Raw genomic sequence first — 57671 nt, 5'->3', positions numbered from 1 at the left:
ACCAAAGGCTGATAACTATCAAATGTGTGATTAATAATCCCGTATCCTCGAGTCATCGTTAAGAACTCAGTTGTATAACCAATTAACCCACGTGCTGGTACATTAAATATCAATCGCACTTGACCAGAGCCATTATTGATCATATCAATCATTTCACCTTTACGAGCTCCAATCGATTCCATCACCGCACCTGTATGTTCTTCAGGAACGTCAATTTGTACTCGCTCAACAGGCTCACAACGAACACCATCAATCTCTTTCACAATGACCTCTGGCTTGGAGACTTGCAGCTCATATCCTTCACGACGCATGTTTTCGATTAAAATGGATAAATGAAGCTCTCCACGGCCAGAAACAATCCAAGCATCAGGTGAATCTGTATTTTCAACACGTAAGCTAACATCGGTTTGCAATTGTGCCAAGAGTCTTTCTTCAATTTTTCTAGAAGTTAAATATTTACCTTCTCTACCTGCAAATGGACTATTGTTTACCACGAAAGTCATTTGTAGTGTAGGTTCATCAATCCTTAGAACTGGTAATGCTTCTTGATGTTCAATAGGACAAACGGTTTCACCTACGTTGATATCTTCCATACCAGATACAGCGATTAAGTCCCCTGCTTTTGCTTCTGTAATTTCCTCACGTTTTAACCCAAAGAAACCAAAGATTTTCGTAACACGGAACTGTTTAACAGAACCATCTATTTTCATCAGTGCAACTTGTTGACCAACCTTCATGGTACCGCGGAATACACGGCCAATCCCAATTCTGCCCACATAGTCATTGTAATCAAGCAAGGCTACTTGGAACTGTAAAGGCTCTTCACGGTTGTCAACGGGGGCTGGGATATGTTCTACGATGGCATCATATAAGCATTGCATGTTTTCATCTTGTTTTTCTGAATCAGTGCTTGCAGTACCATTTATTGCTGAAGCGAAAATCACTGGAAACTCAAGTTGATCCTCATTGGCATCTAATTCAATAAACAAATCAATTACTTCATCAATTACTTCAAGCGGACGGGCAAAATCACGGTCAATTTTATTAACGACCACAATCGGTGTTAGGTTTTGTTCCAAAGCTTTTTTAAGAACAAAACGTGTTTGCGGCATCGTTCCTTCGTAAGCATCTACAACCAGTAATACACCATCAACCATTTTCATGATACGTTCAACCTCACCGCCAAAGTCGGCATGCCCAGGAGTATCAAGAATATTGATTTTTGTGTCTTTATATTGGATTGCTGTGTTCTTAGCAAGGATTGTAATACCACGTTCCCTTTCTAAGTCATTTGAATCCATCGCACGCTCTTCTACGTGTTCATTTGAACGGAACGTCCCGGATTGCTTCAACAACTGGTCAACCAAAGTCGTTTTTCCATGGTCAACGTGGGCGATGATCGCAATATTGCGAATATCTTCTCTTAGTTTCAAAAAATTCACTCCTACCTCTATTTAAAAAATTTAAGCTAACTATAGTTTCCCATATACAACTAAAACATTATACCATAATTAAAGTGGAAACCTATACGCATTTTATGTAGAATATACTATAAAATGGTTCACAGCTACAAAATAGGAAGATTTCTCATAAAAAGGGGTTTTATTTTCATGAACAATATTAAGTGGATTTTTATTTTATATGCCGTTTTAACCGCTATTTTCATAATGGGTATAGGAATAGCAATTGGAGTTCAAAGCGTTGTAGGTGTAATTGGTTGTATAATTGCTGTTATATTAGTCATCGGATTAGGTTTTAAGACAAAAGCAAAAATGCGTACAAACGGAGAATTATAAGAAGCCTTATTCAGGCTTCTTTTTTATTTATTCATTCTTACCATTTCCCATCCTTTAAATAATCAGATAAGATGACCCGATGAAGACCGGATTTTGCAACTAGCAGAGAGTCGTTTGTAAGGAAATCTAGCTTTTCTCCCCGTAAATTAGTGACCATACCTCCTAATTCTTCCACTATAATTGAGCCAGCTGCAACATCCCACGGCGATAGCCGCATTGAAATGTAAGCGTCGACCCTTCCAGTTGCCACAAACACCATCTCGAGTGCAGCAGTACCATATGATCTAGTACCTCTAACTGCTTTTACTAAAGGAATCATAAGGTTATGGTCTATACGGTGGTTTTCCATTACCCATGTTGCATTTACAGCAAGAATCGCATCCTGGACGGACGTTTCTTCTAGTGATGGTATAATCTTCCCATTCATGTAGGCCCCTTTACCTTTAATGGCATGATACATCTCATCATGAGCAACATCAAAGATTATACCAATTTTCCCAATGCCATTTTCATATACACCAAGAGAAATAGCGAAGTTTCGTTGTTGATGAATAAAATTCATCGTGCCATCTATAGGATCAATAATCCAAACAACCCCATCTAAATTAATTAAATTGTCACCTAACCCTTCTTCACCCAAGATTTTATGGGTTGGAAAGGTCCCTCTTATCTTTTGAATAAAAAACTGTTCAATATCTTTATCAATATCCGTAACTAAATCGTTACGATTTGATTTTGTTTCGATATTTATTGTCTTATGAAAGGAAGATCGGATTCTTTCGCCCGCTTCAATTGTCCATTGTTTTGCAAGTAGATCTATGTAATCCCAGTCCATCAAACTCCCTCCATTTCATTTAGTTATTCTAAATCCATTATAATATGTGTAGAGCTGAAGGCAAAATAATAAACGAACTCCATAAATTCTGATAAGAGTTCGTTTTAGATTTTAAGATTAAACATTATTTTTCTTCCCAACTTTGATACCCCTTTGATATATATTAAGGATCAAAGAGCCTTTAAACGCATTAACTCTTGACGAATCTTTTCTAATTTTTGCTTACATTCTTTTGTCTTCTTCTCATTTTTCTCTTCAATTGCCTCAAATAATGTGGCAAGTTCATAATCCATTTCTAATCTTAAAACAGCCGTTCTCTCTTTTTCTCCCACTTTTTTTAAGGATGTGTTCATTAATTGTTTCATGTTAATCCTCCTTTCTAAATTTTTATTTCACTTACTTTTCTGACTATTTTTACTGATATAATATGAGCCACCATGCAAGGTTGCAACAAATTTGTGTGTTAACCTAGATGAGCAATGAATTTTAACAGAATATGATATTATGCTACAATTATTGACAAGACCATTCTGTGGAGGTAGTGAAAATGACGTTTAATGGCTTTACAAATGAAGACTTTGATGTTTTTCAAATAGATGGATTAGAGGCTAGAATGGAAGCCCTTAAAGAAACTGTTCGGCCAAAATTAGAAATGCTGGGACAATATTTTGCTTCCACTCTAACGTCCTTAACGGGAGACGAAATGTTTGTTCATGTTGCCAAACATGCACGGCGGACCATCAATCCTCCAAAAGACACCTGGGTGGCCTTCGCAAATAATCCAAGAGGTTATAAAATGCTTCCACATTTCCAAATTGGGCTTTGGGATACTCATCTATTCATTTGGTTTGCCGTTATCTACGAAGCACCTCAAAAGCAAGAGATTGCGAGTAGACTTATTAAAAGTTTAAATAGAGTGTACCGTGATATCCCTGAAGACTATGTCTGGTCATTGGATCATACAAAAGCAGAGTCCTCTATTCATGGGCAGCTTACAAAGGATCAGCTGCTTGCTTACTTTGAAAGATTGGAAAACGTCAAGAAAGCGGAAATCCTCTGCGGGTATGAAATTAATCGTGATGATGTAATCCAACTTGGTGCTGATCGACTAATAAAGCAAATAGATGAAGTATTTTCTAAAGTCGCACCTCTTTATAAAACCGCCTTAAATATAAAATAGGAAAAAACCCCGAACAGAGTTCGGGGCTTTTTAGTTACTTCATCATTATTTTTTCTTCCGCTAAAGCATCTTTTGCTTTTTTTAGCACACGATAAGCAGAATAACCACTGATTTCCTCAAATTCACTGCATAGTGTTTTCTCTTCTGCTTTACTTGGCACGATTTCTTTAAATCGACGATAGACCAACATTAATCGTTCTCGATCAATTCCTTTTTCATATGCCGTTTCGATTGTTTCATAAAATTTAATGACATCAACAATTTCATCGGTCGACCAATGATAATCAATTGGGTATTGATACTCCATTTCTTCACCTTCTTCATAGTTCATAGATGTATCATACATCTATGTTCCCCATTTTTCACGGATTTGTAAGGGTAATATTCCTGTTTTTTTGGGAAACTAAGGTGTAGCAAAAAAAAGGTAGGACCTGCGATAAATAAATCTTTGCAAGCCAAAGCTTTAGTGCTATAATTCATTTGTTTTATGTATATAGAAGTATTTTTTCATTAAAGAGGTGTGTGTATAAATTGTCTCAAAATCAAACACCGTTATTTAGCGGTTTATTAAAACATGCAAAAAATAATCCAGTTCAATTTCATATCCCTGGTCATAAGAAGGGGGCAGGAATTGATCCTGAATTTCGTAATTTCATTGGTGATAATGCTCTGTCAATTGACTTAATTAATATTGGTCCATTAGATGATCTCCATCAACCAAAAGGAATGATAAAGGAGGCTCAGGATCTAGCTGCTGAAGCCTTTGGGGCAGACCGTACTTTCTTCTCCGTGCAAGGAACCAGTGGTGCTATTATTGCGATGATCATGGCAGTCTGCGGACCTGACGATAAAATTATCGTCCCAAGAAATGTTCATAAATCCGTTATGTCTGCCATTGTTTTTTCTGGAGCCATTCCAGTGTTTATTCATCCTGAAATTGATAAGGAATTAGGGATATCCCATGGTATTACAACTGAATCAGTTGAAAAAGCATTACATCAGCATCCAGATGCAAAAGCTGTTCTAGTTATCAATCCCACTTATTTCGGTGTTTCTGCTGATTTAAAGAAGATTGTAGAAATTGCACACTCACATAAAGTCCCAGTCCTAGTTGACGAGGCACACGGGGTCCATATCCATTTCCATGATGACCTTCCACTTTCAGCAATGCAGGCAGGCGCTGATATGGCTGCCACAAGTGTTCATAAACTAGGAGGGTCGATGACACAAAGTTCCATCTTGAATGTGAAAGAGGGGCTAGTATCTGCTAAACATGTTCAGTCCATTTTAAGTATGCTTACCACCACATCCACATCCTATTTATTACTAGCATCACTTGATGTTGCTCGAAAACAATTAGCAACTAAGGGTAAAGATTTAATTGATAAAACCATCAATTTGGCTCAATCCATTAGACATCGAATTAATGAAATTGACAATTTACATTGTATTGGAGAAGAAATACTTGGCTCAAAAGCAACGTTTGACTACGACCCAACAAAGCTTATTATATCTGTAAAGGATTTAGGGCTGACTGGGTACAAGGTTGAAAATTGGTTAAGAGAAAAGCACAATATAGAAGTAGAGATGTCGGATCTTTATAATATACTTTGCATTATTACTCTCGGGGATACTGAAGAAGAGGCAGGTCAATTGGTTAATGCCTTGAAAGAGCTATCCGATGAAATGAAAGACCGGACTGAAAAGGTAGAGCCAATTGAAGTATTACTTCCAGACATACCTCTTCTAGCATTAACACCTCGCGATGCTTTTTATGCAGATACAGAGGTAATCCCTTTTGTCGAATCAGAGGGTAGAATTATTGCGGAATTTATCATGGTTTATCCGCCTGGCATTCCTATATTTATTCCAGGTGAAATCATTACGAAAGAGAACCTGCATTATATTCAGAAGAACCTAGAGGTCGGACTCCCAGTGCAAGGGCCAGAGGACGATGAAATCAAGCAGATTCGAGTGATTAAAGAATATAAAGCAATCAGGTAACCATTAGAAAAACTTCGCATCAGAAAGTCCTTAAGTCAAGCGCATTGGTTATTCTAATACTTTCCTATTAGCTAAAAAATAAAGGATTCCACTGATGGAATCCTTTTTACTTTATAGGTAAGTTAGTTTTATACTTCTTCTTCTGAATGATTTCCATCGCAGCAATTACATCTTGAATAAAGAACCGTTACTTTTTCATCTTCGAAATGATCAATTGTTGAATCACATGCTTGACATACAATTGTACCCATCTGTTCAATCCCCTTTTCATTATGAATAGTAACAATTTGAAAGCGTTTAGATATCCTTAAATTTATAATAATATAACACATTGGATATTTCAAGCCTAAATTGTATGTCACAATTAATTTTTTTCATATAAAAAAAGGCCTAAACAGGCCTCTTCCACATATATTATTCATATTGGGTAACAAATGGTATTTGAGGAAGTGTCTCGCTGAAAAATTCTGCTAGGCCTGCTGCTTGCTGCTTATCAGGAATCCGGAAAATATTTTGAAGGTATTCTATGTCTTCAATATCTTTTGGATCGAGGAGAGTTGAACGGCCGGTTTGCATACAGACTACAAGAGGTTTGCCAAAAAACATATTGGTGTAAATAATTCCAAAGTCATATCTAGTATGTTCAGTAGTAAAACCAATAAACCTTACTTTTACATTTTCATGCTCATCATACAACTTATCAAACAGTTCCATACAGATCCTCCTTTTCGCTAAATATTTAGAATATTATTATAATTCATTATTCCTAAGTTAACAACAACATTTATCACTTAGTGTTGTCATAGTCGTTTTTTCAATGCTAGAATAGAATTACTTACAAGGGACTTAAGGGGGAATGGTTATGGCTGAAAACGCCTACATTAAGCTTGTACCTGCTGCTGCAGTACAAACAATTACAACGGATGAAATAAAGGAATTTTTTTATTACTATAAAAACATCACAGAAAAAACCGGCAGTCAACTAGGGTGGAATTATCAAGACTCGGCATTTCCATATGAGATAAAAGAGACAGAGGAAGGAAAAGGAAATTGGTTTTATTTACATTCTAAAGATGATCGATATTATGCCATATTAATTGGTTTCGATAAAGAATTAATACGGCATGAAAACGGAGAAGAAAAAGAACAGTCTTACATACAGATTACTCTTCCAGAACAGTCAACTTTTGGAGATAAAGGCAAGGCTAATGAATTTTGMAAGTTTTTAGCTAAGAAATTAAAAGCAGAGCTCCACCTATTCAATGAGAGAATCATGTATTTCTATCCAAGAAAATAATTTTAAAACCACTCCCAAATAGGGAGTTTTTTAAATTAATAACAGCAGTGAATAATGAATAGAAGTATAAATGAGTAAACTTGATGTTGTAATAAAGAACGATTTACCGATTGATTGCACTAACTTATTAGCAATGATAAATGCAATATAAAAAAAAATAAAAAACATCATAACTTTATAAATTAGTTGATCATGATTAGACAGCCATTCAATTAATGTAAAACCACTCCAAATGATAAATTGGAGGATCACTGTCAAATATATTCTCATATCATCACCACTCACACTTGTCTCTATTTTATAATTCAGTATATGAATGATAGTCGTTAGATATATGTATATTGCCTCAAAAATAAGAGAGCCCTTTCGGTAAACGAAAGGACTCTCTATTTGCATATATCATTACTTAATAATGTGGATTGGGCTGCCTAATGCTACTTCAGCGGCTTCCATTGTAATTTCACCAAGAGTTGGATGGGCATGAATAGTAAGTGCTAAGTCTTCTGCTGTCATACCTGCTTCAATTGCAAGACCTAATTCAGCAATCATATCTGACGCACTAGGACCAGCAATTTGGCCTCCAATCAATACTCCATCTTCTTTACGTGTTACTAGCTTAACAAACCCCTCTGTCTGATTCAGTGCGAGTGCACGACCATTAGCAGCGAATGGGAATTTAGCTGTAACCAGTTCAATGCCTTCTTCTTTAGCCTGCGCTTCCGTATAACCTACAGATGCAAGTTCTGGATCTGAGAATACAACCGCCGGAATTCCAAGGTAGTCAATTTCAGATGGATGTCCTGCAATAGCTTCTGCAGCAATCTTTCCTTCATATGACGCTTTATGTGCTAGAGGTGGTCCTGGAACGATATCACCAATGGCATAAATGTTGCTAACATTCGTGCGGCATTGTTTATCAATTGTAATAACACCTCTATCGGTCATTTCCACACCAGCTTGTTCAAGACCTAATTCATCTGTGTTCGGTCGGCGTCCAACCATTACGAATACATAATCTGCTTCTACAGTTTTGACTTCACCTTTTACTTCATAGGTCACTGTTACAGCATTTTCAGTCTCTTCTACACCTTTTGCTAAAGCTTTTGTAATAATTTCGGCGCCTTTTTTCTTAAGATTACGACTTACAAGTGTTGACATTTGCTTCTCGAAACCATTAAGGATTTCATCAGCACCTTCTAAAATGGTTACCTTTGTTCCAAAGGTTGCATATGCGCCGCCAAGCTCTGTACCAATGTAACCTCCGCCAATCACAACAACTCTTTCCGGTATCTCTTTTAATGCTAGAGCACCTGTTGAATCGAGCACCCGATTCGTATATTTAAATGCCGGAAGCTCAATTGGACGAGAGCCCGTTGCCACAATCGCATTCTTAAAAGTATATGTTTGTGCGGAATTTTCACCAATTACCCTTAAGGTATTTGCATCTACGAAATAGGCTTCACCACGTGCTATTGTCACTTTATTACCCTTTAGCAGACCTTCTACTCCACCGGTAAGTTTTTTCGTGACACTTTCCTTCCATTTTTGGACCTTTGAAAAATCAACTGTTACATTATCAGCCATTATACCGATATCATCAGAATGCTTCGCAGTTTCGTATCGATGACCAGCAGCAATTAGCGCTTTGGAAGGGATACAACCAACATTTAAGCAGACACCGCCTAAATTTTCTCTTTCAACGATTGTAACCTTTTGACCAAGCTGCGCTGCCCGAATTGCTGCAACGTAACCGCCAGGGCCGGCACCAACTATAATAGTATCTGTTTCAATTGGGAAATCTCCAACTACCATTTCTTACGCCTCCATTAACAATAGTTCTGGATCGTTCAATAATCGCTTAATGTGGTTCATTGCATTTTGAGCTGTTGCACCGTCAATCATACGATGGTCAAAGCTTAATGATAATGCAAGTACAGGCGCAGCAACAATCTCACCGCCACGTACGATTGGTTTTTCTGCAATTCGACCAACACCTAAAATCGCAACTTCTGGATGATTGATTACCGGAGTAAACCATTGTCCGCCAGCAGAACCAATATTTGAAATTGTACATGAAGCTCCCTTCATTTCATTTGGAGCTAATTTTCCATCACGTGCTTTACCAGCTAATTCATTAATTTCATTTGAAATTGTAAATACAGATTTACGGTCAGCATCCTTAACAACTGGAACTAAAAGACCTTTCTCAGTGTCAGCAGCGATACCAATATTATAGTAATGTTTATGAATAATTTCATTTGTTGCATCATCAAGAGATGTATTTAACGCAGGGAATTCACGTAATGCACTTGTTAATGCTTTTACAATATAAGGTAAGAACGTAAGTTTAATTCCCTTCGCAGCAGCAACTTCCTTAAACTTCTTACGGTGTGCAACAAGTTTTGTTACATCTATTTCATCCATTAAAGTTACATGTGGAGCTGTGTGCTTGGAATTTACCATAGCTTTAGCAATGGCTTTGCGAATACCACTCATCTTTTCACGAGTTTCTGGGTATTCTCCTTGAGGAATAGCAGCAGCCTTTGGTATCTCAGTTTTTGCAGCTTCTACTGCAGCTTCATTTCCTGCTTGTGCGGTTGTTTGTTCTGTTGGTGCCGCTGTTGTACCACCCGCTAGGAAGGTATCGATATCACTCTTCATAATACGGCCATTTTTACCGGTTCCAGCTACTAAAGAGATTTCTACTCCTTTATCCCGTGCATACTTACGAACACTAGGCATAGCAATAATACGTCGGTTCGGATCCACCTTTGCTTGTGGTGGTGTACCTACACCTGCAGCAGGAGACTCTTGTTTAGTCTCAGGAGCTGGTGTTGACACCTCTGGCTGTGGTGTTTCATCACCGTGGTCGTCACCTTTAAATTGTAGATTTTCGTAACCTGGTGCATCAAAGGTCACCAATACTTGTCCTACAGTTGCAACCGTACCTTCACCAATCAATACTTCGAGAACCGTTCCTTCTACCGGGGAAGGAATTTCAACCACGGCTTTATCATTTTGTATTTCGCAAAGAACGTCATCTTCCTGAATTTTATCGCCAGGCTTAATGAACCATTTGACAATCTCGCCTTCATGAATTCCTTCACCGATGTCAGGCATTTTAAATTGAAATGACACTGTGACTCATCCTCCTAATTTGCAATTATACTGGCTAATCTTAAGAAATAGCTGGAAACAGGGAGCCTGTTTCTCAATATTTCTAGAAGCTTAATACTTTTTTCGCTGTTTCCAAAATATCTTTATAGTTAGGCAGCCACGCTGTCTCTGCTTGTGAGAAGGGGTAAATGGTATCGGCCGCAGCAACACGTAATACTGGTGCTTCAAGGCTTAAAATTGCACGATCATTAATTTCCGCAACCACGTTAGCTGCAATACCTGCTTGTTTTTGTGCCTCTTGAACAACAATAGCACGTCCAGTTTTTTCAACTGAAGCAATAATTGTTTCAATATCTAGTGGTGCAATCGTACGAAGGTCGATAACTTCCACTGAATGTCCCTCTTTAGCAAGCTCCTCTGCAGCCTTTAATGATTCATGAACCATTGCACCATAAGTAATAATGGACAAATCAGTTCCTTCACGTTTCACATCTGCTTTTCCAAGTGGAATTGTGTATTCTTCTTCAGGTACATCCTGGCGGAAAGCACGATATAACTTAAGATGTTCTAAGAAAATAACAGGGTCATTATCACGGATTGCTGAAATCAACAAACCTTTTGCATCATACGGCGTAGATGGAACAACTACCTTTAATCCTGGAGTTTGTGCCATAAGCCCTTCTAGGCTGTCAGAATGAAGTTCAGGTGTATGTACCCCGCCTCCAAATGGAGACCTTACCGTAATTGGCATATTATATCGGCCGCCTGAACGGTAACGCATCCTTGACATTTGCCCCGCAATGCTGTCCATTACTTCAAATACAAACCCAAAGAATTGAATTTCAGGGATTGGACGATATCCAGTTAAAGAAAGTCCAATTGCTAGACCGCCAATACCAGATTCAGCTAGAGGAGTATCGAAAACACGCTCTTCACCAAATTCTTTTAACAAACCTTCTGTAGCACGGAAAACACCGCCGTTAACACCAACGTCTTCTCCGAATAATAAGGTTTTAGGATCATTTCTCAGTTCAGTACGCAATGCATCCGTAATTGCTTGAATCATTGTCATTTGAGCCATGATTTACTTCGACTCCTTTGCTTTATAAATTTCAAATTGTTCTTTTAAGTTATGTGGCATTTCCTCATACATAAACGACATTAGATCAGTCACCTTCTGCTTAGGTGCAGCATCTGCTTGTTTGATAGCCTCTTTAATATCATCTTTAGCTTTTTCAATTACTTCATTTTCTTTTTCCTCGCTCCATAACTTCTTCTTTTCAAGGAATTTACGGAAACGAACTAGTGGATCCTTCTTTTCCCACTCATTATCAAGGTCAGCAGTACGATAGCGAGTAGGGTCATCCCCTGCCATTGTATGAGGACCATAACGGTAGGTTAAGGTTTCAATTAATGTAGGACCTTCACCATTAATTGCTCGTTCACGTGCATCACGCGTTGCAGCATATACAGCTAAAGGATCCATTCCATCAACTTGGATTCCTGGAATACCCGCAGCAACAGCCTTTTGAGCAATTGTTTTTGCTGCAGATTGTTTTTCTACAGGTGTAGAGATTGCAAAGCGATTATTTTGGACGATAAAGATAGCTGGAGCCTTAAATGCACCTGCAAAGTTCATTCCTTCATAAAAATCCCCTTGAGACGCTCCACCGTCACCCGTATAAGTGATTGCAACAGATTTTGCCCCGCTCTTCTTCATGCCAAGAGCAACACCAGCTGCCTGAATAATTTGAGCACCAATAATAATTTGCGGAGAAAGAACATTTACTCCCTCAGGAATTTGGTTGCCCTTGAAGTGTCCGCGCGAGAACAAGAAGGCTTGATAAAGCGGCAAACCATGCCAAATTAACTGTGGAACATCACGATAGCCAGGTAAAATGAAATCTTCTTTTTCTAATGCAAACTGAGAAGCTAATTGTGATGCTTCCTGTCCTGCAGTTGGAGCATAGAATCCTAAACGACCTTGGCGGTTTAATGAAATAGAGCGTTGGTCTAAAATCCGTGTATAAACCATACGGCGCATTAATTCCTGCAGCTGTTCATCACTTAGCTCTGGCATTGCTGCTTCGTTTATGACTTCACCTTCTTCATTTAATATCTGAAGAGTTTGAAACTGTTCTGATACTGTCTCAAGTACTTTCTTCGCATCAAGTTTAGCGTTCTGAGTTTTAGATGCCATTTTCGTCACATCTTCCTTTCTTATCAATACAGAATGTAATAAAGTAATTCCACCTTGTTAGAATACCCAAAAAACATTAAAAGACCGTTAAGTTGTACATTAACTTTTACTTGTTTTACGTCATTAGAACAAGTGGATGATAAATCCTTAGATTTCTGGCATATCTTGTTTTTATTAGCTTTCCAAATATGGACAAACCTAAAACATTTATTCTATTGCCATTAGCTATCTACTTCTGTACCATAATTTCAAAAAAAAATAATAGTACAATAAATATTTTCATAATGAGTTTACAACAACTATTTATCTTCGTCAATTACTAAGTCTTATTAATTTACAACACGTAGATGATAATAAATTAATGGTAAACTTTGATTGCTGTATCACTAGTTTTAGCTCACTGTTATACCGGTATATTTTTAAAATACAAAAAAAAGGCTTAAGTGCCGATTTTTCAATTTTCTTCTATTTTAAATCCAGCTTTTTTATAGAAGGCTATCTTTTTGTCATTATACTCTGTTGTATATTGATTAAATCTTTCATTTGTATCAGAAATCTTCCCATACAGCTGATTTAAATCCGCTATTAATGCTTCAAGCTTTTCATAAGAAATATCTTCTTCCTTGAACATCAAATATAATTCCTGATCTTTAGCCAATGCCTCTAAATATTGATCAGCCAATTCTGAATGTACTTTGTAGCGCTGCATCATTAAATCGTATAAGTCATCAGCAAACTGCTTCTGTTCATTATTTCTAATGTCCTCTTTTATAGTAGCTATTTTTTTGAATTCTTCTTCCGCGGTTTGTAAACTATCTACTTCTGTTTGAAGATGTTTGCGCCGCTCTTCAACTAAAGGCAGGGCTTCATCCGAAAGCTTAGTGATTTCTGCATGGTTTTTCATACCTATTGCCATTATCTGATTATATATTTCCTTCTCTTGCTTTTCTAGCGAAACAAGTGGTTCTTGCTGTTCTTCGAATGCTTTTTCCAAATCCACAACATTTTCTAGGACCTCATACATTTCTTCAACAGCACCTTGCTGATTTACACATCCTGATAAAACTAATATGCAGACAACTAAAAATAATATGATGCCAGAATAGCCAAATTTCAAAACCGATCAGCTCCCTTACTTTAACACCTCTACTATATCGATAGTTTAGGTTTTTGACAATATCTTCTATTGCATGCATGTTTGTTCATGTAATATTCATATTAATTAATTTCTTTTATTACATTAACTTTTTTGGTTTAGTCTGTTAGACTATTGAATAGCAATGTCTTAAGATGAAAAACAGGAGTGAATTAAATTCATGTTAATGATGGATGATATCATTCGCGATGGCCACCCGACACTGAGAAAAGTAGCAACAGAAGTCTCCATGCCGCCATCAGAAGAAGATGAAAAAATTCTTAACAGCCTTTTAGAATATGTAATAAATAGCCAAAACCCTGAAATTGCAGCGGAATATGGGTTACGACCAGGTATTGGCTTAGCAGCACCACAAATAAATGTTTCAAAACGGATGATTGCTGTTCATCTCCATGATAATAAGGATAACCTTTATAGTTATGCTCTGTTTAACCCCAAAATTATTAGTCATTCGGTCGAAAAAGCTTATTTGCAATCTGGAGAAGGATGCCTCTCCGTAGATGAGAATATTCCCGGGTATGTCCCTCGTTTTGCCCGGGTTACAGTTAAAGGCACTACTATAGAAGGTAAGGAAATAAAGCTTCGTCTAAGAGGTTTACCTGCCATCTGCTTCCAGCATGAAATTGACCATTTGAACGGGGTAATGTTTTACGATTACATCGATAAACAGGACCCTTTTAAACCAATTGAGGGTGCTATTGAGATTGAACGATAAAAGAACCGGCCTATAAGCCGGTTCTTTTTAGATTAATTCTAATTTCTTCAATCCATTCCATATTCCATCTTCAGAGACATCACTTGTAATCAAATCGGCAATCTCTTTAGCTTCTTTAACACCATTCCCCATTGCGACACCTGTCCCGACCGCCTGGAGCATCTCTAAATCATTTAATCCATCTCCAAATGCAAACACATCTTTAAGCTCAAAGCCCAAACGGGAAATCATCTTTTTAATTCCTTCAGCCTTTGAACCACCCTTAGGTAGAATATCAGTAGAATACTGATGCCACCTGATAAAGTCAAAATGGTCAAATTTATCTAGGTAATACTTTTCATCCCGTTCCTCACAGAAAAGCAATGTCTGGTAGATATCTCGTTCAAACAAGAATGATTCATCTTGGAGCGGAGGCGGCAGGAGCAGGCTGCTGATACTCGTTTCAACAAACGGATGATTCGCAATAGTTGCTTTCATCGTTTTGTCTGTCAAATATACTAAAGGATGGTTGTTTTCTTTTGCATCTTCTGACAGAGTTTCTAAATTTTGTTGGTCTAGCGGCTTTTTATAGATTACCTCATTTTCAAACACAACAAATTGCCCATTGAAGCTTACAAATGAATCAATATCCAATTCCTTAATTAAACTTGTAAACATAAAGGGAGCTCGTCCAGTGGCAATGGCAACGAACACTCCCTTTTCTTTTAATAAATGAATTGCTTTTTTCGTGCTTGCTGGGAGATTTTTATCGTGATCTAATAGTGTTCCATCTATATCAAAAAAAACGATTTTCTTCAATTTCAAGTTCACTCCTTTTTCCGTTAACTCATCGTTAAACACTAAACCTTTCAATAATTATTGTCAATTTTCTTATCTGTCACATTAATTCCAAGATTATCCATGAGAAATTTAGCAAATATCTCATATAATAATAGTAAAAAATCCCTTATTTTTAAAAAAACTTCATGGCTTGCTTTACATTGGACAAGGATCGTATAAAATAAGAAGTAAGGAGATGATCCACTATGTTAAAGAAGCTAAGAAAGAAGCTCTTAAAACAGTGGAAAGATTTACTACGAAAAAAATCCATTGCTTAAATCAAACTTTTGAGCCCTTCAAAACTTGCGAAGGGCTCCTTCATTATTGTAAATTTAATATTAGTGATCTCTTACATATTTTTTCAAACAAATAGTTTCCTCATATGGTGAAAATAGAAATTAAATGAAAAAGATGTAATTATCTTATATAATAGAAAAGTTATGATTATTAAGGAGCGATATTGTTATGGTATTTAAAGTATATTATCAAGAGACAATCAACCAAGTCCCTATTAGGGAGAACACTAAATCCTTATACTTAGAGGGAAGTTCAGTAGGGGAAGTTCGAAAAAAAATAGCTGACCGGAACTTTAACATTGAATTCGTGCAAGAAGTAACTGGTGCCTATTTAGAATATGAAAAGCAAAATAAAGACTTTAAAGTATTGGAGATTGGATAATTTATGAAATTTGTAAAAAATGACCAAACTGCGGTTTTTGCCCTAGGCGGTCTAGGTGAAATCGGCAAAAACACTTATGCAGTTCAGTTTCAGGATGAGATTATTTTAATTGATGCTGGCATAAAGTTCCCAGAAGATGAACTTTTAGGTATTGATTATGTTATTCCTGATTATACGTACTTAGTAAAAAACCAAGAGAAAATAAAGGGATTATTTGTTACACACGGACATGAAGATCATATCGGTGGAATCCCTTACTTATTACGTGAAATAAACATACCAATTTATGGCGGTAAACTTGCGTTAGGTTTAATAAAAAATAAACTAGAAGAGCACGGATTATTAAGAACAGCAAAACTGATTGAGTTTAAAGAAGATGATATTATTAAGTTCCGCAAGACTTCGGTAACTTTCTTCCGAACAACTCACAGTATTCCTGATTCATATGGAATTGTGGTAAAAACTCCGCCTGGACAAATTGTCCACACAGGTGATTTTAAATTCGATTTCACACCTGTTGGAGAACCTGCCAACTTAACAAAAATGGCTGAAATCGGTAAAGAAGGTGTGTTATGTCTGCTATCTGATAGTACTAACAGCGAAATACCTGATTTTACTATGTCAGAACGTAGAGTTGGCGAAAGTATTGACGATATATTTAGAAAAGTTGATGGGCGGATCATTTTTGCGACCTTCGCTTCTAATATTCATAGACTTCAACAAGTTGTAGAAGCTGCTGTAGCAAATGGAAGAAAAGTTGCTGTATTTGGACGCAGCATGGAAGCAGCGATTAACATTGGTCAAGAATTAGGCTATATCAGCGCTCCAAAAGAGACATTTATCGAGGCAAATCAGATAAATCGTTTACCGGCAGATAAGGTAACGATTCTTTGTACCGGAAGCCAAGGGGAACCTATGGCAGCCTTGTCAAGAATTGCTAATGGAACTCATAGACAAATTCATATTATTCCTGGTGATACGGTTGTATTTTCATCTTCCCCGATCCCTGGAAATACAATCAGTGTAAGCCGTACGATTAATATGTTATTTAGGGCAGGAGCAGAAGTCATTCATGGAAAACTAAGTGACATCCATACTTCTGGACATGGAGGTCAAGAAGAGCAAAAGCTAATGCTTCGCTTGATTAAACCCAAGTTTTTTATGCCAATCCATGGTGAGTACCGTATGCAGAAAATGCACGCAAAGCTTGCTGTCGATTGCGGAGTTGAGGAAGCAAACTGTTTTTTAATGGATAATGGTGAGGTATTAGCACTCTCAGAAAACAGTGCACAGGTTGCAGGTAAGATTCCATCCGGGTCTGTCTATATTGATGGAAGCGGTGTTGGCGACATCGGAAATATCGTGCTTCGTGATCGAAGAATTCTTTCTGAAGAAGGATTAGTTGTGGTAGTCGTTAGTATTAATATGAAGGAATTTAAAATTGCATCTGGCCCTGACCTAATTTCGAGAGGCTTTGTTTATATGAGAGAATCTGGGGATTTAATCAATGATGCGCAAAACCTAATCACAAAACATTTAAACAAAGTAATGGAACGAAAAACTAGCCAATGGTCAGAGATCAAAAATGAAATTACAGACACATTAGCTCCTTTCCTTTATGAAAAAACAAAACGCAGACCAATGATTCTGCCGATTATTATGGAAGTATAAAAAAGCGGAGCGCCTAGGCGCTTCCGCTTTTCTATTTGCCTAGCTTCAGCACCTAGGAGCTCGGGTCATAAGCCATTCCGGCATGAAGGTTGAGGGCAACCTTCCTCCCGGCCCATCTTATGCCTGTCGCTCCTGGCATAGGCGCTTCCGCTTTTCTATTTAACTCATTACTTTTCTTTCGAAGCGATCAATATCATCATCGGTACCGATCACAATGAGTACATCATTGACACGGATTTCCTCATTTGCCTTCGGTGAAACAATAATATCTAAGCCTCTTTTTATGGCAACAATGTTCAAGCCGTATTTCTTACGAATATCTAAGTCAATGATGGTATGGCCACTAACTTTGGTATTTGCCACAATTTCAACAATACTATGCTCATCCGATAATTCCAGATAATCTAATACACTGCTAGAGGCCATATTATGAGCGATTCTTCTTCCCATATCCCTTTCAGGATGGACCACTTTATCAGCACCAATCTTAACAAGGACCTTTTCATGGTAATCATTTTGAGCCTTTACTGTAATATGAGGGACACCCAGCTCTTTTAACATGAGAGTCGTTAAGATACTTGATTGAATATCATCACCAATAGCAACAATAACATGATCGAAATTACGGATTCCAAGGCTCTTTAGTACTGCCTCATCCGTCGTATCACCAACTGCAGCGTGCGACGCGATCATGGCGAAATTGTTTACTCTCTCTTCATTTTTATCAATCGCTAATACTTCATACCCTTCTTCAGAGAGTGTCCGGCATATACTGCCTCCAAATCGACCAAGGCCAATTACTGCAAAACTTTTCTTCATAAAAACTCCCCCAGAAAATATCAGTTAACCCTTATTATATTAGCATATCACAATCATTTTTATATAGACTAATTATTCCTGACTATTTCTCTTCGTAAGCTTTCTTAGAAATCGGTAAGTCAAATAACCAATAATTGTAAGTATAATCAAAATAGGCAAGTTACCAATAATAAAAACAACGAAACCTGATAAAGCAGCCAATAGAAAGTTTGTACTCTCCATAAATTGCTTTTTTGTTTTCTCCCATGTATTTAAATTATCATCCTCTATTTTAGGAATGATTACTTTATTCTCGTAAAGGGAGATAGTAATGGTTGAAAAGGAAGTTTGATTTTCTAGAAACTTCATTCTACCTTGAACTCGCTCTATTTCTTCTTGTACCGCAGCAAGATCAGCCGAGATTTTCAACAAATCTTCTGTCTTAGTAGCAGATTCCATAAAGGAGATTAACCGCTCTTCGACTATCCGTTTAGACTTTAATCTAGCTTCTAGGTCCACATATTCTTCCGTAACATCTGTTCCCGTAATATTACGTTGCAAAACTTCAGCAGCGTAACCCTCTGCATCATGAAGAAAAGCTTGAAAATGTTTTTGCGGAATCCGAATAATAATACTGCCGCTAACCTGCTCTTCTCCATTTTTTGCAACATTTGATTGGGCAATATAACCATCATATTTAGTTACTTGTTCTTCTAGGCTTTGTAAAGTTTGTTCAAATTTTTTCACCCTTAGGTGCAGATCTGCCTGATAAATAACCATTTGATTTGGAACTGCTAAACTCTCTTCATTTCCGGTTGTCGCTACATTTCTAGTTTCAGCTTCAACAACAGACTTTTCTTGAGAGCCAAACTGTGCAGAATCCATTGCTTCACCTTTATCAGCATTCATTTCACTCATTTTTGCGCTATCATTTCCATTATTGGAACTGCATGCTGCAAGAAAAAGCACAATGGAGATCAATAGGACAGATAGATACCACCTTATTCTATTTTTCAAATCCGACACCCCTTTTTCTCTTTTATCTATATGACGATAAAAAAAGCTGTTGGTTACAAAAAAAGAAAAAACAGCCTTGGGCTGTTTTATCCTGTCCTTAGCATATTGAATTGGGCTTTGACTAATTGATAATATTCGCCTTTTTCTTCCATTAATTCTGAATGATTTCCTCGTTCAATGATCTCTCCATGGTCTAACACGATGATTTGCTCGGCATCACGAATCGTTGAAAGACGATGAGCAATAATAATAGCCGTACGCCCGTTTAATAAGGTCTTAAGTGCTGTCTGAATTTGCACTTCCGTTTCTGTGTCTATACTAGCTGTAGCTTCATCTAATATTAAGATACGTGGGTTAGCTAGTAATGCCCTAGCAAAAGATAGCAATTGCCTTTCACCTACTGAAAGAATATTTCCTCTCTCTTCTACTTCTGTAAAATACCCATTTTCCATTTGATTAATAAACTGATGTGCTCCAACTGCCTTCGCTGCTACCATAACCTCATCATCCGTTGCATCCGGTCTTCCAAAACGAATATTCTCAATAATCGTCCCTGAAAAAATAAAGGTATCCTGTAATACCACACTAATTTGCTGTCTTAAAGATTTTAATGAAAGATCACGAATATCATGGTTATCAATTAGCACACGCCCAGAAGTTGGGTCATAAAAGCGGCTGATCAGGTTCGCAATCGTTGTCTTCCCAGAACCTGTATGCCCAACCAAGGCTGCCGTTTGGCCCGCCTTAATTTCCAAACTAATCTCTTTTAAGGCCGTTCTGTTTGTATCATAGGAAAATACAACATTTTCAAACTGGATTCTCCCTTCGATTTCAGGAAGTTCTTTTGCACGGTTACTCTCTGAAACAATAGGTTTCTCGTCTAGAAATTCAAAGATTCGCTCAGAAGAGGCCATTCCCATCAACAGCTGATTATAAACTTGACCTAAACGGGATATCGGCTCCCAAAACATTCCTAAATAAAATGCGAAGGATACAAACACTCCAATAGTGATTGATTCCTGCTGAATTAAATGAGCACCAAACCAGATTAAGACGGCGGTTCCGAGAGCATTTGTTATTTCTACTAATGGTCGAAACATAGCGTTTTTTTGTGAGGCTTCTCTCCAACTTTCAAAATTCTCATGGTTTACACCTTCAAAGAATTCAATATTTTCTTTTTCCTGTGTAAATGACTGGGTAACGCGTATTCCTTGAATACTTTCATTTAAATGTGAGTTAAGCTTCGATTGCTTTGATCGTACCGTTTGCCAAGAACGGCGAATTTTTTTACGTAAGCTTGTTGAAATAAAAAACATAATTGGCAAAATAATCATAACTGCTAAGGTTAATGATGGACTCAGAGAGAATAATACCGTAAAAATACCAATCAGCAGCAAAGTATCCATTAATGAATTAACAACACCATTAGTAAATAACTCTTGAAGTGAATTAATATCATTCATGATACGGACTAAAATAGAGCCCCCTGAGCGCTGGTCAAAAAAACGATGTGAAAGATTCTGGACATGTGTAAACAGATGCTTTCTAATATCGTATATCACCCCTTGACCTAAGGCATTCATCCACCTGATTCTTAATATATTCGCCCCGTATGAGATACCATAAAGGACCGCAATAACCAGGACCAAAAGAATAAGCAATTCCGTATCTTTATTAACAATCGCTTTATCCAATGTATAAACACCTATTAATATTGGGATAATTAACCGCACTGCAGTAGTTACTATGACCATCAGGATAGAAAGTGGCAGCAGCTTTCCTTTGTAGGGTTTTAGATAGCTAAAAAGTCTCACCATTTGTTCCCAGTTAAAGGGCTTATCAATGACTTGGTCTGTTGAATAGTGAAATCTTTTTAAGATATTACTAGTTGCTTTTTTTCGGTTCACACCGTGTTCCCCCCTTAACTTATTTTGGAAGCAAGAACTGCTTTTTGATCTTTAAATTGAATCTCGAAAATGCGTTGATAAGGACCATTTTTCACTATTAATTCTTCATGCTTTCCTCTTTCTGTTATTGTGCCATCTTCCAGAACAATAATTTCATCAGCATGCTTTAAAGAGGAAATACGATGGGCAATAATAAATGTCGTTCGGCCCTTCATTACTTCATTCAAGGCCTTTTGGATATTCATTTCAGTCTCCATATCAACAGCACTTGTGGCATCATCTAATATTAGAATGCTCGGATCAACACAAATAGCTCGAGCTATCGCAATCCTTTGTTTTTGTCCTCCTGATAACCCCATCCCTCTTTCTCCTAGAACGGTGTCATAGCCCTCAGGTAGTTCCATTATAAAATCGTGAGCCTGGGCCCGTTTCGCGGCATCAATAATTCGTTCTAATGATGCATCGGGCCGGCCATACGAGATATTCTCTTTGATCGTAGTTGAAAACAAGAATGATTCCTGCAGAACGAAACCAACATTTCCTCTTAAGGTGTGAAGAGCATATTGGTTAATAGATTTCCCATCCATGAGAATCTCGCCACTGCTAGGTTCATAAAATCTAGTTATCAGCTGAGTAATGCTCGTTTTCCCTGACCCAGTTGCACCAATCAATCCAATGACTTTTCCTTTTTCGGCACGAAAGCTAACATCATATAGTGCATCCTTTGGTTCGTTTTTATAACGAAGTGTCACATGTTTAAATTCTACTTCCCCGTCCAAACGCTCATTATTGATTAAATTAACCTTCTGATTGATATCTCCTTCTGCTTCTAAAACCTCAAGCAGTCTCTCTCCAGAGGCCTTAGATTGTGAGAATAAATTGATGACAAAGCCAAGGTTTACAATCGGCCATATGATATACCACAAAAGACTGTAGAATGCTACTAACTCTCCGGGTTGAAGCGACTCATTCATTACAAGATAACCACCATAGCCCAACAGCAGAACAACACTAATATTCCCTATTAGCTCCATTAGCGGAAAGTACTTTGCCCATATTGATGACGTAGACAAGTATTTATCCTTATAGTCAGAATTTGAATGGTTGAATTTCTGAATTTCAAAGTCTTCTCTTGAAAGTGACTTAACCGTATTAATACCACTTATACTTTCTTGTACTTTTGTGTTCAATTTCCCAAATGATTCACGGATCTCTCGAAAGGCAGGGTGAACAGCTCGATCGAATTTGTATACCACTACGGCTAAAAAGGGAAGCGTAATAAGTGTAACGATGGTTAAGGGAATGGAATAATAAAACATAACTCCGCAGCTAATAACAATTAGCAGCAGGAAACGAATTAACTCCGCAAAGCCAAAGGATAAAAAAAACCGAAACCCCTCAACATCTGCAGTTAAACGAGACATTAAATCTCCTGTTTTTGCATTATCATAGTATTTAAAAGACAGGAATTGTAGTTTCTCATATAATGTGTTTCGCAGCTTATACACAGAAGTTATCCCAAATAAGTCGCCTGTGTATTGATGAATATATGTAGCAGCCCCTTTCAAAATCATAATGAAAATGAATCCTAAAGCTAAGTATGGAATCCAATGATAGTTACCTTTTAATACTACTTCGTCAATCGTGAGCTGTAATATAATCGGATATACTACCGTAATTACCGTTAGAAATAATAAAAAGATGATTGAGTATACAAAGTATTTCCTAAAAGGCCAGTAGTAAGGTTTCAATTTTTTAAATGTATCCATATTTTTCCCCTTTCCTTACTATTATAAATTTTTTGAATTAACACATAATAATTAATATATCGGGTTTCGAAATATTTTTCTACCCTTTTATTAAAAATTTCCAAATAAAAAACTGCTCGTTATAAAAACGAACAGTTTTAGATATAATTGCTTATTCCGTTTTTTCTAGTTCGTCTAGGACGCGGTTTACTCTTTTTTCGAGCATTTTCATGCCGCTTCCGCCTGCTTGGAAGTGACGAAGCTTACCTTCACGGTCGAACACGTAATAGGCAGGTACGTATTGGTTTTCAAAGACATCAGCTAACTTATGCTCACTATCCACAAAAATAGGCTGGGTAATTCCATGTTCTGCTGCAACCTCTTTAATCGAATCAAGCTTCAGATCCTCTTCTGATCTTGGCATATGAACGGCAATCACATTAAGTTTATCTTGGTAATCATCGCGGAATTGATTCACCTGCGGCATTGCTTCCTTACATAAGTAACAGCTTACTGACCAGAAATGAATAAGTGTTGGTTTCTCTCCAACTAAATCTTCTCTAGTTACTTCACCATTCAACCATTCAACAGCACCCGTTAATTCCGGCATCAGCTCACGTAACTTCATTTCAGTTCCTCCTATTAAAAAGACCTAACACTTACCGGTTAGGTCTAGCTTTTTTAATTATTATTAAAGTGTAGCTTGTCCTGGCTTCCAGTTGGCCGGGCAAAGTCCGCCTGTTTGTAATGCTTGTAGCACACGCAATGTTTCATCAACATCACGGCCAATATTGTTATGATTAACGACAGAGTACATTAACTCACCCTCAGGGCTGATGATGAACAAGCCGCGAAGGGCAATACCTTCTTCTTCGATTAAAACTCCGTAATCGCGAGATACCACGTGATTTGTATCTGCAGCCAGCGGATAATGTAAATCGCCAAGACCGTTGTCCTTGCGATCTGTTTTAATCCAAGCAAGGTGTGTGTGAATAGTATCTGTTGATACACCAATTACTTCTGCATCAAGGTCCTCAAATTCATCATAACGATCAGACAATGCTGTAATTTCTGTTGGACAAACAAATGTAAAATCCATTGGATAGAAGAACAATACTGTCCACTTATCATTTTTCATAATTTCTTCAAGACTAACTTTTTTAAATTCTTTGTTTGGCATAACTGCGTCCATTTCAAAGCGTGGAGCTTGTTTACCTACCATACGTTCTGGCATTCTAATCCCTCCAAATAGTCATTTAAGATATGTATAGCATCTTCTTTGCTATCCTTTTCACAATAATCAAGTTTACCCTTTTTTCTTCCAGAATAAACGACGAATTCTAACATCCTTCGCTATTTAAGTTTATCATTATAAGATGGAGGAACAAAATAAAATGACTTATCGCCTCTAATTTCCTCTATAGGTAAAATAGCTTGTTACAGCTTTTATTGCAACACCAATTGAATCTTCATTTGGATTTAACTTTGCATGGTGGAGACCAAACTCTGAGTCAACCCCCAGCCAAAACATGAAACCTGGTACTTCTTTTAACATATAACCAAAGTCTTCTCCAGTCATTGCTTCTCTACACTCTATGAGATTAAACTCTGTTTCTTTTTGGATATATTCCATAAATTCTCTTGTTAACTGCTCGTTATTATAAACTTGATGATACATAGCACCATAGTCAACTGTGACTTCACATTCATAACCTGCCTTAATTCCACTAACAAGTGCATTTATCCGCTTTTTAACTTTATCCATTGAATCGGGAGATAAGGTCCTGATTGTCCCTTCAAGCCTAGCAGTTTCAGCTATTATATTTTGGACTGTCCCCCCTGTAATTTTTCCGATTGTCACAACTGCACTATCTAGAGGGTCTACATTCCTAGAAACAACTGTTTGCAGCTGATTAACTAATGTACATGCTGCCACAATCATATCGTTTGTTTGATGAGGATAGGCTGCATGGCCACCTTTACCCTTAAGGTCAATAAATAGTTCTGATGTATTAGCAAAAAGTAAACCCTCTTTTACAGCAATGGTACCGACGGGGTATTCAGGAGCAATATGAAGTGCGTAAATTTCATCTGGCTTCCACTCAACCATAACATCTGTGTTTAACATAGGTTCCGCTCCCCCAGGTCCTTCTTCTGCAGGCTGAAAAATAAACAAGAGGTGATTGTTAATTGGATTTTCGACAAAATGAGTGAGAACACCAAGAGCAATACTCATATGTAAATCATGCCCACAGGCATGCATACGATGTTGATGGGTTGAAACAAATTCTAATCCCGTTGCTTCCTCAATAGGCAGTCCATCTATGTCTGTTCGGTATCCGATTGTTTTACTAGGATTACTGCCAAATACCTTAACAAACAATCCTGTTTTCCATTTTTTAATTGAGAGGCGCTCTTGAGGCAATGATTCAAGATATGCTAATAAATAGGCTTGAGTCTTAAACTCCTGAAAACCAAGTTCTGGAATTCGATGTAAGTCACGACGAATTTTTACAAAGTGATTCACTTTTTTGCCTCCTTCTTAAAAAGAAAGCGTGGAAAATTCCCACGCTTTAAATAGTTTCTTATAATTGACGAAGTTCCTGCTTTATTTCGGTTTTGGATTTCGTTTTCTCATCGATATCCTTTATCTTACGAGCTGGTGTTCCTGCAACTACCGTATATGGTGCAACATCATCAATTACAATTGCCCCTGCAGCTACTACAGCACCCTTACCAACGGTAACACCTTCAAGTACAACAGCATTCGCCCCAATTACAACATCATCTTCAATGATAACTGGTTTTGCTGAAGGCGGTTCAATTACACCCGCTAAAACAGTACCTGCACCAATATGGCAGTTTTTTCCTACAGTTGCTCTTCCGCCAAGGACAACATTCATATCAATCATTGTTTTCTCACCAATGACTGCTCCGATATTAATGCTAGCGCCCATCATAATAACAGCATTATCACCGATTTCAACCTGGTCACGAATAATCGCACCCGGCTCAATTCTAGCATTAATATTTTTCGTATTTAATAATGGTATAGCTGAATTACGGCGATCGTTCTCAACAACATAATCCTCAATTTTCGCTTCATTTGCCTTTAAAACGGCACTAACTTCTGACCACTCACCGAAAACAACACCTGTATTTCCATTGATAAATACCTTTGCATCGCTGCCAAAGTCGATACCTTCTAAGTCACCTTTAACATAAACCTTTACAGGTGTCGATTTTTTACTGTTTTGAATAAAAGAAATAATCTCATTTGCATCCATCATTTTCATTATTTACAACCTCCACTATGTACTAAAAATACTTTAGCAAACAAAAGTAATGAAAACAAGAAAAAAATCCTCTTAATTTTCTAATTCAATATACTCTTTAACTAAGTCCACAAATGCCTGGACTTGTTTTAATTGAAACGATGATTCATAACCCAGAAGCCAAGTGTCTCGCTTTAACGCTTTTCCATTCTCATCCAGCAATGGAATTTTATAAATTTCTCTCTCTGTATTGTCTAACGTAATTCCAGGCAGAATTGAGTAACCTAAACCATTAAAGGTCATTTGTTTGCATGTTTCAATTTGATCGACCACGATTGTCCGCTTTGGTGCTGTCTTAAAGTTACGCATCCACCAGTCTTGAATTTCTTGATAATAATTTGAGTCACTCTTAAATTGAATAAAGGGCCTGTCGGTATTTAACACAAGTTCTGGCCGGGTTATTTCTCGATCAACTAAAAACAACGGGTCACTAAACAGGTTTATTTTAACCCCTTTCCATTCTGGTGTTCCACGGATAATCCCAATGTGCACTTGGTCATCATATAGACTTTTTAAGATATCACTGCTCCATCCGGTGACCAGTGAAATTTTCGCCTGTGGATAGGTGTCAATAAACTTTTTTAAAACTTGAGGCAGCCAATTTTGTCCTACTATGGAAGCAACCGCAATTTTAAGCGTCCCGGAAACTCCAGCTTGAAGAGAATCGATTGTTTCCCGAACTTTTTCCTCTCTGGCTATAACATCATTTACATACTGGATCACCAGCTCCCCAGCAGGAGTAAGTGAGAGTCCCTTTTGTGAACGGATAAATAATTTCGTACCCCACTCTTTCTCAATATTCTGCAGTCTTTGTGACAGTGCAGGTTGAGAAACAAATAGCCGTTCAGAAGCTTTCCGCATATTCATTTCTTGAGCTAAGACAGATAATAACTGATATTCTGATATCGAGGACATTTGTACATCCCCCTCTATTCAATTGACGTGCTTTTTTCTTTTTTAGGGATAAACAATATAAATATCATACTGACAAGTGCAAAGGTGAGTACAACATAATATACCCAATGGAGCGAGACCGTTAATCCATCCTGGAGGACTGTACGGACAGGTTCTGGAAGTCTTGAACGTTCACCCTCTTTTAATAGCTGATTCGTGGAATCAATGGTTAACGTTGCTGTGGTCTTATGTTGATTTTCGGATAAATAAATAGCTAGACGATTATTTAGGATACCGCCTAATAAGGCCGCTCCGATTGTGTTCCCAAGGTTACGCATAAACATATTAGCTGCTGTAGCAATCCCTCTTTGCTCCCACCCTACGGTGCTTTGAATCGAAACAATAAAGGCAGTAGAGGTAAGTCCCATCCCAATACCAATTATAAAGGAACCGGCTGCCGCGTATATGGGCCCTGATGAGGACGACATGGTTACAAAAATAAGACTGCCCATAATCAATGCTGCTCCGCCAAAGAGAGATGTTATTCGGTATCCAATCTTTAACAACATTTTTCCAGAGAGTATGGAGGCAATTGGCCATCCTATAGACATGGCCGTTAACGTAAAGCCTGCTATAATAGGCGGCTGTTCCATCACGCCCTGAACAAAGGCAGGCAAGAAGCTAGAAATACCAATCAACATGATTCCGGTTGTTAAGGAAGTGATATTTGCGACAAAAATAGATTTTTCCTTCCAGATAGCAAATGGCATCAAAGGCTCCTTCGCTCGTCCTTCTTGAAAAACAAACCCAGTTATAGTAAGAGCAAATACACCGAAGAGAGATAAGACCTGCCAAGATCCCCAAGACCATCTTCCGCCACCTTCAACTAGCACAAATATCAAAGTGGAAATTGAAATAGTCAGAAGAATAGCTCCTATGTAATCAATATCATGTTTTTTCTTTTTAACATCTTCATGTAAATATAGCCAAAGTCCAACTAGCGACAATATACCCAAGGGAATATTGACCCAAAAGACATAATTCCAGCTCACATACTGGACTAGTAAGCCTCCTATTGCTGGGCCTGTAACAGCAGATATTCCCCAGACACTTGATAAGTACCCTTGTATTTTTGCTCTTTCCTCAGGAGAATAAATATCTCCAACAATGGTGGTAGCGATAGATGTAACCGCACCAGCACCAAACCCCTGAATGAATCGAAAAATAATGAGCATTTCCATCGAGGTAGCTAAACCACAAAGAATAGAACCAATTAAAAAAATAATGATTCCAAAGGAGAGAATTGGCTTTCTTCCGTATAAGTCAGATAACTTGCCATAAATTAAGACAGTGATCGAATTCATCAACAGGTATGCCGAAAAAACCCAGCTATAAAGTGTAAATCCACCTAAATCTGCTACAATTGCAGGCATTGCAGTGGATACAATAGTTGCTTCAATTGCTCCCATAAACATAGCCAGCATGATTGCTGCTAAAACTAGCGGCTTTTTCGTTTCTCTCCTTTTTAAACCTCCTGACGGGAAACTCACAGCCAACACCCATTTTCCTCAAAAAATAAGACAGCCCCCTATTGGGAGCCTCTACCTCATTTTTTTATATAGTCAGTTTACTGCTTTATTTAAATGGTTTAAAAGCGTACTTCGAGGTAAGATCCCTTCAAAGTAACCGTCTTCTGTTTCAACGCAAAGGAAGGGATGATTAACTAGCAGCTTTAGACAATCCTTGATAGAGGCTGTCACCTTTACACGTGGAACTGATTTATTCATCACTTCTTCCACTCGTTTTTTTTCAAGCTGCTCAAACTCAATCCGTTCTAGTCCCAATATAGAATCCATCATAATGGGTGTACTTATTAAACCATGAAGCTTATAACTTGGATCCAAGACTGGTATTGCAGTGTAACCACTTTTTGTTAAAACCAATAAGGCATGTTCCAAGTTATTCCCTATTTGAACATGTGCAACACGCTCAGAGGGTATCATTAATTTACGGATATCAATTTCTAAAAATTCCCCGCTGTGAAGATTAATCATCGCCGAAAACTCCTCAATGTTTGTTTTACCACATATTTATTCTATCACAGATTTAAAAGGACTGGGATAATTTATGGAACGTTACATAGGGAAAATTAAAGAAAACTCGCCGATTGGCGAGCCCGTAGGGCGAAGACAGAGGCGTAGTTGCCCTTATGCGTAATAGGAAAGTATAAAAATTCGTGAAATATTTTTATCTTTCCTATTAGCTAAAAAAAGGAACCATAAAGGTCCCTTACTGAATTAGATCAAAGATTTCAATAGTAATCATATCAACATTATCAAATTGATAACGCTTCGGCTTTTCCTTCTCATTATACACTTCTAATTCGAATGTCTCCGTCTTAGGATGAAAGGTTACCTGACATTTTCTTTCACCGTTAACCTCAAAATAACGTTGCGCGGGCTCTCCTCCACTAGACTGTTCTTGAAGGTTTTTTAATCGTGTTAATATACCTTGAAGCTGTGACATATGCTCCGTCTCCTTTCAAACACAAGCAAAATTTCTACTTTTATGTTTCTCTTTTAGCACATTTCTATCCTTATTGATTATTTCCATAAAGTATCGATTAGTCAATATGCCAATATTAAAAGAATAAAATAATGCTATCCATTTGTCCAAGTAAAAATGAAGAAAATGGGAAACTTTTTTTCATCCTTATTTTTTCCCCATCTACATTTTAATAAATATCAAGCAAACTTAGCCTTCTATCATTATAAAAAAAGGCCTCAATCCCTGAGACCATCAAAGAAAATTAGCCGCAACAAAAACAATAATTAAAAGAACCATGATAAAGAAAATAACATATGCCAAAAAAATGGGATTCTTAAGATAAATATGTTTTTGGATTGGTTTCTCAATTGCTGAATCTATTTCTCCTTCAACTGTTTTTTTTCTTTTGACGACTGACAAAGTATAGACAAGCGAAACCGCAAGAATTCCAACTACAACAATTGAAAGGGCATTTACAAAAAGGTTCATGAGCTTTTTTCTCCCTTAATATAGTTTATATTAAAATTCCACTCGATGAACTTTTCTATTCAAAATTTTATAACAGTCCCTCATGTTCAAACAGGTATTGAAATGGGATATCAATAAACAAATACTCTTCTGCATTTAACGGAAAGGAAAATGTGCGGATTGTTTCACCAGTTTCGATATCACTGTATACATCAGACAAGATTCCTTTCCGTTCATTTCTCATTTTTATGATATTCTCTAAAAAGTATGGACGCCAGCTCCAATTTTTTTGGATATATTCTGCTTGACTTACCCATCCGTTATTCCCTTTAATCATATTAGCAGACTTTTGGAATCCATCTTCATCGCAAACATACATTCTGAAGGCGATATCATTCATTTCTTTTACAAGTGCAGTAAATAGCTCTTCGTATTTAGCTTTTTTATTCTTTACAACAAGATCTTGAACTTTATTCTGAAAGAAATCGGCAGTTGAGTATATGGCTTCCAGTTTTCTCTTTTCATAGGAAATAAAATCATGAAATTTTTCTTTTAATCGGTTCTTTAAAAGCTGCCTTTCAATAAACTCTGCAGCTGGTGGCTGCAAATAGTAACCTTGATAATATCTACCTCCATGTTTCCAAGCAAATTGCAATTGGTAACTCATTTCAATATTTTCAAACAACAAAAAAGCACCAATTTTTCTTGCTAAAAGGGACAATGAAAACAGGACATCCTGGAAGTTTGTTCCTGTAGCATTTGATTTTAGAGCTTGGAGGTTAATCTTTATAATATCAGGGTTTAGCTGTCCAATTCGCTCAAAATAATTAGTATCACTATCAATACTGGTGATCGCAACCTTTATCCCATAAGTCCGGTAATAATGCAATAAATGATCAAGCTGATCCATATCTCCCTTATAGCTTCCTTCAGATATTTCTAGTACAATCCTCTTTAATTCAAGACCCTTTTTTTCGAAAGCCAACAGTTCATGTAAGAACGGTTCACCATCCCCATACATAAGTAAATCGGCATCTCGATTTAGATATATACCGACATCTTCATCAAGGCATAAAGCCTTCTCCAGAGCTTTTTTGACTAACAATAAATCAACTTCAAATTTATATTCCTCTGGTATCTGCTCGTCCTTAAAAAAGGGACCCAGACTTATCATGTTGTCATCAGTCTTATACCTGCCCAATACCTCATATGCAATAACTCTCTGTTCATCGGCACTGAAAATTGGCTGAAAAAAAGGAATGACATTTTCAAGATCCGACAGGATATCCAATGCATCCATTCGTGTACCCTCCAGAAAAGATTTTCCTCATTATACCATATCGTACTATACTGTACGCTTGAAGTGTCTTACTTGTTCATTACCAAAAGAATACCATCATACTGTGCATTAAACAATTGCATGATAGTAGTAAGTCCGAACCAGAAAAAATCAGAGTATTTTAATATGCCTAGGCTCGTTAACATACAAATGATTGGGGGCAAAAGGTTTGAAAAAACTTTGCTTTATGCTTATGTTCCTTCTTCTGTTTGGATGCAGTAATACAGAAACGGCATCAATTACAAAGCCGTCAACCAAGTCAGATAATCTAAAAAAAGAGCAAGCAGCAACACCACCTGAAAAGGTTAATCCAAAAACTCCCGAGGGGGAGGTTACTAATTTACCGCCTAAGCCAATGGCGAATGTAAAAAATACTACTGCTCCGGCAAACAAAAAGGAATCGATGATGCTAGATGTGGCACTCATTAAGCAGAATCCTGAACTAAGGTATGGTTGTGAAGTAACCAGCCTGGCGATGGTGTTAAACTATGCTGGAGTAAATACAAATAAAATGGAGCTATACCAGGCCGTCCGTAAGGACCTAGACCCACTAAAAAAGTCTAATACTGGAGATATCATAAGCTGGGGGAATCCAGCAGAAGGTTTTGTTGGGGATATGACAGGGAAAACAGCTGGTTATGCAGTTTTTGATAAACCTATGATCGACCTAATTAATCAAAAACTCCCCGGAAGAGCCGTTAATTTGACGAACCAGCCTTTTGATGCAGTATTAGATCATGTATCAAAAGGATTTCCAGTGGTTGTATGGACAACTGGTGATTATCGACTGCCAGACCGTTGGGAACAATGGAACCATGGAAGCCAAGTCATAAAAACGCCGCTCGATCTGCATGCAGTCGTTTTAGTTGGATATGACAAGGCAAATGTTTATTTAAATGATCCACTATCAGGTAAAAAGCAAGTAGCTGTCAACAAGGAAAGATTTATCGCCTCTTGGAAGGCGTTAGAAAGCCGTGCCGTTAGTTATCAATAACCTATAAGGGTAAAGCAGCCAAGTTGGCTGCTTTTATGTATGAATTCTTGTTTGAATGAATAATTAGTAAGGAAGACATTTTTCGAAAGTTTTAGTGTATTACTTGCTTTATGGAGTTTTTTTAAAGAAAATACGAAGTACAGCCTTAAAATATAGAAAAATATTGGAGATTGGTTGGTAGATGAGTATGCCAAAATTAACTCGAAGAACTTTCTTGAGACGCTTTCTCGGTTCCCTTCTGACCGTTCTCGGATTAGGTTCAGGAGGCTATTATTATGCTAATCGTATTGAACCGGCTCTACTTGAGATTAAATCATTTATTATGGAGCACCCTCAAATTCCCAAGAGCTTTGAAGAACTAAGAATTGTCCAATTTAGTGATACACATTTAGGTTTTCATTATGATATTATTCAATTCAAGAAATTGGTGCAGAAGATAAATAACTTGAGACCTGATATGATATTTTTTACTGGCGATTTACTAGACGAGCCTAATAAATTTGGTGGAATTAATCAGGTTGTTCTTATGTTACAGCAACTTGAGGCTCCCTTAGGAAAATTCTGTATATTCGGAAATCATGACCATGGTGGTTATGGTTCTGATATATATAAAAACATAATGGAAACAGCGAATTTTACCGTTTTATTAAACGAGTCCATTCAGATAGAAAGAGATGGCAGTTCTATCTCGCTAATTGGAATTGATGATCGGATGTTAGGCAGGCCAAACTTTGAATTGGCACAGAAAAAAGTCCCCGAAGATCATTTTAAAATTTTGCTCTCACACGCTCCAGATGTTGCCGATGAGGCTTCCCATTACGGGATTCATTGGCAATTAAGTGGACATAGTCATGGAGGGCAGGTGAAAATCCCATTTTTAGGGGCACTAGTTATTCCTCCCTATGCAAAAAAATATCCTGAAGGGTACTATTCCATTGGCGAGAATAGTCCATTACATTTGTATGTTAACAGAGGAATTGGCACCACCCGACTTCCGTTTCGGTTCTTAGCAAAACCTGAAATTACTGTTTTTACTCTCCAAACTGCCGTAAAAGAATAAACGATCCTTATCTAGAAATCTTGATAAGGATTGTTTAGATTTTCTCACAGAGATATCTTTTCTCAATTTCACTGGCTGAAATGGGTTTGGAGTAGTAATATCCCTGTATTTTATGACAATTTTCATTGGTAAGGAACTCAACTTGATTTACAGTTTCAACCCCTTCAGCGATTACCTCCATTCCGAGGCTTTGGCCCAAGTGAATGATCGTTGATGTAATAGCTGCCGCTTTATTATCAGTTAGAATATCTCGTATAAATGACTGATCGATTTTTAATACATCGATGGGGAATTGTTTCAAATAGTTTAGTGAAGAATAGCCTGTTCCAAAATCGTCAACAGCAATTGTGATTCCTAACTTTTTTAACTCCTTTAGAATTGGGATAGTTTCCTTCGTGTCATGCATTGCACCTTCAGTAATCTCAAACTCAAGTGAAGATGATTTAATTTTGTATTTTTCAATCATTGACCTAGTAATTTCTACTAGTTGATGCTGTTGGAACTGCTTTGCGGATATATTGACCGCTATACGGATGTTTTCATAACCAAATGCGTTCCAATTACTAATTTGTTCACACGCTTTATTAATTACCCAATTTCCAATTGGGATAATTAATCCTGTATCCTCTGCCAACGGTATAAATTCACTTGGAGAAATTTCTCCGAATTCCTCACTTTCCCAACGAATTAATGCTTCAAAACTTTGTACCTTCTTATCTTTAAGCTTTACCTGTGGTTGGTACAGTAATTTAAACTCATTTCTATCAAGCGCCTTCCTCAGTTGGGTTTCAAGCGTAACGACATTATTAGACCTAGAAGTCATTTCAGAACGATAAAATTGATAATGAGCTTTTCCTTTCTCTTTTACCCTGTATAATGCCTCATCTGCATTTTTTATCAGCATCTCAGCATCTTTTCCATCATTCGGGTACATGCTAATTCCAATACTAGGTGTAATATAATACTCGTTTGAATTAAAATAGAATGATTGAACAAATGCTGAAAAGATTCTCTGGACAAACAACACTGTACGCTTGCGGTCAATATTTAAAAGCAAAATCGAAAATTCATCTCCGCCTTGACGGTATACGTAACTATCTTCATTTTCAAGTTGTACAAGACGTTCGGCTACTCTCTTTAAAATTTCATCACCAGCCAAATGCCCTATTGAATCATTTATTTGTTTAAACCGATCAAGATCAATTGAGATTAATGCAAACTCCTTAAAACTATATGTAGTGAAGTTAATCTGCTCCGTTAGATGTTCGAGTAAGGCTCTTCTATTTAAGAGGCCTGTCAATTGGTCGTGAAAAGCCATAAATCGTATCGTATCCATATTCTTTGCCTGTTCTGATAAGTCCTTACAAATAACATATACACCGTTGATTTCTTCATGTATGACAATCGGGACTGTTTTAAGATGGACAATAAGTGATTGTCCTTTACTATGTATCAGTTTACAATCAAGTGATTCCAGCGCATAACCAGAACAAGTCTGCTCCAATTGATATTTAAACTTTTCTAAATCCTGGTCACTGATCAAATCGTAAATAGAGCGGTTTACAATTTGTTTTTCGCTATAGCCTGTCAATAGAGCTGCGGCAGGGTTGGCTTCATGTATTTTTCCTTCCATACTGATTGAGAATATTGCATCTAAATTATGATCGACTATTGATCGATATCTTTGCTCACTCTCTACAATTTTATTTTTTTCTACCAACCACTCTGTGATATCTCTCGTTACTGCAACAACGTAACTAATTTTCTTACACTCGTTATATACTGGAGTTAGGATTGTTTCACCGTAAATTTTTCTTCCTTCATGTAAATAAACATCATCGAAGGTGATGACATCTTTCTTCTTTAAAAGCTTTTCATATTTCTTTTTCAAGTGTAAGGCGAATGGAGGAGGAAGAACATCTTCCATCAGCTTGCCTATTGCTTCTAATGGAAGATTCGCTTTTTTTAGTCCCATTTCATTTGCAAAAATATAGCGAAAAGCAGGTCCCTTTTCAACCTTCATCACAAAAACCATGTCTTGGACATGTTGAAAAATTATATCAAAAATGATCTTTTGAATTTTACTGTTTACACTCTCAACTTCAATTTTATTAGTTGAATTTTCTTTGGAATGATCCATTCTATCATCCTTTTGACTTAAAAAGTTTTCATTTTTTACAATAATGTTTTTACTTTCTCTTGTTTCTATTTTACAATGAATTTGTTAGGAAGAAATAGAATTTATTGAAAATAATGATATTAAGTTAAACATCTACTTATCCCTTTGGTATTGAAAAATTTGAAAGGAGATCATAATTTGAAACACGATTCAAAACAACACCCCCTTGCAAATGGAACTACAACAATCGAAAACCTCGCACAAGCCGTTTTTATTGTAAACCGCCATGCCAAGGCAGCACCAAACCCAAAGTTATTATACAAATTAAAGCATGAAGCGCTAAAAAAGTTAATAGAGGAAGGAAAGGCAAAGAAAATCGGCCTCCATTTCTCTAAAAACCCACGAAACAGCCAGCAGCAATCCGATGTTCTTGTGGAGTGCGGTCGATATACATTTCATATACCTCCAATCAAGTCCGACTTTTCCGAACTTCCACATCTAGGTAAGTTAGATATTGGTATCAGAAATCCGAAAACCTCTCTTTCACTTAACCAAGCAAAATCAGTGTTACAAGCCTATACAGGTATCTCAGAGGTAAAGCCGCCTCCTTCTAATCACAAAAAAGGTCAGCACCCCTTCCAAAAACCAATTTTTAAAAAGTTAGGTGAAAGATACACTTAAAAGCCGAATACCGGCTTTTTTTACCGTCTAGGAAATTATTAATGGTCAGGATGTGGACAACGTTCTCTGCATCCTGCTCCAGCCCTAGCCTACCCCTCGATGTCATAAGCCACTCCTGAATAAGGCAAAGAACACTATCAGTTCAGGGTCGACTTATGCTTGTCGTGGCTGATCAAGGCGCTTGCGCTTTTGTTTTTTCTTCACAACTGTTTGATGATTTTGTGAACGTTAACACAACTATATAGACTCACAATACCGTCCTGTTTAAAATATGAAGTGAGAGAAAGTTAAATTTTAAAAGAGGTGCTTTATCCATGAGAGGGACAGCTATTCTTTTCCAGGAACAAAATATTACTTTTATTGAAGATGTGGATGTTGCCGTTTATGAAGAACTTAAAGAACAATGCGGTTGTGAAGATTGCAGCTGCAAGTTTATCGATAAACTTAAAGTCGGACCTGCCTCACCAGTTTTTTGGCACGAAGACGAAGTTGATTGGGACTATGGATACTAAATATTTACTTATTTGAACTATACTCTTAGAAAACAGCCTGATTTTAATACAGGCTGTTTTTAATTTTTCCTATAACTATTGTAGAATATTTCTGAAATTCTGTTTATAATCAGTAGTAATCGTTACATTGGAGGATGAACAAGGTGGAACATTTAATTAATTCCGAGGTTAAGGGAATAGAAGTATCAGGAATACGAAAATTTTACAATATGGTCTCCCATATAGAGGATTTAATTTCTTTAACAATTGGACAGCCTGATTTCCCTACACCAACCCATATCAAAAATGCCGCGATCCGGGCTATTGAAAACAACTTTACTTCCTATACACATAATGCAGGTACCCTAGAGCTAAGAACTGCCGCTTGTAATTTTGTCAGTAAAAAGTACCAGCTTGATTATAAACCAGAAGCCGAAATCATTGTTACAATAGGTGCCAGCGAGGCTATAGATATAACCTTTCGCACCATTCTAACTCAAGGATCAGAAGTAATCCTACCAGGACCGATTTATCCTGGCTATCAGCCGATCATTGAAATGTGCGGTGCGGTTCCGATTCACGTTGATATAAGAGAAAATGACTTTCGTTTTACTCTTGATATGATCAAACCCTACATAACTGAGAAGACGAGATGTATTGTATTTCCCTATCCGTCCAATCCCACTGGTGTAAGTCTAAATGAAGCTGAGCTTAAAGACATTGCAGACTATTTGGCTGACCGGAATATTTTCATACTTGCAGATGAAATTTACAGTGAACTCGTGTTTGACCAACCGCATGTATCAATTGCTAGTTTTTTAAAAGAAAAAACAATCGTAATCAATGGTCTATCCAAATCTCATTCGATGACAGGATGGAGAATAGGCTTTTTGTTTGCGCCAGAAAATATTACAAAGCATATTTTAAAGGTGCATCAATACAATGTCTCATGCGCAAACTCCATTGCACAAAAAGCAGCATTGGAAGCTTTAACAGTAGGGATTAATGATGCGGAAAGTATGAAAAAAGAGTATGCAATCAGAAGAGAATATGTTTATGACCGATTAACAAAAATAGGATTAAGCACCGTAAAACCTGATGGGGCTTTTTACTTTTTCGTTAAAATCCCTAACCGAATTCATTTGAATAGCTTTGACTTTTCCATTGATTTAGTTAATAAAGTTAAAGTAGCAGTAGTTCCTGGCAGTGCCTTTTCAGAATTTGGAGAAGGGTATTTTCGTTTATCCTTTGCTTGTTCCCTAGAAACACTTGAAAAAGGCCTAAATCGCATCGAACAATATTTTCAGGAATTGTAAAAAACAATCCCTTCACTTTTTTGTGAAGGGATTGTTTTTATCTTATTGACCTTTATACTTACCATTATTTTTTGATACCTTTTCTTTCTTTGCCTTATCCTTATGGATTTTATTTGTAACAGCAGAGCCAGTTTCATGGGCAAATTCTTCATTTAGAACTGCTGAATCAAATCCCTTTTTGTTTTTTTGCTGTGGATCATTTTTCTTAGTACGCTTCGCCATCTTACATTCCTCCCAGATTCATTTCAGATATAGTTTCTAAAATTCGGGAGGAATTTATGCTTTCTCCTTACAGCTTCCAATATTTATATAGGGCCTGTGTGCCGCTATTTTCTTCACCAAGCTCGGCTAATTTGTCATATAAGGATTTAGATAATGTTAAACCAGGAACCTTCAGCCCCATTTGTTTTGCTTCCTCTATAGCGATTGCCATATCTTTAATAAAATGCTTTATGTAGAATCCTGGCTCAAAATTCCCATCTAAAATCCTAGGAGCTAAATTACTTAAAGACCAGCTTCCTGCAGCACCAGTTGTGATACTTTTTAATACTGTCTCTGGATCTAATCCTGCGTTTTCTGCATAAACCAATGCTTCACATACACCAATCATATTTGATGCTATCGCAATCTGATTACACATCTTTGTATGCTGGCCTGCACCAGCTTTGCCTTGATAAACAATATTAGTCCCAAGGAGTGCTAATAGTGGATGGACAGCATCGAAGACCTCCTCTTCACCCCCGGCCATTATGGATAGCTTGGCTTCCCTTGCTCCCACATCTCCACCAGAAACCGGAGCATCGATCGCATGTATTCCCATCTCCTTGGCCGCCGAATAGATCCTCACGGCTAATGACGGGGCAGATGTGGTAAAATCAATCAAGTAACTGCCTTTTTGCCCATTTGTGATTAATCCATGCTCACCAAAATAGATTTCCTCTACATCAGCCGGGTACCCCACCATGGTCATGATGACATTTGCCTTTTTAGCGACTTCCATTGAGCTACTCGCCCAGACTGCTCCTTTTTTAACAAGGTCTTTAGCCTTTTGCTCTGTTCTCGTGTAAACAATTAACGAATATCCGGCAGCCAATAAATGCTCCGCCATACTCTTCCCCATAACACCTATTCCTATAAACCCGACTACTGTATGTTCTCGATTAAGCAAAACGATCATCCTCTCGTGAAGTATTTATTCTATTATCTAACCATATAAAAAAAACGGAACCAAGTATTTAGTTCCGTTTTTATAGCTCAGAGGAAAAATTCGTTAAATATACTCGTCCAAAAACTTCCTGATCATTAAAAATCTCTATAGAGACTGCCTGTTCTTTTTTGATTAACCTCTCAAGCTCATATATATGAAAATCCTTTTGTAATGCTATTGGATCCATAAATATATATTTCTCATTCCCATTAACTTCTAAATACTCACCATTTAAAACTTGGTCTTCTCCATAAATGATTTCACGTTTTCCAATTGCCGCTGCTAATTGATCATCATAAATGGTAACCTTCACTTTGTATAATTGGTTCTGTTCTAACAATTCACTATTGATACGGAAACGAAATTGGAGCTCGTTATTCTTGGTCAATAACGCATCAGCATAACGGTTAACAATTAATTCATTCGAAAACAGAGACCCACAACCAGTTACTAAGCTTCCAATTAACATGATGAAAACAAGTACATTGATCCATTTCAATTTTCGCAGCATCCTTAACACTCCTTTATGTTTTTACCTTTGCCGAATTTTTAAAGTAATAAACCTAAGTAGGACTACAATAACGAATAAAAAAAGAAATAGACCGACTGTTGGTTCAGTCGGCCTCGTAGATGATTATTTTGTTGCATTCTTAACTGCTTCAATTACTTGATCAGTTGTTTGCATATTTAATACTTGTCCAGCAAGAGACTCCATGTCAGCTTTGCTTAAATTCTTAATCTGTGAACGTGCTTTTAGAATGGAAGTGGCACTCATTGAGAATTCATCTAATCCAAGTCCAAGTAGAAGTGGAATAGCAGTTTCATCGCCTGCCATTTCGCCGCACATTCCTGCCCATTTTCCTTCAGCATGTGCTGCATCAATAACCATCTTCACTAGTCGTAAAATGGAAGGACTATATGGTTGGTATAAGTAAGATACACGCTCATTCATCCTGTCAGCAGCCATTGTGTATTGAATTAAGTCGTTCGTTCCAATACTAAAGAAATCGACCTCTTTAGCAAACTGATCAGCAAGTATGGCAGTGGATGGAATTTCAACCATAATACCAAGTTCGATGTGATCCGCAACAGATTGTCCTGCGAGAATAAGTTTTTCCTTTTCTTCCTCCAGCATTGCTTTGGCAGCACGGAATTCATCAAGTGTTGCTATCATTGGGAACATAATTTTTAAATTTCCATAAGTGCTGGCACGAAGCAATGCACGAAGCTGTGTACGGAAAATTTCTTGTTCCTCTAAGCATAGACGAATAGCACGGAAGCCTAAAAATGGGTTTAGCTCCTTTGGTAAATGAAGGTACGGAAGCTCTTTATCGCCCCCAATATCCAATGTACGAACTACAACTGGCTTTCCAGCCATACCTTCTAAGACGGCTTTATAGGCCTCAAACTGTTCCTGCTCAGTAGGAAGCTGATCACGGCCCATATATAGAAATTCAGTTCTGTAAAGACCAACACCCTCTCCGCCATTTTCAATTACTCCTTTTAGATCTTTTGGAGTACCGATATTAGCGGCCAGTTCGACATGGTGGTTATCTGTTGATACCGTTTTTTCATTTACTAATTTTGCCCATTCCGCTTTTTGCACTTCATATTCTTGGTGAACTTTTCGGTATTCTTCTACTAACTCCGGAGTTGGGTTAATATGTACTTCCCCTTTTAATCCATCAACAACGACTAGGTCACCATTTGAAATATCCTTAGTCGCAGTTTTGGTACCCACAACCGCTGGAATTTCCATTGACCGTGCCATTATGGCTGAGTGTGAAGTCCGACCACCAATATCTGTTGTGAAACCTAATACGAATTGTCGATTTAATTGCGCAGTATCAGATGGTGTTAAATCCTCTGCTATAATAATTACTTCTTCTGCGATCATACTAGGATTTACTAAATGAACACCTAATAAATGAGCAAGTACACGCTTCGTTACATCACGGATATCTGCTGCACGCTCTTTCATGTATTCGTTGTCCATTTGCTCAAACATCATAACAAACATATCTGCAGTTTCTTTAAGCGCTGTCTCAGCATTTACCTTCTCTGATTTAATCTTATCTTCAATTGGACCATTTAGCTCTGGATCACTAAGTACGAGAAGATGAGCTTCAAAAATGGCGGCTTTATCAGCACCAAGTTCTACGTTTGCTTTATCACGAATTGCTTCTAACTCAACTTTTGACTTTCCAATAGCAGTACGAAAGCGATCTACTTCCATTTCGGTTTCTTCTACAGTTTTGTTCTCAAAAGTTAAATCTGGCTCAACTAATTTATAAGCCTTAGCAATTGCAATTCCATTTGAGGCAGCTATCCCGTTTAAGAATGTCATTACTCAGCCAATCCTTCTTTTTTCAACAAATCCTCTAGGCTGCTTATTGCATCTGCACTGTCACTGCCTTCAGCACTAATTACAATATCTGCTCCTTGGCCAATACCTAATGACATTACACCCATGATAGATTTTAAATTCACTTTTTTACCCTTATATTCTAAGTTGATTTCAGAATCAAATTTGCTTGCTGTTTGCACTAATAATGTAGCCGGTCTTGCGTGAATTCCTGTATCTGCAACTACTTTGAATTGTTTCTCTGCCATTTAAAATCAAACTCCTTCTAATTAGTAAAATTGATAAACTACTGCTCCATTTACTATAGCAAGTTGTACATTTTTTAGTCAAATTACTTACTTAGACTATTGATATTTTTCCCAAAAGGGATATCAAGTATGTAAAGGGGAGGTCAATTTATCAACTTGGTTCAATTATACATTTGCTAGAATAACACTTTTAAACACTACAGACAACTGAAAAAATCCAATGTAAGCGCATTAATAAAAGGTTTAGTAAAATTTCTCTTCAAAGTTCACAAAAAAGTCGGAAAAAAGCAATCAAACAACTCATTATTGATTGCTTCTTCGTTATAGTTGGTAATTGCTGAAAAAATTTACGTTTTCAACCAATCTATTTAAAAGCCATTGCTGCTTTTACTGCTTTTTTCCAGCCATTGTACAGCACTTGGCGGTTCACTTCTTCCATAGTTGGTTCAAATCTATCACCAATAGCCCATTGACTAGCTATTTCTTCTTGGCTTTTCCAATACCCAACCGCAAGTCCTGCTAAGTAAGCAGCACCAAGTGCTGTTGCTTCATTATTCATAGGCCTTTCAACAGGGACATTTAACATATCACTTTGGAATTTCATTAAGAAATTATTGTTCACCGCTCCACCATCTACACGAAGTTTCATTAACTGAATTCCGGAATCGGCCTCCATAGCAGATAACACATCTTTCGTTTGATATGCTAACGACTCAAGTGTTGCTCTAACGAAATGCTCTTTGGTAGTTCCTCTTGTTAAACCAAATACGGCACCACGGACTTCACTATCCCAATAAGGAGTTCCTAATCCAACAAAAGCAGGTACCACATATACACCTTCAGAGGAAGCGACCTGTTCAGCATACCCTTCACTGTCTTTAGCATCGTTTATTAATCTTAAACCGTCTCTAAGCCATTGAACCGCAGAGCCTGCTACAAATATGCTCCCTTCAAGCGCATATTCAACCTTTCCATCTACTCCCCAGGCAATAGTGGTTAATAAACCATGGTTAGAATGAACCGCCTGCTCGCCTGTATTCATTAACATGAAACAGCCAGTACCATAAGTATTTTTAGCCATTCCTTTTTCGAAGCATCCCTGACCAAAGAGAGCTGCCTGCTGATCACCTGCTACGCCCGAGATCGGCACTTCTTTTCCAAAAAAGTGATAATCAACTGTTTTCGCATAAATTTCAGATGAAGGACGCACAGTTGGAAGCATCGATTTTGGAACCTTTAAGATTTCTAGTAACTGGTCATCCCATGTCAGGTTATAGATATTAAACATCAACGTTCTCGAGGCATTTGTGTAATCAGTCACATGTACACGTCCTCCTGACAGCTTCCAAATCAGCCAGGTGTCAATTGTGCCAAAAAACAGATTACCTTGTTCCGCCTTTTCTCGTGCACCATGTACATGGTCTAGAATCCACTTTACCTTTGTACCTGAAAAGTAGGCATCGATTAGTAATCCCGTCTTCTGATGAAAAAGTTCATTATAGCCCAAGCCCTTTAATTCTTCACAAATGTAGTTCGTCTGCCTTGATTGCCAGACTATTGCATTGTAAACTGGCTCGCCCGTTTCTTTATCCCAAACCACTGTTGTTTCACGCTGATTTGTGATCCCGATTCCTGCAATCTGCTCAGGTTTAACTCCTGATTCCGATAACACCTCGGCAATGACAGAAAGAATAGATCCCCAGATTTCATTAGCATTTTGCTCCACCCAACCAGGATTAGGAAAATATTGTGAAACCTCTTTCTGTGCAATAAAGACAATTTCTCCTTTCTTATTACATAGAACGGCCCTAGAACTCGTTGTTCCTTGGTCTAACGAGAGAATAAATGTTTCCAACCAGTTTCGCCCCTTCCGCTATTTATCACTTACCTTACTTCTATCTTTAATATGCTGTTTCATTCGACTAATTTCCAACATAAAAGATGTTTTTTCCCCAGACGTATAAGATTCATGTCCATAGCGCAACTTTTCATAAATCTTAATGACTTGCTCCACATCGGTAAATCCAATCCTATGCAGCCATTCTTCTACGGTCTCATACAGTAGCCTTCCGCTGTTATACTTATAGGCGAATCTCTCCAGTTCAAATATTTCCCTTCTGATTATATCTCCTGGCGGCTTAATCCTTCTTGATAAGATTGACTTACGGTTAACACCGAGCCTACCTGTTGAGATCTCAATAGCATCAGAAAATTTATTTATAGGTGGAAGAAGATTTATCTTCTTTTTAATAAAAAGATAAGCTAGAAAAACAATCACTAGAAGAACGACAATTACAAACATGATATCTTCAATAGGGATATATGATCTTTCCTTATACTGAAACGGCAGCTGCTCATCCTGCCCAGACATTTCAACTTCTGAAGATTTCCGCTGGCAGCCTGTAATTTGAAGAATCTGTAAGCCGCTTAAAAGAGGGGTCATGATATAAGCAAAGACAAGTGCGAAAGTTTTTAATGCCTTAAAAAAAATCAATTGAAGCGGTTTCAAAAGGAAAGCGATAGAAAATGCAATCAAACAAATGGCTCCTAATAGCTTCCCAAAGAAGACAGCATGACTTGCTCTGTCCTCATTAATGGAACCCCATTTCTTAAGAAACTCACCGAGCAGTACTAAGAAGCCTTGTACAATTAAAATGATAACAATATGACTCATGAAAGGATAATTACTTGCTGATGCAAAAATCAAACAAATAATTCCAACAGGCAGCGTTATAAGAAGCATTGTACCTGCAAAATAACCCCCAGCCTCTCTGTGCAATAAAATTCCCCGCCAAAATACTAGTACTGCAATAATGACTAACAAATACTTTGATACCTCAAGCTGATTGCCCATAAAGATTAGCAAGGGAGCCACTGTTATAAAATAAAGCCATTTCCCCTTCTCACTATATTTTATCAGTAGAAGCGAAAATAATATGAGACTGCCTAATGATAATAATAGTAATAAGGCGACAGGAGGCATACCTTCTTTATTTGTATAAAATAAATATAATATGATTAACCCTAATAATATTTCCAAACTAAAATGGTAGGTGGCAGAAAGCAATTGTCTCACAATATCTTCCCCCTTCCCTTTGCCATATTTAGTGAAACTAATACTGCATGTTCTCCCTCTATCAATAATTCCAGCATTTCAACCCCTCTTGCAGTCAGATTGAAAAGGTGAGCTTCAGTTTCAATCGATTTATTTCCACTATGAATTAGTGTTGGCTGTACCGCTAAATGCCTGCTGTAGAAAGAAAGCATTTTATCATAAGGGAAGCTTGAATGGTATAAGTTGATTGAAGCCAGTGTCTCTAATACTTTTTGTAAATGCTCTTTTCCTTCCCCTTTTGAAATATAGTAAAAGGGAGTACTGCCGGCAGTTCTGATGTTGATACAAAGTGAATAAGGAATCTGCTGCCTGTATGCAAAATAGGCAATCTCTGTCACGCTGCTAAGTATTTGTTCGAGCAGAGAGGTCACTGCGTAACCGTCGGAAACATTTACTGAGATGTTCCATCCTTTTTCAGAGATCCGTTCATATATTTTTGTTTGTAATTCATGTTTACGTGCACTTGCTTTCCAATGAATACGATTAAAGCTATCACTAGGAGTATAATCTCGTGTTCCTAATGGACCAAGACGATCTTCATAGACAGAAGTTGGAACAGGATTTACTCCTTGAAGGTTTGATAGCCGTTCGTGAAGCCCATGTACTGGTATGGACATTGGATATATGATGGCTTCTTGCTTAATCCTGTCTTTATTTTCTAGCATAACTTCTCCAAAGCCTAGGAAACTTGGAATCCTAATCTCAAGTTTCCGAATTCTTGCGGTACCACGTGCCATAGCTGTGTATGGGATACTGATATTTTTTGTTTGACCTGAAAAAATTGAAAATGGAACATTGATTTCATACATGGAAAGGCTGGGTTCTATTTTTAAATCATTCGGGGAAACGTTCTCGTCAAAGATTACCGTTAATTCTCCCTTTAAGATTGGTACCCCCTGATTAGCAAAGCTTAATGTCCAATTACCTTTATTATTTATAAAGAACCGCTTTTTTTCTATATTGTTAGTAAATATCAGTCTGTCTCCAACTTTTGATAAATAAATATGATTTATATAGAAACTGATTAGAAAGAAGATAGCTACAAACAGTACCAACTTTGATTGCATATAAAGACTTGCAATGATGAGAATCGCAGCAAATACTGTGATAGCTGGAATCTTCCTATCTTCTACTGAATACTTGCTCCAGTTCATCCATTTAAACCTACTTCAACAGGAACCGGAATAGAATTAAGAATCTCAGCAATAATCGTTTCTGCCGTTTTGGTTAGTGCCCCTTCTATTGACAAGAATATCCGATGCCCTAGAACATAAGGAGCAACTGCTTTAACATCATCCGGTGTAACATATTTCCTTCCATTCAGTAAAGCCTTACCCTGTGCAGCTTTCATCAAAGCCAGCGTTCCCCTCGGACTGACACCTAATTCTATATAATTATGTTCTCTTGTTTTTCGAACAAGTGTTATCAGGTAATCTTCCGTTTCGTTAGATATAAAGATCTCATTTACAGCGATTTTTAGCTGTTCTATTTCCGATAATGGAAAAACTTGATTTATATTATTTTGAATTCTTGTACCGCGATGGAGTTGAAGGACCTTCTTCTCATCTTCGAAATCAGGATATCCAACCTTTATTTTAAGAAAAAAGCGGTCCATTTGCGCAACTGGCAATGGAAAGGTCCCTTGCTGAGACTCTACCGGATTTTGTGTAGCAATAACCATAAATGGTTCCGGTAACCTAACGGTTTCACCATCAATAGTTACTTGCCTTTCTTCCATAACCTCCAGTAAACTTGATTGAGTTCTTGGTGTGGCACGATTAATTTCATCCGCTAATACTATGTTGGCTAGAATGGGGCCAGGACGTAATTCAAATTCCTGAGTCTTTGGGTTAAAGAATTGAATACCTGTAACATCACTTGGCAAAACATCAGGGGTAAATTGTATACGTGAAAACTCACCGCCTATCGACTTTGCAAAGCTTTTTGCTAACATTGTTTTTCCCGTTCCTGGTACACTCTCCAGCAAAATATGTCCATTAAATAATAAAGAAATCGCCATGAGTTCAACTTCAAGCTCTTTCCCTATGATGACCTTTCTTATCTCTTTCTTTAACTTGTCAATCTTTTCAGTTAAAACCATTATTCCATCCCCTTGAACCTAAGTATAAGACCTATACTATTTTAGCAAATTTATAGATTTTTCCAAAAGATAATACCACCGTTATGAAAAAAGAACTGGGTATGACCAATTCTTTTCATTACTTCGTATTAGCTTCTAGGTTCACTTAAGTATCGATATAAAACATCTCCGCCACGCTTGGCAATACCACGAAAATGCTTAAAATCTTCCCTATTAACAATAATTTGTCTAAAGGAGAGGAAATCCTCATTCTTCACATAGTATTCTGTAAGTTCACCTTTCATTAATTTATCAAGAATCTCATTTACATATTCCTCATTCACTCTAAGGCACCACCTTTACTCATATTGTAATGAAGCTCTATTCAAAGAGTCAATCATCGGTAAAAAAACACATTTTCTGGAAAATGTCCACCTTTTTTGCAAGCGATACCATTTTTTTAAAAATTTACTTAATTGTCACATAAAACCCTTTACGAAACAAAAATATTAGTGCAAACTGTTACTTAAATATATAAAGAATAGATTGTCAGGTAAAGGAGAGAGACTAAATTGAAAAAAGCAGAAGTAGGAAATATAATTGAATTCCGTGGCGGTCTACAAGGTGTTGTGGAAAAAGTAAATGAGAACTCTGTAATAGTCGACCTAACATTCATGGATAATTATCGCGACTTAGAATTGGATCAAAGAACAGTTGTGAACCATAAAAATTATAAAGTTGTAAAAGAAAGCGTGTATTAACATAAAAAATAAAAAGGCTGCCAAAGGGCTGCCTTTTTATTTTGCTATTATCAAGTATAAATTATAAATATTTTAGATAAGATTTGTAATCAGAATGATCCTTAATTATCTGCCCTGTTTGGTCTCATCAGCAATTTGCTTCAACGATTTTACTTTACCATGGGGGTTTTGATCTTGTTTACGAACTGTCCATTCCCGTTCTTCTTGACTTTTAGATTTACTCATTACTGTTACGCCTCCTTTCTATACTTTAATATGATTTCACTTTTTTATATTCTTATTTACAATGTCACCATTGTAATCATTTCCTTTTATAGAATCTTTTCTGCTAAAATAAATTCTATCATATGAAAGGAGTTTTAAATGTCAAAAAATCTATTCTTAGACTTACGATTGCTCGTCGGTTTATTAATTGCTCATTGCCTGATGTATTTCACTTTTGATGATAGATCCATTTTCTGGTATATCTTTTCCGGTACAATGCTTTTTTTAATTACATTTGCGATGTTTCAAGAAGCAGTTGATGACGAAGCATCCTTTATAAAATATCTCTCCATTGGTATTATATCTGGTGTGCTGTTATATTTTCTCTTTTGGCTTGGGTACCAGCTAATTGAAACGGTATATCCTCCTATTGATCAAAGTGTTAAAAGACTTTATCGTTGGTTTGGCCCATCTGTATTTTGGGAATACCTTGCTTTAATTTTAATTGCTGCTCCAGGTGAGGAACTCTTTTGGCGTGGATTTGTACAGAAGCGATTACTAAGATATTTCGGGGTTTTCGGAAGTATTTTAGGAGGCGCCTTGTTATATTCGTTAGTCCACATTTACTCTGGAGCATTTTTCCTTGTGCTCGCCGCTTTTGTTTCAGGTCTTATTTGGGGAACACTTTATATATGGAAAAAAAGCATGCCATTAATCATTGTCTCTCATATTGTGTTTGATCTCTTCATGTTCATCCTATTTCCATTAAAATAAGCATCTGTTCCCCTTGCGAACAGATGCTTATTTTACTTTGTTCACTTATTAGCTTTAAAAGGTTTCAGCCATAGCAACACGAAGAAAGTCAGGCTGATGTATCCAAATAGTGGGTATAAATTTGATAACAGCATACTGTAATCAACCAGACTAATTACATAGGAAATTAAAAAAATGACTGAAATAGATACGAAAGTAGGAACAGCAATATACTGTTTTACCTGTCTATCAAGACCAAAAACATTTCCGATAACTGAAGTGAAAATTTCACCATAAATAACCAGTACAAAAATCCAGTAAAAAAATGGAGCAATTTGCTTCATGATAATGGCCATCGGAATCTCATATACTTCCAAATTTGGAAGCATGATCAGCGTAAAATGACTCGACAATAAAATAACAGTCAATGCAGCACCACCCAATATTCCGCCCCATTTAATTGTCCAATCATCTTTGATTTCATTTGCTATCGGTACTAGAACGGCTTGGGCTAAGGCTAAATTTAGTGCCGAATAAGAAAATGGGGCTAACACACTTTTCCATCCATCGACTGCATATGGGATATATAATAATTTATCCAAGAAATCTGTTTGTCTAATCGATATGGTCATCAACATCAAACTAAAACAGATCATGATTGGGACTACGAAACTGTTTACCGCAAATATTCCCTTAGTCCCGACTAGCATGACAATAAAGGATAAAAATATAGTTAAAAAAACACCTAAGCTTTTGGATAGCCCTAACTGCTCCTCAAAAACGGCACCAGCTCCCGCGAGCATTACCGCACTAACCCCCAGTAACATAATAAGCATAATTATATTAATTCCCTTGCCTGCAATTTTCCCAAACAAGTGAACATTGAGTTCTTGGTATGATACCGCATTAATCTGAGCGGCGATTCTCATTAACTTGGATCCTAGCATGATAAGGAGGTAACCGCTCATTAGAATACTAATAAATCCAAAGAAACCGAATCGAGAAAAGAACTCTACGATTTCTCTCCCTGTTGCAAATCCCGCTCCTACTACTGTACCAACATAGACTGCGGCGATTTGAAAAGCTGCTGCCCAATTCTTCCTCACATCATCTCCCCCTTATCACTACTATATGACCTTAGGGACAAACAAAGACGAGCTTTTTTTATAGATTGTTTTTTAGAAGAGAAAGATAAAATTGAAAGAAGCGAAGCCCGTAGGCTTCGCTTCTTTTTATAGTTTCTGATCTTCTACTGAATTTAACCACGTCTCAATTTCACCCACTACAGATTCAACACAACCATTTTCAAATGGAGAAATTAAATTAGCTTCTTTCACAAGATTTGTAAATGACATACTTCCACCAAGGTTACAAAGCTTTACATAATCAGCCCAAGCTTCTTCTTGATTCTCTCTTGAGCGTTTCCAGAATTGGAAAGCACAAATTTGAGCAAGCGTATAGTCAATATAATAGAAAGGTGAATTATAAATATGACCCTGACGCTGCCAGAAGCCTCCGTTTTCTAGATATGTCAGCCCATCATAGTCCTTATGCGGCAGATACTTCTGTTCGATGGCATGCCATTGCTGCTTACGTTCCTCCGGTGTAGCCTCAGGGTTTTCATATACCCAATGCTGGAACTCATCAACAGAAACTCCATATGGAAGGAATAATAATGCATCACTCAAGTGAGAGAACTTATATTTATCTGTATCTTCCTTGAAGAATAACTCCATCCATGGCCATGTAAAAAATTCCATACTCATTGAATGAATTTCTGCTGCCTCGAATGTTGGCCAGTAGTATTCTGGGATTTCAAAATGCCTGCTGGAATATACCTGAAAAGCATGCCCAGCTTCATGTGTTAAAACATCAATATCCCCAGAAGTACCATTGAAATTCGAAAAGATAAATGGTGCTTTATAATCCTCAATGTATGTACAGTATCCTCCGCCAGCCTTACCTTTTTTAGCAACAAGGTCCATCAAGTTGTTTTCTTGCATAAACTTGAAAAACTCACCCGTTTCTTTCGAAAGCTCTTCATACATTTCTTGTCCATTTTCAATAATCCATTCCGGACTGCCCTTAGGATTAGCATTGCCAGTCTGATACTTAAAGGCTTCGTCATAGTATTTTAGTCGATTTACACCTATACGCTCCTGCTGGCGAGCCTTTAATTTAGTAGCGAGCGGGACTATATAGTCCTTAACCTGCATTCTAAAGTTCGCAACCATTTCAGCATTGTAATCTGTTCTCATCATTCGGTAATATCCTAGTTCAACAAAGTTCTTGTAGCCCAGTGTTTTAGCAATCTCGGTTCTTACTTTCACGAGTTCATCATAGATTCGATCAAGTTCTGCTTCATTTGCTGCAAAAAAACCAAACTTTGCTTCATTTGCCCGCTTTCTCATATCTCTATCAATTGATTCAGTAAAAGGATCTAGTTGTGCAAGCGTCCTTTCTTCACCTTCAAAATCAATTTTCGCGGATGCAAGGAGTTTTGTATATTCGGTTGATAACTTATTTTCTTTTTGAAGCAATGGAACAATTTCTGGTATAAAAGTCTTTAATTGACCTTCTGCAAGTGCAAATAACTGAGTACCCCACTTTGCTTCCAGTTCAGTGCGGAATTTAGACTCCACAAGGGCTTGGTAGTATTTCGTCACCAATCCCTCCACTTCCGGTTGAATCTCATCCATGTAATCCTGTTCAGCTTTGTAAAACTCATCATTTGTATCAACTGAGTGTCGGATATAACAAAGATTAAACATGGTGCCTAGGCTATTCCTAATCTCATTGATTTCATTCATGGCAATATTTTGTTCTTCAAGAGAAGCTGCATGTTTGAACCGATCAAGAACCACGTCGAAATTAGCAGTTACTTCGGCTAAATTAGGCCGGACATATGTATAATTTTCAAAGCTCATTAAAACATCCCCTAACTATTTTTTTCTCAACTAAATTTAATTCGACATTCTGTCATAATATTCCTTTAAAATAAAAAAATACGGCATTAGCCGTATTAAAATTTACCCGCAGGCAAGCCTAATTTTTTTAATAAATCAATGGCTTCCTGTTTTTCCGTATCGGTTAGGCTTGACATTAATTTATGAATTTCTTGGGCATGGTCAGGAAAAATCTCTTGAATGAAATTTTTACCTTCATCAGTAATTTGTGCGTAGGTTACTCTTCTGTCTTTTGGACAGGCTATCCTTTTCAACATCCCTTTTTGTTCTAGCTTATCTACAACATAGGTAATGCTTCCCGAGGCAAGCAGGATTTTTCCTCCGATTTGCTGCATGGGCTGATCACCTTTATGATACAACAATTCTAAAACGGCAAACTCTGTAGGATTTAATCCACTCGCTTGAATTACTTTATTTACATGCTCATTTATGGCCTTATACGCCCTTGAAAGAACTATGAACAGTTTTAGTGATTGAGATATAGAACCATTTTCCATAAAAACGCATCCTTTTTGATTTTTAAAATATCTCGACTTCAAGATTATTATAAAAAACTTTTCTGATAGTGTCAAATGGCCCCTTAATAGTACTGTTTATAAATAATATTTCGAAATTAGAAAGAAATATTTCTCATTTAGTTTGAATTTTTGTAAGATAAATATATTAAAAGTTTGATACTAACTATTTAAAAGGTGATGATCCCCATGTCTCAACAGGCTGCCATGCCAGTAAAAGCACCAAAAGCATCTGAGTCCACTATGTTCAATATTCTATATATCATTGGGATTTGCCATTTACTCAATGATGCGATACAGTCTGTTGTTCCTGCGATGTTTCCAATTCTTGAAAAATCAATGGGGCTTAGTTTTACTCAACTAGGCATTATTGCCTTTTCGTTAAATATGGTTTCTTCTGTTATGCAGCCGATAGTGGGAGTGATAACAGATAAAAAACCAATGCCCTATGCCTTGCCAATCGGCCTCAGCTTTACACTTGGGGGAGTCCTGGGATTGGCTTATGCACCAAGTTTCAGCTGGATTGTCATCTCAGTACTGTTTATCGGTTTAGGGTCAGCTGTATTCCATCCTGAAGGGTCCAGAGTAGCTTATATGGCCGCTGGAAGGCGGCGGGGATTAGCACAATCCATCTATCAAGTTGGCGGGAACACGGGTCAGGCACTTGCACCGCTTATTACAGCTCTCATTCTCGTTCCACTTGGGCAAAGAGGTGCTTCCTTATTTACAATCGCTGCAGCACTTGCAGTAGTATTATTAATTTATATAGCAAATTGGTATAATCAAAGATTAGCTGTTATGGTAAGGACTGAGAAAAAGAAAACCGTTAATGGCAAAGAATTTGGCCTTTCTAAAGGTGTAAAACGGGCTTTGGGGTTAATTTTAGTGCTTATCTTTGCAAGATCTTGGTATATTTCCGGTATGACTAACTTCTATGCGTTCTTTGCTATTACGGAATATTCATTTTCTATCAAGGAATCACAGCTTTTCTTATTTGCTTTCTTAGTTGCAGGTGCATTTGGAACTTTTTTTGGTGGCCCGCTGGCCGACCGTTTTGGCAAGAAAACCGTCATTTCGGTTTCTATGCTTGCGACTATTCCTTTTTCGCTGCTCATCCCTTTTGTTCCTCCTGTTATTGCCTTTATCTTTTTATCACTAACAGGCTTTATCTTAATGACTAGCTTTTCTGTGACTGTGGTGTATGCTCAAGAATTAGTTCCGGGGAAAATTGGAACGATGTCAGGCTTAACAGTTGGGCTTGCATTCGGTATGGGAGCTATTGGTTCAGTTGGACTTGGGTATTTAGCAGACCTAATTGGGTTAACAACGATGGTTTCTGCGATTGGTGTATTACCATTACTAGGTCTAATTGCTTTTCTTCTACCTAGTGACCAAAAGGTACAAGAGTGGAATCAAATCTAATAATAAGGATGGGCAGCGCCCATCCTTTATTTTATTTCTTTTATTTTACGATAAAGTTCTTCTTTTTCTTCATCTGAAAGCATTCTTTCTGCCATTGGAAATAAAACATTTTCTTCCTTTGAGAAGTGCTCAGTTAAGATAAAGTATGCATTTTTTACTAATTCTGCCAGGCTTTTCATATTTTCAATAGTTAGACCGTCACCAGATTTTCCAAGAAATTCACCGATATGTCCTTTCGCTTGGTCGTGTTCATATTCCATCACTGCAATTGGACCTGATGTTGTACCAAGATAGACACCCATCATTGGAAAAAGTATACCTTCTTCTCTTTCTGAATGTGGTTCAAGCTCTGCTTTAAACTCTGCTACCTTAATGATTAAATCTGCAAAGTTCGTTTCGACTTCAAAACCTTGTTCGATTTGCAGGGTTAAATTGTAAAGTCCCTCTAATTGTGCCAATAAAGCTGGATGTTCTTCCTTTAATTGTTTAAGTCCCTTGCTTAGTTCAGCTTGAGGCACACCACCAAAAGCACTCATGCAGCCACTCATCTCATACACCTCTTAATTATTATTTATGTGTTAAGTATATAAGGCTTGAATGTTTAATGTTGTGACTCGGGTCACATTTAATTAAAAAACCCCTATTTTTACTGTTATTAACAAAAGAATTCAGTTTTCGAAAAATTTTAACATTTTAACTCAAAAAAAGTTATAAACTTTAATATAATATAGATAGATAAAATAAAAGGAGGGCTAAGAATATATGAAAACTCCAAATTATCATGATTTTTATCAAAAAGCATTAATCCCAATTGGTTTAAATGATCAACTTGTGCTAGAAGAGATGAATGACAGCAATTGGACTCATTGGCTGATCGCAGTTGAAGGCGAACAACTTCCACAGGCAAAGATTTACTACAACTGGAAAGTGAGTATTTATCCTGCTGATTGTGAAGGTGACTTCAACTGGAAAAAACCATATTACTGTTCACCTAGAATGGAATGTATGGCAGATGCAAATAATCTAGCCAGTTCGATTGTCAAATCTAGCAAATTAGATCAACTCTTCTCCTTAAACCTACAAGAAAAAATAAGCTAAACCACAAAACCTATCCCTCTGCTTCACCTTCTTTTTACCTCCATTTGTGAATAAACCTACATACAGTGAATTCAGGACCTACACATAAATTCCACAAAAAATAAACCAGTGAGAACTGGTTTATTTTTTGTTGCTTTTAATTTGTTGTTACGCTAGACGGAATACGATTCCGTGTCCGCCTTTTGGGTATTCCCATTTAATATTTTGGTACGGACAGCCGATTCGGCAGCTTCCACATTCGTGGCAACCCTCATATCCAACTTGCATCCGTAATCCTTCCCATTTGTACACTTCAGCAGGACAGAAAATGGTACAAATTTTATCAGGGCATTTTGTTGCACAAATATCATCGTCCATTACGGTTAAATGTGACTTTGTATCGGCTTTAAAACGAAGAAGATACTGTTTTTCTTCGATATTCTTAGTTGACATTATTTCACCGCCTTCCAAGCACGATAAATATCTTGCAATACTTTGAACGTTCCTCTTTCAGCTGTAACACTCTTCATAATTTCCTTTTGCTTATCACGCTTTGGTGTCCCGTCTACAGTAAAGAATTTGCTTGCGGCTTTATTCATCATTGGTACGTACTCTTTAAAGTACTGTGGATATTTCTCAAACGTATGAGCAGCGTCCTTATATTTCTCTAAATCTTTCATAATAAAGCTTCCATATAATGCCTCTCGGTAACTATTCAAACTAGACTCACTAAAGTCATTGCGGTTCTTGGCCTTTATTACAGCTTCTGCAGCCATCTTTCCTGATGACATCGCCATGTTCGAGCCTTCACGATGGATGGCATTAACAAGCTGTGCTGCATCCCCTACAACTACTACCCCATTACCTGCCACTTTCGGAACAGAACGATAACCGCCCTCTGGGATAAGATGTGCAAGATATTCAGCGGATTCACCACCAGATATCAACGGTTTTACCATAGGATGTGTCTTTAAATAGTCAAGTAGTTCATATGGCTTCAGCTTGGCCTTAATCATGCTTGAAAGCGTGGTGCCTACTCCAATATTTAAACTATCTTTATTCGTATATAGGAACGCTGTACCGAGGTTACCTTTAGTGGAATCTCCAAAAATCTCAATTGTACAGCCTTGATTATCCTCCAAATTAAAACGGTCATTAATTTTTTCTTTTGGCAGATTAATAACTTCCATAACGGTAAGTGCGACTTCATCAGGACGAAATTCCTTGTGAAAGCCTAATTGTTTTGACAATAGGGAATTAACACCGTCTGCAAGAACAACAACATCAGCATATACTTCACCATTAGGCCGATCCGTTCGAACACCTACAACCTTACCATTTTCAACGAGGCATTCTGTTACAACCGTCTCATTAATCAGCAGTGCTCCAGCTTCGACCGCCTTCTTTGCAAACCATTGATCAAACTGTGCTCTTAATACAGTAAAGTTATTATAAGGCTCTACGGCCCACTCTAGCCCTTTGTAACCAAATTGAAGAACCGATTCTTGGTCCATCATCCAAAACCGCTGTTCAATGACTGGACGCTCTAGAGGAGCTTCTTTCCAAAACTCTGGTATCAGCTCTTCCATCTGTTTACGGTATAGAACACCACCCATTACGTTCTTACTGCCAGGGTATTCTCCCCTTTCGATTAGCAGTACGTTTAATCCACTTTGTGCACAAACAAGTGCACAAGCTGTCCCTGCAGGACCTGCCCCAACAACGATAACATCAAATTTCTCCGACATAGCTTAATTCACCGCCCTTTTCGCTTCTCAGCTGCTTAAATTGTTCGATTAATTTTGGGATAACCTCCATTGCATCTCCAACAATCCCATAAGTAGCTACATCAAATATCGGTGCATTTGGATCCTTATTAATGGCGATGATTAACTCAGAGTTCTTCATACCAACCACATGCTGAATAGCTCCTGATAAGGCAACAGCAAAATATATTTTTGGTGTTACCGTTTCACCCGTTTGACCAATTTGAAGCTCATGCGGAAGCCACCCTGCTTCCACCACATCACGAGTACCTCCCACAGTTGCTCCAATCGTGTCTGCCAGCTCATAAAGGATTTGGAAGTTTTGAACATCCCCCATTCCTTTTCCACCGCATACAATGACGTGTGCATCGGCTAGATTAACTTTTTTTGTTACGTCATTCACAATTTGAAGTACTTTTGTCCGCATATCTTCTTCCTTAAGGTCGATCTCCTCTACGATAATTCTTCCCAGTCTGCTTTTTTCTGGCTCTAAAGCTTTCATAACCTTAGGTCTAACAGTTGCCATTTGCGGACGGTGCTTTTTACAAAGGATGGTTGCCATAATGTTGCCGCCAAAGGCAGGACGACTTGCCTCTAGTAATCGACTGTCTAAATCGACATCTAGCATCGTTGTATCTGCTGTTAATCCCGTTACCAAATCTGTTGCAACCGCACTAGCTAAATCTTTGCCATTTGGTGTTGCACCATAAAGGATAATTTCAGGCCTATACTTTTCGACAACTTGCATAACACCCTTCATATACGACTCAGTTCTATATTGCTTTAACACTGGATGATCAACTAAGTAAACTTCATCAGCACCATAGGCAATTACTTGATTCGCAAGTGACTTAACCCCGCTTCCTAGTAAAAAACCTGCTAATGGTACTTGTAATTTATCGGCAAGCTTCCTCCCTGCCCCAAGGAGTTCTAATGATACGCCTTCAATCTTACCCCCGTTTTGTTCAATGAATATCCAGACTCCACGGTAATCATCAAAATTCATGTAT

The 57671-nt window shown here is 37.4% G+C and carries 62 protein-coding genes (1 of these 62 cut by a window edge); 16 read left to right on the top strand and 46 right to left on the bottom strand.

Translation table 11 applies throughout. From position 1 onward, the window contains the following. Positions 1-1433: the 5' portion of a translational GTPase TypA gene (typA, locus tag BTR25_RS00910; protein WP_075685206.1), read on the bottom strand. 406 nt of this gene lie to the left of the window's left edge; the window shows 1433 of its 1839 coding nt (coding positions 1-1433); it begins with the start codon at positions 1431-1433; the stop codon falls past the left edge of the window. A 177-nt stretch (positions 1434-1610) separates the two neighbouring features. Between typA and BTR25_RS00905 the strand changes: the two genes are divergently transcribed. Next, the gene (locus BTR25_RS00905) at positions 1611-1796 is read left to right on the top strand and encodes a YlaF family protein (protein ID WP_075685204.1); all 186 of its coding nucleotides are present in this window, start codon (positions 1611-1613) and stop codon (positions 1794-1796) included. Between the two features lie 37 nt (positions 1797-1833). On the opposite strand, the gene BTR25_RS00900 is transcribed toward BTR25_RS00905, so the two are convergent. Next, on the bottom strand, positions 1834-2634 hold the full coding sequence (locus BTR25_RS00900) for an inositol monophosphatase family protein (protein ID WP_175596676.1): 801 nt from the start codon (positions 2632-2634) through the stop codon (positions 1834-1836). Positions 2635-2801: 167 nt separating this feature from the next. Then, positions 2802-2996, bottom strand: coding sequence for a hypothetical protein (locus BTR25_RS00895; RefSeq protein WP_075685200.1), 195 nt, complete (start codon positions 2994-2996; stop codon positions 2802-2804). A 182-nt stretch (positions 2997-3178) separates the two neighbouring features. Between BTR25_RS00895 and BTR25_RS00890 the strand changes: the two genes are divergently transcribed. Next, positions 3179-3811: a YktB family protein gene (locus tag BTR25_RS00890; RefSeq protein ID WP_075685198.1), complete on the top strand. Its 633-nt coding sequence runs from the start codon at positions 3179-3181 to the stop codon at positions 3809-3811. A 34-nt stretch (positions 3812-3845) separates the two neighbouring features. On the opposite strand, the gene BTR25_RS00885 is transcribed toward BTR25_RS00890, so the two are convergent. Continuing rightward, positions 3846-4118, bottom strand: a complete 273-nt coding sequence (locus BTR25_RS00885) for a UPF0223 family protein (protein WP_075685713.1) — start codon at positions 4116-4118, stop codon at positions 3846-3848. A gap of 224 nt (positions 4119-4342) precedes the next feature. Between BTR25_RS00885 and BTR25_RS00880 the strand changes: the two genes are divergently transcribed. After that, positions 4343-5815: an aminotransferase class I/II-fold pyridoxal phosphate-dependent enzyme gene (locus BTR25_RS00880; RefSeq protein WP_075685196.1), complete on the top strand. Its 1473-nt coding sequence runs from the start codon at positions 4343-4345 to the stop codon at positions 5813-5815. Positions 5816-5943: 128 nt separating this feature from the next. Here BTR25_RS00880 and BTR25_RS00875 read toward each other — a convergent pair whose 3' ends face one another. Beyond that, positions 5944-6066: a GapA-binding peptide SR1P gene (locus BTR25_RS00875; protein ID WP_075685194.1), complete on the bottom strand. Its 123-nt coding sequence runs from the start codon at positions 6064-6066 to the stop codon at positions 5944-5946. Between the two features lie 163 nt (positions 6067-6229). Continuing rightward, entirely contained in the window at positions 6230-6529 is a 300-nt protein-coding gene (locus BTR25_RS00870) for a DUF3055 domain-containing protein (protein ID WP_075685192.1), read from the bottom strand. Positions 6530-6677: 148 nt separating this feature from the next. Between BTR25_RS00870 and BTR25_RS00865 the strand changes: the two genes are divergently transcribed. Beyond that, positions 6678-7112, top strand: a complete 435-nt coding sequence (locus tag BTR25_RS00865; protein WP_083652213.1) for a DUF1885 family protein — start codon at positions 6678-6680, stop codon at positions 7110-7112. Positions 7113-7142: 30 nt separating this feature from the next. Here BTR25_RS00865 and BTR25_RS00860 read toward each other — a convergent pair whose 3' ends face one another. The 6 genes from BTR25_RS00860 to BTR25_RS00835 form a co-directional block, all read right to left on the bottom strand. Continuing rightward, positions 7143-7382 (bottom strand): hypothetical protein, encoded by a 240-nt coding sequence (locus tag BTR25_RS00860; protein WP_075685188.1) that lies wholly within the window; start codon positions 7380-7382, stop codon positions 7143-7145. A 132-nt stretch (positions 7383-7514) separates the two neighbouring features. Next, positions 7515-8924 (bottom strand): dihydrolipoyl dehydrogenase, encoded by a 1410-nt coding sequence (lpdA, locus tag BTR25_RS00855; protein ID WP_075685186.1) that lies wholly within the window; start codon positions 8922-8924, stop codon positions 7515-7517. Positions 8925-8927: 3 nt separating this feature from the next. Continuing rightward, positions 8928-10250 (bottom strand): dihydrolipoamide acetyltransferase family protein, encoded by a 1323-nt coding sequence (locus BTR25_RS00850; protein WP_075685184.1) that lies wholly within the window; start codon positions 10248-10250, stop codon positions 8928-8930. 82 nt (positions 10251-10332) lie between these two features. Beyond that, positions 10333-11310 carry an alpha-ketoacid dehydrogenase subunit beta gene (locus BTR25_RS00845; protein WP_075685182.1) on the bottom strand — a complete coding sequence of 326 codons (978 nt, stop codon included), beginning with the start codon at positions 11308-11310 and terminating at the stop codon, positions 10333-10335. Positions 11311-11313: 3 nt separating this feature from the next. Then, positions 11314-12429 carry a pyruvate dehydrogenase (acetyl-transferring) E1 component subunit alpha gene (gene pdhA / locus BTR25_RS00840; protein ID WP_075685180.1) on the bottom strand — a complete coding sequence of 372 codons (1116 nt, stop codon included), beginning with the start codon at positions 12427-12429 and terminating at the stop codon, positions 11314-11316. Positions 12430-12883: 454 nt separating this feature from the next. Next, positions 12884-13546: a YkyA family protein gene (locus BTR25_RS00835; RefSeq protein ID WP_075685178.1), complete on the bottom strand. Its 663-nt coding sequence runs from the start codon at positions 13544-13546 to the stop codon at positions 12884-12886. Positions 13547-13745: 199 nt separating this feature from the next. Between BTR25_RS00835 and def the strand changes: the two genes are divergently transcribed. After that, positions 13746-14300: a peptide deformylase gene (def, locus tag BTR25_RS00830; RefSeq protein WP_075685176.1), complete on the top strand. Its 555-nt coding sequence runs from the start codon at positions 13746-13748 to the stop codon at positions 14298-14300. 27 nt (positions 14301-14327) lie between these two features. Here def and BTR25_RS00825 read toward each other — a convergent pair whose 3' ends face one another. Next, the gene (locus BTR25_RS00825; RefSeq protein WP_075685174.1) at positions 14328-15098 is read right to left on the bottom strand and encodes a Cof-type HAD-IIB family hydrolase; all 771 of its coding nucleotides are present in this window, start codon (positions 15096-15098) and stop codon (positions 14328-14330) included. Between the two features lie 486 nt (positions 15099-15584). On the opposite strand from BTR25_RS00825, the gene BTR25_RS00820 reads away from it, so the two are divergent. Further along, positions 15585-15797, top strand: a complete 213-nt coding sequence (locus BTR25_RS00820; RefSeq protein WP_075685172.1) for a DNA-dependent RNA polymerase subunit epsilon — start codon at positions 15585-15587, stop codon at positions 15795-15797. A gap of 3 nt (positions 15798-15800) precedes the next feature. Beyond that, a complete protein-coding gene (gene rnjA, locus BTR25_RS00815; RefSeq protein ID WP_075685170.1) occupies positions 15801-17468 on the top strand; it encodes a ribonuclease J1 in 1668 nt (555 codons plus the stop codon). A 159-nt stretch (positions 17469-17627) separates the two neighbouring features. Here the strand turns inward: rnjA and BTR25_RS00810 are convergent, their stop codons facing one another. The 14 genes from BTR25_RS00810 to BTR25_RS00745 all read right to left on the bottom strand — a co-directional run bounded on the left by BTR25_RS00810 (position 17628) and on the right by BTR25_RS00745 (position 31482). Then, positions 17628-18287 (bottom strand): potassium channel family protein, encoded by a 660-nt coding sequence (locus tag BTR25_RS00810; RefSeq protein ID WP_075685168.1) that lies wholly within the window; start codon positions 18285-18287, stop codon positions 17628-17630. Between the two features lie 72 nt (positions 18288-18359). After that, the gene (locus BTR25_RS00805; RefSeq protein WP_075685166.1) at positions 18360-19283 is read right to left on the bottom strand and encodes a DUF4349 domain-containing protein; all 924 of its coding nucleotides are present in this window, start codon (positions 19281-19283) and stop codon (positions 18360-18362) included. Positions 19284-19369: 86 nt separating this feature from the next. After that, complete coding sequence (locus BTR25_RS00800) at positions 19370-21190, bottom strand: ABC transporter ATP-binding protein (protein ID WP_075685164.1); 1821 nt, start codon at positions 21188-21190, stop codon at positions 19370-19372. A gap of 14 nt (positions 21191-21204) precedes the next feature. After that, positions 21205-22959, bottom strand: coding sequence for an ABC transporter ATP-binding protein (locus BTR25_RS00795; protein WP_075685162.1), 1755 nt, complete (start codon positions 22957-22959; stop codon positions 21205-21207). A 151-nt stretch (positions 22960-23110) separates the two neighbouring features. Continuing rightward, a complete protein-coding gene (locus tag BTR25_RS00790) occupies positions 23111-23566 on the bottom strand; it encodes a TlpA disulfide reductase family protein (protein WP_075685160.1) in 456 nt (151 codons plus the stop codon). Between the two features lie 63 nt (positions 23567-23629). Then, complete coding sequence (locus tag BTR25_RS00785) at positions 23630-24172, bottom strand: peroxiredoxin (protein ID WP_075685158.1); 543 nt, start codon at positions 24170-24172, stop codon at positions 23630-23632. A 174-nt stretch (positions 24173-24346) separates the two neighbouring features. Continuing rightward, positions 24347-25465: an N-acetyldiaminopimelate deacetylase gene (locus BTR25_RS00780; protein ID WP_075685156.1), complete on the bottom strand. Its 1119-nt coding sequence runs from the start codon at positions 25463-25465 to the stop codon at positions 24347-24349. Positions 25466-25523: 58 nt separating this feature from the next. Then, on the bottom strand, positions 25524-26234 hold the full coding sequence (gene dapD, locus BTR25_RS00775; RefSeq protein ID WP_075685154.1) for a 2,3,4,5-tetrahydropyridine-2,6-dicarboxylate N-acetyltransferase: 711 nt from the start codon (positions 26232-26234) through the stop codon (positions 25524-25526). A 72-nt stretch (positions 26235-26306) separates the two neighbouring features. Further along, entirely contained in the window at positions 26307-27188 is an 882-nt protein-coding gene (locus BTR25_RS00770) for a transcriptional regulator CcpC (RefSeq protein WP_075685152.1), read from the bottom strand. A gap of 14 nt (positions 27189-27202) precedes the next feature. Continuing rightward, positions 27203-28651, bottom strand: coding sequence for an MDR family MFS transporter (locus BTR25_RS00765; RefSeq protein WP_083652220.1), 1449 nt, complete (start codon positions 28649-28651; stop codon positions 27203-27205). A gap of 138 nt (positions 28652-28789) precedes the next feature. Further along, positions 28790-29221 carry a cyclic-di-AMP-binding protein CbpB gene (gene cbpB / locus BTR25_RS00760; protein ID WP_075685150.1) on the bottom strand — a complete coding sequence of 144 codons (432 nt, stop codon included), beginning with the start codon at positions 29219-29221 and terminating at the stop codon, positions 28790-28792. A 235-nt stretch (positions 29222-29456) separates the two neighbouring features. Beyond that, positions 29457-29693 carry a YkuJ family protein gene (locus BTR25_RS00755; protein ID WP_075685148.1) on the bottom strand — a complete coding sequence of 79 codons (237 nt, stop codon included), beginning with the start codon at positions 29691-29693 and terminating at the stop codon, positions 29457-29459. Between the two features lie 273 nt (positions 29694-29966). After that, positions 29967-30203: a hypothetical protein gene (locus tag BTR25_RS00750; RefSeq protein ID WP_075685146.1), complete on the bottom strand. Its 237-nt coding sequence runs from the start codon at positions 30201-30203 to the stop codon at positions 29967-29969. 67 nt (positions 30204-30270) lie between these two features. Then, complete coding sequence (locus tag BTR25_RS00745; protein WP_075685144.1) at positions 30271-31482, bottom strand: EAL domain-containing protein; 1212 nt, start codon at positions 31480-31482, stop codon at positions 30271-30273. A 208-nt stretch (positions 31483-31690) separates the two neighbouring features. On the opposite strand from BTR25_RS00745, the gene BTR25_RS00740 reads away from it, so the two are divergent. Beyond that, positions 31691-32515, top strand: coding sequence for a C39 family peptidase (locus BTR25_RS00740; protein WP_075685142.1), 825 nt, complete (start codon positions 31691-31693; stop codon positions 32513-32515). A gap of 187 nt (positions 32516-32702) precedes the next feature. After that, positions 32703-33575: a metallophosphoesterase gene (locus tag BTR25_RS00735; protein WP_075685709.1), complete on the top strand. Its 873-nt coding sequence runs from the start codon at positions 32703-32705 to the stop codon at positions 33573-33575. A gap of 34 nt (positions 33576-33609) precedes the next feature. Here the strand turns inward: BTR25_RS00735 and BTR25_RS00730 are convergent, their stop codons facing one another. Continuing rightward, a complete protein-coding gene (locus tag BTR25_RS00730; protein ID WP_075685140.1) occupies positions 33610-35715 on the bottom strand; it encodes an EAL domain-containing protein in 2106 nt (701 codons plus the stop codon). Between the two features lie 177 nt (positions 35716-35892). On the opposite strand from BTR25_RS00730, the gene BTR25_RS00725 reads away from it, so the two are divergent. The 3 genes from BTR25_RS00725 (at position 35893) to BTR25_RS00715 (ending at position 38182) form a co-directional block, all read left to right on the top strand. Next, entirely contained in the window at positions 35893-36375 is a 483-nt protein-coding gene (locus BTR25_RS00725; protein WP_075685138.1) for a YkyB family protein, read from the top strand. Positions 36376-36689: 314 nt separating this feature from the next. Continuing rightward, positions 36690-36887: a hypothetical protein gene (locus BTR25_RS00720; protein ID WP_075685136.1), complete on the top strand. Its 198-nt coding sequence runs from the start codon at positions 36690-36692 to the stop codon at positions 36885-36887. Positions 36888-37030: 143 nt separating this feature from the next. Then, positions 37031-38182, top strand: coding sequence for an aminotransferase A (locus BTR25_RS00715; RefSeq protein WP_075685134.1), 1152 nt, complete (start codon positions 37031-37033; stop codon positions 38180-38182). A 42-nt stretch (positions 38183-38224) separates the two neighbouring features. On the opposite strand, the gene BTR25_RS00710 is transcribed toward BTR25_RS00715, so the two are convergent. The 10 genes from BTR25_RS00710 to BTR25_RS00665 all read right to left on the bottom strand — a co-directional run bounded on the left by BTR25_RS00710 (position 38225) and on the right by BTR25_RS00665 (position 47541). Next, positions 38225-38404: a hypothetical protein gene (locus BTR25_RS00710; protein WP_075685132.1), complete on the bottom strand. Its 180-nt coding sequence runs from the start codon at positions 38402-38404 to the stop codon at positions 38225-38227. Between the two features lie 67 nt (positions 38405-38471). Next, positions 38472-39350 (bottom strand): NAD(P)-dependent oxidoreductase, encoded by an 879-nt coding sequence (locus BTR25_RS00705; protein WP_075685130.1) that lies wholly within the window; start codon positions 39348-39350, stop codon positions 38472-38474. A 79-nt stretch (positions 39351-39429) separates the two neighbouring features. Beyond that, entirely contained in the window at positions 39430-39900 is a 471-nt protein-coding gene (locus BTR25_RS00700) for a hypothetical protein (protein WP_075685128.1), read from the bottom strand. A gap of 123 nt (positions 39901-40023) precedes the next feature. Beyond that, a complete protein-coding gene (gene ptsP, locus BTR25_RS00695) occupies positions 40024-41736 on the bottom strand; it encodes a phosphoenolpyruvate--protein phosphotransferase (RefSeq protein WP_075685126.1) in 1713 nt (570 codons plus the stop codon). Continuing rightward, on the bottom strand, positions 41736-42002 hold the full coding sequence (locus BTR25_RS00690) for a phosphocarrier protein HPr (protein ID WP_075685124.1): 267 nt from the start codon (positions 42000-42002) through the stop codon (positions 41736-41738). The genes ptsP and BTR25_RS00690 overlap by 1 nt, the downstream gene beginning before the upstream one ends. Before the next feature lie 364 nt (positions 42003-42366). Then, on the bottom strand, positions 42367-43857 hold the full coding sequence (gene glpK / locus BTR25_RS00685; RefSeq protein WP_075685122.1) for a glycerol kinase GlpK: 1491 nt from the start codon (positions 43855-43857) through the stop codon (positions 42367-42369). 18 nt (positions 43858-43875) lie between these two features. After that, positions 43876-45078 carry a hypothetical protein gene (locus tag BTR25_RS00680; RefSeq protein ID WP_075685120.1) on the bottom strand — a complete coding sequence of 401 codons (1203 nt, stop codon included), beginning with the start codon at positions 45076-45078 and terminating at the stop codon, positions 43876-43878. Beyond that, the gene (locus BTR25_RS00675; RefSeq protein WP_075685118.1) at positions 45075-46271 is read right to left on the bottom strand and encodes a DUF58 domain-containing protein; all 1197 of its coding nucleotides are present in this window, start codon (positions 46269-46271) and stop codon (positions 45075-45077) included. Before BTR25_RS00675 ends, BTR25_RS00680 begins: the two co-directional genes overlap by 4 nt. Then, positions 46268-47218, bottom strand: a complete 951-nt coding sequence (locus tag BTR25_RS00670) for an AAA family ATPase (protein WP_075685116.1) — start codon at positions 47216-47218, stop codon at positions 46268-46270. Before BTR25_RS00670 ends, BTR25_RS00675 begins: the two co-directional genes overlap by 4 nt. A 128-nt stretch (positions 47219-47346) precedes the next feature. Continuing rightward, complete coding sequence (locus BTR25_RS00665) at positions 47347-47541, bottom strand: hypothetical protein (RefSeq protein WP_075685114.1); 195 nt, start codon at positions 47539-47541, stop codon at positions 47347-47349. A 228-nt stretch (positions 47542-47769) separates the two neighbouring features. Here BTR25_RS00665 and BTR25_RS00660 point away from each other — a divergent pair, with 228 nt between their 5' ends. Next, a complete protein-coding gene (locus BTR25_RS00660) occupies positions 47770-47958 on the top strand; it encodes a YkvS family protein (protein ID WP_075685112.1) in 189 nt (62 codons plus the stop codon). A 105-nt stretch (positions 47959-48063) separates the two neighbouring features. Here the strand turns inward: BTR25_RS00660 and BTR25_RS28010 are convergent, their stop codons facing one another. Continuing rightward, positions 48064-48183, bottom strand: a complete 120-nt coding sequence (locus BTR25_RS28010) for a DUF6254 family protein (protein ID WP_254842608.1) — start codon at positions 48181-48183, stop codon at positions 48064-48066. A 138-nt stretch (positions 48184-48321) separates the two neighbouring features. Between BTR25_RS28010 and BTR25_RS00655 the strand changes: the two genes are divergently transcribed. Continuing rightward, the gene (locus BTR25_RS00655) at positions 48322-48936 is read left to right on the top strand and encodes a CPBP family intramembrane glutamic endopeptidase (protein WP_075685110.1); all 615 of its coding nucleotides are present in this window, start codon (positions 48322-48324) and stop codon (positions 48934-48936) included. Positions 48937-48977: 41 nt separating this feature from the next. Here the strand turns inward: BTR25_RS00655 and BTR25_RS00650 are convergent, their stop codons facing one another. The 3 genes from BTR25_RS00650 to BTR25_RS00640 form a co-directional block, all read right to left on the bottom strand. Then, the gene (locus BTR25_RS00650) at positions 48978-50021 is read right to left on the bottom strand and encodes a YkvI family membrane protein (protein ID WP_075685109.1); all 1044 of its coding nucleotides are present in this window, start codon (positions 50019-50021) and stop codon (positions 48978-48980) included. A gap of 126 nt (positions 50022-50147) precedes the next feature. Continuing rightward, entirely contained in the window at positions 50148-51842 is a 1695-nt protein-coding gene (locus BTR25_RS00645) for a M3 family oligoendopeptidase (protein WP_075685107.1), read from the bottom strand. A 95-nt stretch (positions 51843-51937) separates the two neighbouring features. Further along, complete coding sequence (locus BTR25_RS00640) at positions 51938-52378, bottom strand: MarR family winged helix-turn-helix transcriptional regulator (protein WP_075685105.1); 441 nt, start codon at positions 52376-52378, stop codon at positions 51938-51940. Positions 52379-52585: 207 nt separating this feature from the next. Here BTR25_RS00640 and BTR25_RS00635 point away from each other — a divergent pair, with 207 nt between their 5' ends. Continuing rightward, positions 52586-53818: an MFS transporter gene (locus tag BTR25_RS00635; protein ID WP_075685103.1), complete on the top strand. Its 1233-nt coding sequence runs from the start codon at positions 52586-52588 to the stop codon at positions 53816-53818. Positions 53819-53844: 26 nt separating this feature from the next. Here BTR25_RS00635 and BTR25_RS00630 read toward each other — a convergent pair whose 3' ends face one another. Next, positions 53845-54366 (bottom strand): hemerythrin domain-containing protein, encoded by a 522-nt coding sequence (locus BTR25_RS00630; RefSeq protein WP_254842607.1) that lies wholly within the window; start codon positions 54364-54366, stop codon positions 53845-53847. Between the two features lie 214 nt (positions 54367-54580). On the opposite strand from BTR25_RS00630, the gene BTR25_RS00625 reads away from it, so the two are divergent. After that, positions 54581-54916, top strand: coding sequence for a hypothetical protein (locus tag BTR25_RS00625; protein WP_075685101.1), 336 nt, complete (start codon positions 54581-54583; stop codon positions 54914-54916). Positions 54917-55063: 147 nt separating this feature from the next. Here BTR25_RS00625 and BTR25_RS00620 read toward each other — a convergent pair whose 3' ends face one another. The 3 genes from BTR25_RS00620 to BTR25_RS00610 are packed head-to-tail and all read right to left on the bottom strand — an operon-like array spanning position 55064 to position 57667. Next, positions 55064-55348: a ferredoxin family protein gene (locus tag BTR25_RS00620; protein WP_075685099.1), complete on the bottom strand. Its 285-nt coding sequence runs from the start codon at positions 55346-55348 to the stop codon at positions 55064-55066. Next, positions 55348-56643 (bottom strand): FAD-dependent oxidoreductase, encoded by a 1296-nt coding sequence (locus tag BTR25_RS00615; protein ID WP_075685097.1) that lies wholly within the window; start codon positions 56641-56643, stop codon positions 55348-55350. Before BTR25_RS00615 ends, BTR25_RS00620 begins: the two co-directional genes overlap by 1 nt. Beyond that, complete coding sequence (locus BTR25_RS00610) at positions 56627-57667, bottom strand: electron transfer flavoprotein subunit alpha/FixB family protein (protein WP_075685095.1); 1041 nt, start codon at positions 57665-57667, stop codon at positions 56627-56629. Before BTR25_RS00610 ends, BTR25_RS00615 begins: the two co-directional genes overlap by 17 nt. Positions 57668-57671 lie beyond the last annotated feature (4 nt).

Origin of the sequence: Bacillus sp. MRMR6 (assembly GCF_001940785.1) — a bacterium.
Lineage (GTDB): Bacteria > Bacillota > Bacilli > Bacillales > Cytobacillaceae > Neobacillus.
This window is presented reverse-complemented; position numbering and strand designations above follow the sequence as displayed.

Bases quoted from the DNA above. Each gene is read 5' to 3' on its own strand.
- BTR25_RS00810 (WP_075685168.1), bottom strand. From the start codon at position 18,287: ATGAAGAAAAGTTTTGCAGTAATTGGCCTTGGTCGATTTGGAGGCAGT.
- BTR25_RS00710 (WP_075685132.1), bottom strand. From the start codon at position 38,404: ATGGCGAAGCGTACTAAGAAAAATGATCCACAGCAAAAAAACAAAAAG.
- ptsP (WP_075685126.1), bottom strand. From the start codon at position 41,736: ATGACATTCTTAAACGGGATAGCTGCCTCAAATGGAATTGCAATTGCT.
- BTR25_RS28010 (WP_254842608.1), bottom strand. From the start codon at position 48,183: ATGAGTAAATCTAAAAGTCAAGAAGAACGGGAATGGACAGTTCGTAAA.
- BTR25_RS00905 (WP_075685204.1), top strand. From the start codon at position 1,611: ATGAACAATATTAAGTGGATTTTTATTTTATATGCCGTTTTAACCGCT.
- BTR25_RS00875 (WP_075685194.1), bottom strand. From the start codon at position 6,066: ATGGGTACAATTGTATGTCAAGCATGTGATTCAACAATTGATCATTTC.
- BTR25_RS00895 (WP_075685200.1), bottom strand. From the start codon at position 2,996: ATGAAACAATTAATGAACACATCCTTAAAAAAAGTGGGAGAAAAAGAG.
- pdhA (WP_075685180.1), bottom strand. From the start codon at position 12,429: ATGGCATCTAAAACTCAGAACGCTAAACTTGATGCGAAGAAAGTACTT.
- BTR25_RS00730 (WP_075685140.1), bottom strand. From the start codon at position 35,715: ATGGATCATTCCAAAGAAAATTCAACTAATAAAATTGAAGTTGAGAGT.
- BTR25_RS00640 (WP_075685105.1), bottom strand. From the start codon at position 52,378: ATGGAAAATGGTTCTATATCTCAATCACTAAAACTGTTCATAGTTCTT.
- BTR25_RS00820 (WP_075685172.1), top strand. From the start codon at position 15,585: ATGGTATTTAAAGTATATTATCAAGAGACAATCAACCAAGTCCCTATT.
- BTR25_RS00635 (WP_075685103.1), top strand. From the start codon at position 52,586: ATGTCTCAACAGGCTGCCATGCCAGTAAAAGCACCAAAAGCATCTGAG.
- BTR25_RS00845 (WP_075685182.1), bottom strand. From the start codon at position 11,310: ATGGCTCAAATGACAATGATTCAAGCAATTACGGATGCATTGCGTACT.
- BTR25_RS00765 (WP_083652220.1), bottom strand. From the start codon at position 28,651: ATGCTGGCTATGTTTATGGGAGCAATTGAAGCAACTATTGTATCCACT.
- BTR25_RS00700 (WP_075685128.1), bottom strand. From the start codon at position 39,900: ATGCTGCGAAAATTGAAATGGATCAATGTACTTGTTTTCATCATGTTA.
- cbpB (WP_075685150.1), bottom strand. From the start codon at position 29,221: ATGATTAATCTTCACAGCGGGGAATTTTTAGAAATTGATATCCGTAAA.
- BTR25_RS00645 (WP_075685107.1), bottom strand. From the start codon at position 51,842: ATGAGCTTTGAAAATTATACATATGTCCGGCCTAATTTAGCCGAAGTA.
- BTR25_RS00860 (WP_075685188.1), bottom strand. From the start codon at position 7,382: ATGAGAATATATTTGACAGTGATCCTCCAATTTATCATTTGGAGTGGT.
- BTR25_RS00670 (WP_075685116.1), bottom strand. From the start codon at position 47,218: ATGGTTTTAACTGAAAAGATTGACAAGTTAAAGAAAGAGATAAGAAAG.
- dapD (WP_075685154.1), bottom strand. From the start codon at position 26,234: ATGAAAATGATGGATGCAAATGAGATTATTTCTTTTATTCAAAACAGT.
- BTR25_RS00750 (WP_075685146.1), bottom strand. From the start codon at position 30,203: ATGAACCTTTTTGTAAATGCCCTTTCAATTGTTGTAGTTGGAATTCTT.
- def (WP_075685176.1), top strand. From the start codon at position 13,746: ATGTTAATGATGGATGATATCATTCGCGATGGCCACCCGACACTGAGA.
- BTR25_RS00720 (WP_075685136.1), top strand. From the start codon at position 36,690: ATGAGAGGGACAGCTATTCTTTTCCAGGAACAAAATATTACTTTTATT.
- BTR25_RS00615 (WP_075685097.1), bottom strand. From the start codon at position 56,643: ATGTCGGAGAAATTTGATGTTATCGTTGTTGGGGCAGGTCCTGCAGGG.
- BTR25_RS00785 (WP_075685158.1), bottom strand. From the start codon at position 24,172: ATGCCAGAACGTATGGTAGGTAAACAAGCTCCACGCTTTGAAATGGAC.
- BTR25_RS00745 (WP_075685144.1), bottom strand. From the start codon at position 31,482: ATGGATGCATTGGATATCCTGTCGGATCTTGAAAATGTCATTCCTTTT.
- BTR25_RS00795 (WP_075685162.1), bottom strand. From the start codon at position 22,959: ATGGATACATTTAAAAAATTGAAACCTTACTACTGGCCTTTTAGGAAA.
- rnjA (WP_075685170.1), top strand. From the start codon at position 15,801: ATGAAATTTGTAAAAAATGACCAAACTGCGGTTTTTGCCCTAGGCGGT.
- BTR25_RS00870 (WP_075685192.1), bottom strand. From the start codon at position 6,529: ATGGAACTGTTTGATAAGTTGTATGATGAGCATGAAAATGTAAAAGTA.
- BTR25_RS00885 (WP_075685713.1), bottom strand. From the start codon at position 4,118: ATGGAGTATCAATACCCAATTGATTATCATTGGTCGACCGATGAAATT.
- BTR25_RS00655 (WP_075685110.1), top strand. From the start codon at position 48,322: ATGTCAAAAAATCTATTCTTAGACTTACGATTGCTCGTCGGTTTATTA.
- lpdA (WP_075685186.1), bottom strand. From the start codon at position 8,924: ATGGTAGTTGGAGATTTCCCAATTGAAACAGATACTATTATAGTTGGT.
- BTR25_RS00620 (WP_075685099.1), bottom strand. From the start codon at position 55,348: ATGTCAACTAAGAATATCGAAGAAAAACAGTATCTTCTTCGTTTTAAA.
- BTR25_RS00675 (WP_075685118.1), bottom strand. From the start codon at position 46,271: ATGAACTGGAGCAAGTATTCAGTAGAAGATAGGAAGATTCCAGCTATC.
- BTR25_RS00625 (WP_075685101.1), top strand. From the start codon at position 54,581: ATGAAAACTCCAAATTATCATGATTTTTATCAAAAAGCATTAATCCCA.
- BTR25_RS00735 (WP_075685709.1), top strand. From the start codon at position 32,703: ATGCCAAAATTAACTCGAAGAACTTTCTTGAGACGCTTTCTCGGTTCC.
- BTR25_RS00690 (WP_075685124.1), bottom strand. From the start codon at position 42,002: ATGGCAGAGAAACAATTCAAAGTAGTTGCAGATACAGGAATTCACGCA.
- BTR25_RS00755 (WP_075685148.1), bottom strand. From the start codon at position 29,693: ATGTCACAGCTTCAAGGTATATTAACACGATTAAAAAACCTTCAAGAA.
- BTR25_RS00630 (WP_254842607.1), bottom strand. From the start codon at position 54,366: ATGAGTGGCTGCATGAGTGCTTTTGGTGGTGTGCCTCAAGCTGAACTA.
- BTR25_RS00770 (WP_075685152.1), bottom strand. From the start codon at position 27,188: ATGTCCTCGATATCAGAATATCAGTTATTATCTGTCTTAGCTCAAGAA.
- BTR25_RS00790 (WP_075685160.1), bottom strand. From the start codon at position 23,566: ATGAAGTTACGTGAGCTGATGCCGGAATTAACGGGTGCTGTTGAATGG.
- BTR25_RS00890 (WP_075685198.1), top strand. From the start codon at position 3,179: ATGACGTTTAATGGCTTTACAAATGAAGACTTTGATGTTTTTCAAATA.
- BTR25_RS00610 (WP_075685095.1), bottom strand. From the start codon at position 57,667: ATGAATTTTGATGATTACCGTGGAGTCTGGATATTCATTGAACAAAAC.